At 60.4% G+C, this 57,671-nt stretch carries 51 protein-coding genes and 1 tRNA gene (1 of these 52 only partly in view); 33 read left to right on the forward strand and 19 right to left on the reverse strand.

Translation table 11 applies throughout. From position 1 onward, the window contains the following. From RGAI101_RS01360 to RGAI101_RS01370, 3 genes are all read left to right on the forward strand, one after another. The coding region (locus RGAI101_RS01360; protein ID WP_302621176.1) for a cytochrome c-type biogenesis CcmF C-terminal domain-containing protein at positions 1-939 on the forward strand (939 nt) is incomplete at its 5' end. After that, positions 936-1,388: a cytochrome c-type biogenesis protein gene (locus tag RGAI101_RS01365; protein ID WP_008227126.1), complete on the forward strand. Its 453-nt coding sequence runs from the start codon at positions 936-938 to the stop codon at positions 1,386-1,388. The genes RGAI101_RS01360 and RGAI101_RS01365, both read left to right, overlap by 4 nt. A 69-nt stretch (positions 1,389-1,457) precedes the next feature. After that, a complete protein-coding gene (locus RGAI101_RS01370; RefSeq protein ID WP_008228400.1) occupies positions 1,458-2,234 on the forward strand; it encodes an enoyl-CoA hydratase-related protein in 777 nt (258 codons plus the stop codon). Positions 2,235-2,255: 21 nt separating this feature from the next. On the opposite strand, the gene RGAI101_RS01375 is transcribed toward RGAI101_RS01370, so the two are convergent. From RGAI101_RS01375 to gltX, 3 genes are all read right to left on the reverse strand, one after another. Further along, a complete protein-coding gene (locus RGAI101_RS01375; RefSeq protein WP_008226351.1) occupies positions 2,256-2,555 on the reverse strand; it encodes a hypothetical protein in 300 nt (99 codons plus the stop codon). Between the two features lie 396 nt (positions 2,556-2,951). Then, entirely contained in the window at positions 2,952-4,247 is a 1,296-nt protein-coding gene (locus RGAI101_RS01380) for a citrate synthase (RefSeq protein WP_008225877.1), read from the reverse strand. 112 nt (positions 4,248-4,359) lie between these two features. Beyond that, positions 4,360-5,760, reverse strand: a complete 1,401-nt coding sequence (gltX, locus tag RGAI101_RS01385) for a glutamate--tRNA ligase (RefSeq protein ID WP_008225912.1) — start codon at positions 5,758-5,760, stop codon at positions 4,360-4,362. Between the two features lie 124 nt (positions 5,761-5,884). Here gltX and RGAI101_RS01390 point away from each other — a divergent pair, with 124 nt between their 5' ends. After that, complete coding sequence (locus tag RGAI101_RS01390; RefSeq protein WP_008227169.1) at positions 5,885-7,927, forward strand: ComEC/Rec2 family competence protein; 2,043 nt, start codon at positions 5,885-5,887, stop codon at positions 7,925-7,927. Here the strand turns inward: RGAI101_RS01390 and lexA are convergent. The 7 genes from lexA to RGAI101_RS01425 form a co-directional block, all read right to left on the reverse strand. Beyond that, entirely contained in the window at positions 7,921-8,619 is a 699-nt protein-coding gene (gene lexA / locus RGAI101_RS01395; protein ID WP_037228866.1) for a transcriptional repressor LexA, read from the reverse strand. The two genes, RGAI101_RS01390 and lexA, sit on opposite strands and share 7 nt — an antisense overlap. 65 nt (positions 8,620-8,684) lie before the next feature. Next, the gene (locus RGAI101_RS01400; protein WP_008226953.1) at positions 8,685-9,857 is read right to left on the reverse strand and encodes a molybdopterin molybdotransferase MoeA; all 1,173 of its coding nucleotides are present in this window, start codon (positions 9,855-9,857) and stop codon (positions 8,685-8,687) included. 110 nt (positions 9,858-9,967) lie between these two features. Continuing rightward, positions 9,968-10,441 (reverse strand): cyclic pyranopterin monophosphate synthase MoaC, encoded by a 474-nt coding sequence (moaC, locus tag RGAI101_RS01405; RefSeq protein WP_037227088.1) that lies wholly within the window; start codon positions 10,439-10,441, stop codon positions 9,968-9,970. Then, entirely contained in the window at positions 10,442-11,254 is an 813-nt protein-coding gene (gene trpC / locus RGAI101_RS01410; protein ID WP_008228966.1) for an indole-3-glycerol phosphate synthase TrpC, read from the reverse strand. Then, complete coding sequence (locus tag RGAI101_RS01415; protein WP_008228292.1) at positions 11,251-11,919, reverse strand: uracil-DNA glycosylase; 669 nt, start codon at positions 11,917-11,919, stop codon at positions 11,251-11,253. The genes trpC and RGAI101_RS01415 overlap by 4 nt, the downstream gene beginning before the upstream one ends. Then, complete coding sequence (trpD, locus tag RGAI101_RS01420) at positions 11,916-12,935, reverse strand: anthranilate phosphoribosyltransferase (protein WP_008228307.1); 1,020 nt, start codon at positions 12,933-12,935, stop codon at positions 11,916-11,918. Before trpD ends, RGAI101_RS01415 begins: the two co-directional genes overlap by 4 nt. Next, a complete protein-coding gene (locus RGAI101_RS01425) occupies positions 12,932-13,513 on the reverse strand; it encodes an anthranilate synthase component II (RefSeq protein ID WP_008227102.1) in 582 nt (193 codons plus the stop codon). The genes trpD and RGAI101_RS01425 overlap by 4 nt, the downstream gene beginning before the upstream one ends. 162 nt (positions 13,514-13,675) lie before the next feature. Between RGAI101_RS01425 and RGAI101_RS01430 the strand changes: the two genes are divergently transcribed. Beyond that, entirely contained in the window at positions 13,676-15,187 is a 1,512-nt protein-coding gene (locus RGAI101_RS01430; RefSeq protein WP_037227090.1) for a divergent polysaccharide deacetylase family protein, read from the forward strand. A gap of 17 nt (positions 15,188-15,204) precedes the next feature. On the opposite strand, the gene RGAI101_RS01435 is transcribed toward RGAI101_RS01430, so the two are convergent. The 6 genes from RGAI101_RS01435 to fabI all read right to left on the reverse strand — a co-directional run bounded on the left by RGAI101_RS01435 (position 15,205) and on the right by fabI (position 22,308). Further along, positions 15,205-16,245 (reverse strand): succinylglutamate desuccinylase/aspartoacylase family protein, encoded by a 1,041-nt coding sequence (locus tag RGAI101_RS01435; RefSeq protein WP_008228363.1) that lies wholly within the window; start codon positions 16,243-16,245, stop codon positions 15,205-15,207. A 2-nt stretch (positions 16,246-16,247) separates the two neighbouring features. Beyond that, complete coding sequence (trpE, locus tag RGAI101_RS01440) at positions 16,248-17,759, reverse strand: anthranilate synthase component I (RefSeq protein WP_008227231.1); 1,512 nt, start codon at positions 17,757-17,759, stop codon at positions 16,248-16,250. A gap of 11 nt (positions 17,760-17,770) precedes the next feature. After that, positions 17,771-19,615, reverse strand: coding sequence for a peptidyl-prolyl cis-trans isomerase (locus RGAI101_RS01445; protein WP_008226380.1), 1,845 nt, complete (start codon positions 19,613-19,615; stop codon positions 17,771-17,773). A 66-nt stretch (positions 19,616-19,681) separates the two neighbouring features. Beyond that, positions 19,682-20,809 (reverse strand): aminotransferase, encoded by a 1,128-nt coding sequence (locus tag RGAI101_RS01450; RefSeq protein WP_008229002.1) that lies wholly within the window; start codon positions 20,807-20,809, stop codon positions 19,682-19,684. Positions 20,810-20,985: 176 nt separating this feature from the next. Then, positions 20,986-21,498, reverse strand: coding sequence for a xanthine phosphoribosyltransferase (gpt, locus tag RGAI101_RS01455; RefSeq protein ID WP_008227237.1), 513 nt, complete (start codon positions 21,496-21,498; stop codon positions 20,986-20,988). A gap of 3 nt (positions 21,499-21,501) precedes the next feature. Continuing rightward, a complete protein-coding gene (fabI, locus tag RGAI101_RS01460; RefSeq protein ID WP_008225387.1) occupies positions 21,502-22,308 on the reverse strand; it encodes an enoyl-ACP reductase FabI in 807 nt (268 codons plus the stop codon). A gap of 212 nt (positions 22,309-22,520) precedes the next feature. Here fabI and pdxH point away from each other — a divergent pair, with 212 nt between their 5' ends. The 5 genes from pdxH to RGAI101_RS01485 all read left to right on the forward strand — a co-directional run bounded on the left by pdxH (position 22,521) and on the right by RGAI101_RS01485 (position 28,642). Next, the gene (gene pdxH / locus RGAI101_RS01465) at positions 22,521-23,126 is read left to right on the forward strand and encodes a pyridoxamine 5'-phosphate oxidase (RefSeq protein ID WP_008225340.1); all 606 of its coding nucleotides are present in this window, start codon (positions 22,521-22,523) and stop codon (positions 23,124-23,126) included. A 70-nt stretch (positions 23,127-23,196) separates the two neighbouring features. Next, a complete protein-coding gene (locus tag RGAI101_RS01470; protein WP_008228454.1) occupies positions 23,197-23,745 on the forward strand; it encodes a cold-shock protein in 549 nt (182 codons plus the stop codon). After that, positions 23,700-24,209 (forward strand): DUF192 domain-containing protein, encoded by a 510-nt coding sequence (locus RGAI101_RS01475; protein ID WP_037227094.1) that lies wholly within the window; start codon positions 23,700-23,702, stop codon positions 24,207-24,209. Before RGAI101_RS01470 ends, RGAI101_RS01475 begins: the two co-directional genes overlap by 46 nt. 64 nt (positions 24,210-24,273) lie before the next feature. Beyond that, positions 24,274-24,350: transfer RNA gene (locus RGAI101_RS01480), tRNA-Pro, on the forward strand. Between the two features lie 638 nt (positions 24,351-24,988). Further along, positions 24,989-28,642, forward strand: a complete 3,654-nt coding sequence (locus RGAI101_RS01485; RefSeq protein WP_008226142.1) for a vitamin B12-dependent ribonucleotide reductase — start codon at positions 24,989-24,991, stop codon at positions 28,640-28,642. Between the two features lie 591 nt (positions 28,643-29,233). On the opposite strand, the gene RGAI101_RS01490 is transcribed toward RGAI101_RS01485, so the two are convergent. Then, a complete protein-coding gene (locus tag RGAI101_RS01490; protein ID WP_008227223.1) occupies positions 29,234-30,043 on the reverse strand; it encodes an IclR family transcriptional regulator in 810 nt (269 codons plus the stop codon). A gap of 145 nt (positions 30,044-30,188) precedes the next feature. Here RGAI101_RS01490 and RGAI101_RS01495 point away from each other — a divergent pair, with 145 nt between their 5' ends. The 12 genes from RGAI101_RS01495 to RGAI101_RS01550 all read left to right on the forward strand — a co-directional run bounded on the left by RGAI101_RS01495 (position 30,189) and on the right by RGAI101_RS01550 (position 44,370). Further along, positions 30,189-31,769, forward strand: a complete 1,581-nt coding sequence (locus RGAI101_RS01495) for a M81 family metallopeptidase (RefSeq protein WP_008228205.1) — start codon at positions 30,189-30,191, stop codon at positions 31,767-31,769. Then, positions 31,763-33,373 (forward strand): ABC transporter substrate-binding protein, encoded by a 1,611-nt coding sequence (locus RGAI101_RS01500; protein ID WP_037227096.1) that lies wholly within the window; start codon positions 31,763-31,765, stop codon positions 33,371-33,373. Before RGAI101_RS01495 ends, RGAI101_RS01500 begins: the two co-directional genes overlap by 7 nt. A 73-nt stretch (positions 33,374-33,446) precedes the next feature. Further along, the gene (locus RGAI101_RS01505) at positions 33,447-34,388 is read left to right on the forward strand and encodes an ABC transporter permease (protein WP_008225304.1); all 942 of its coding nucleotides are present in this window, start codon (positions 33,447-33,449) and stop codon (positions 34,386-34,388) included. 1 nt (position 34,389) lies between these two features. Further along, the gene (locus RGAI101_RS01510; RefSeq protein WP_008227979.1) at positions 34,390-35,277 is read left to right on the forward strand and encodes an ABC transporter permease; all 888 of its coding nucleotides are present in this window, start codon (positions 34,390-34,392) and stop codon (positions 35,275-35,277) included. A 4-nt stretch (positions 35,278-35,281) separates the two neighbouring features. Beyond that, positions 35,282-36,970, forward strand: a complete 1,689-nt coding sequence (locus RGAI101_RS01515; RefSeq protein WP_008227886.1) for an ABC transporter ATP-binding protein — start codon at positions 35,282-35,284, stop codon at positions 36,968-36,970. Further along, positions 36,967-38,133 carry a M20 aminoacylase family protein gene (locus RGAI101_RS01520; protein ID WP_008224932.1) on the forward strand — a complete coding sequence of 389 codons (1,167 nt, stop codon included), beginning with the start codon at positions 36,967-36,969 and terminating at the stop codon, positions 38,131-38,133. The genes RGAI101_RS01515 and RGAI101_RS01520 overlap by 4 nt, the downstream gene beginning before the upstream one ends. Positions 38,134-38,211: 78 nt before the next feature. Next, positions 38,212-39,351 (forward strand): M20/M25/M40 family metallo-hydrolase, encoded by a 1,140-nt coding sequence (locus tag RGAI101_RS01525; protein ID WP_037227099.1) that lies wholly within the window; start codon positions 38,212-38,214, stop codon positions 39,349-39,351. 365 nt (positions 39,352-39,716) lie between these two features. After that, positions 39,717-40,535 carry a phosphonate ABC transporter ATP-binding protein gene (gene phnC / locus RGAI101_RS01530; protein WP_008227785.1) on the forward strand — a complete coding sequence of 273 codons (819 nt, stop codon included), beginning with the start codon at positions 39,717-39,719 and terminating at the stop codon, positions 40,533-40,535. A gap of 60 nt (positions 40,536-40,595) precedes the next feature. Then, on the forward strand, positions 40,596-41,504 hold the full coding sequence (gene phnD / locus RGAI101_RS01535) for a phosphonate ABC transporter substrate-binding protein (RefSeq protein WP_008228502.1): 909 nt from the start codon (positions 40,596-40,598) through the stop codon (positions 41,502-41,504). Positions 41,505-41,576: 72 nt separating this feature from the next. Continuing rightward, positions 41,577-42,461, forward strand: a complete 885-nt coding sequence (gene phnE / locus RGAI101_RS01540; protein ID WP_008225522.1) for a phosphonate ABC transporter, permease protein PhnE — start codon at positions 41,577-41,579, stop codon at positions 42,459-42,461. Next, positions 42,458-43,756, forward strand: a complete 1,299-nt coding sequence (gene phnE / locus RGAI101_RS01545; RefSeq protein ID WP_008229442.1) for a phosphonate ABC transporter, permease protein PhnE — start codon at positions 42,458-42,460, stop codon at positions 43,754-43,756. The genes phnE (RGAI101_RS01540) and phnE (RGAI101_RS01545) overlap by 4 nt, the downstream gene beginning before the upstream one ends. After that, positions 43,756-44,370 carry a chloramphenicol acetyltransferase gene (locus tag RGAI101_RS01550; RefSeq protein WP_008226019.1) on the forward strand — a complete coding sequence of 205 codons (615 nt, stop codon included), beginning with the start codon at positions 43,756-43,758 and terminating at the stop codon, positions 44,368-44,370. The genes phnE (RGAI101_RS01545) and RGAI101_RS01550 overlap by 1 nt, the downstream gene beginning before the upstream one ends. Before the next feature lie 49 nt (positions 44,371-44,419). On the opposite strand, the gene phnF is transcribed toward RGAI101_RS01550, so the two are convergent. Beyond that, positions 44,420-45,133, reverse strand: a complete 714-nt coding sequence (gene phnF, locus RGAI101_RS01555) for a phosphonate metabolism transcriptional regulator PhnF (protein ID WP_008228325.1) — start codon at positions 45,131-45,133, stop codon at positions 44,420-44,422. Positions 45,134-45,226: 93 nt separating this feature from the next. Between phnF and phnG the strand changes: the two genes are divergently transcribed. The 11 genes from phnG (at position 45,227) to RGAI101_RS01610 (ending at position 56,144) form a co-directional block, all read left to right on the forward strand. Next, complete coding sequence (phnG, locus tag RGAI101_RS01560; protein WP_037227101.1) at positions 45,227-45,682, forward strand: phosphonate C-P lyase system protein PhnG; 456 nt, start codon at positions 45,227-45,229, stop codon at positions 45,680-45,682. Next, positions 45,682-46,242, forward strand: a complete 561-nt coding sequence (gene phnH, locus RGAI101_RS01565; RefSeq protein ID WP_008227042.1) for a phosphonate C-P lyase system protein PhnH — start codon at positions 45,682-45,684, stop codon at positions 46,240-46,242. Before phnG ends, phnH begins: the two co-directional genes overlap by 1 nt. Next, entirely contained in the window at positions 46,242-47,330 is a 1,089-nt protein-coding gene (locus RGAI101_RS01570) for a carbon-phosphorus lyase complex subunit PhnI (RefSeq protein WP_008227915.1), read from the forward strand. Before phnH ends, RGAI101_RS01570 begins: the two co-directional genes overlap by 1 nt. Then, positions 47,327-48,196, forward strand: a complete 870-nt coding sequence (locus RGAI101_RS01575; protein ID WP_008229342.1) for an alpha-D-ribose 1-methylphosphonate 5-phosphate C-P-lyase PhnJ — start codon at positions 47,327-47,329, stop codon at positions 48,194-48,196. The genes RGAI101_RS01570 and RGAI101_RS01575 overlap by 4 nt, the downstream gene beginning before the upstream one ends. After that, positions 48,193-48,963, forward strand: a complete 771-nt coding sequence (phnK, locus tag RGAI101_RS01580) for a phosphonate C-P lyase system protein PhnK (protein WP_008225683.1) — start codon at positions 48,193-48,195, stop codon at positions 48,961-48,963. Before RGAI101_RS01575 ends, phnK begins: the two co-directional genes overlap by 4 nt. Positions 48,964-48,967: 4 nt before the next feature. Further along, positions 48,968-49,651, forward strand: coding sequence for a phosphonate C-P lyase system protein PhnL (phnL, locus tag RGAI101_RS01585; RefSeq protein ID WP_008228940.1), 684 nt, complete (start codon positions 48,968-48,970; stop codon positions 49,649-49,651). After that, positions 49,648-50,190: a phosphonate metabolism protein/1,5-bisphosphokinase (PRPP-forming) PhnN gene (gene phnN / locus RGAI101_RS01590; RefSeq protein WP_008227137.1), complete on the forward strand. Its 543-nt coding sequence runs from the start codon at positions 49,648-49,650 to the stop codon at positions 50,188-50,190. Before phnL ends, phnN begins: the two co-directional genes overlap by 4 nt. Before the next feature lie 175 nt (positions 50,191-50,365). After that, positions 50,366-51,511, forward strand: a complete 1,146-nt coding sequence (locus RGAI101_RS01595; RefSeq protein WP_008229032.1) for an alpha-D-ribose 1-methylphosphonate 5-triphosphate diphosphatase — start codon at positions 50,366-50,368, stop codon at positions 51,509-51,511. Between the two features lie 212 nt (positions 51,512-51,723). Beyond that, positions 51,724-54,501 (forward strand): hypothetical protein, encoded by a 2,778-nt coding sequence (locus tag RGAI101_RS01600; RefSeq protein WP_008228772.1) that lies wholly within the window; start codon positions 51,724-51,726, stop codon positions 54,499-54,501. Continuing rightward, positions 54,498-54,881: a hypothetical protein gene (locus tag RGAI101_RS01605; protein WP_050763169.1), complete on the forward strand. Its 384-nt coding sequence runs from the start codon at positions 54,498-54,500 to the stop codon at positions 54,879-54,881. Before RGAI101_RS01600 ends, RGAI101_RS01605 begins: the two co-directional genes overlap by 4 nt. 9 nt (positions 54,882-54,890) lie before the next feature. Then, a complete protein-coding gene (locus tag RGAI101_RS01610; protein ID WP_008229066.1) occupies positions 54,891-56,144 on the forward strand; it encodes a hypothetical protein in 1,254 nt (417 codons plus the stop codon). 101 nt (positions 56,145-56,245) lie between these two features. Here the strand turns inward: RGAI101_RS01610 and RGAI101_RS01615 are convergent, their stop codons facing one another. Beyond that, positions 56,246-57,671, reverse strand: partial view of a gamma-glutamyltransferase family protein gene (locus RGAI101_RS01615; protein WP_008226885.1) — the 3' portion only. It continues 164 nt past the right edge of the window; only the last 1,426 of its 1,590 coding nucleotides appear in the window; its start codon lies off the right edge, out of view — the gene reads right to left on this strand; it ends in the stop codon at positions 56,246-56,248.

Raw genomic sequence — 57,671 nt, forward strand, 5'->3', positions numbered from 1 at the left:
AGCATGGTGAGCCGCGAATCGGCATTGCTGGTAAACAACGTCCTGCTGGCGGTGTCCTGTTTCGTGGTCTTCACCGGTACCATGTGGCCTCTGTTGGCCGAGATGTTCTTTGACCGCAAGCTGAGTGTCGGACCGCCGTTTTTCGACGCGGCCTTCACCCCTTTCATGGTGCTGCTGGGGCTCGTTTTGCCGATCGGGTCCGCGATGCCCTGGAAGCGCGCGCATCTGGGCCGCGCTCTGAAACCGCTGCGCTATGTGTTCGTGCTGGCAATCGCGGTCGGTGGGCTGGCCTTTGCCATGCAGACCGGGCGCAGTTTGCTTGGGCCGGTTGGCCTGTTTCTGGGGGCCTGGATCATCATGGGCACCATTGTCGATCTGTGGGGCCGTACGGGCCGCAGCAGCGGGCGTCTGGCCCGTCTGACACGGCTTCCAAGGGCCGATTGGGGCAAGATGGTTGCCCATGCCGGGCTTGGGGTGACCATGGCGGGCATCGCTGGTCTGACAGCCTGGAGCATCGACGACATCCGCGCCGTGCAATTGGGCGACTCTTATGACGTTGGAAACTATACCGTCCAGCTGGACAAGGTCGAACAACTGCAGGGCCCCAACTATGTGTCGACCATGGGCAGCGTGACCTTGCTGCGCGACGGTAAGGAGATTTCACAATTGCGGCCGGAAAAACGCTTTTATCCCGTGGCGCAGATGCCTACGACCGAAGCGGCCATCGACTATAATCTGGCGCGCGACGTCTATGTCGTTATCGGGGACGAACAGGACAATGGCGGCTGGGTGATCCGGACCTATATCAAGCCGATGACGAACTGGATCTGGATCGGCTGTGCGTTGATGGCTCTTGGTGGTCTGCTTAGCCTGACGGACAGGCGGTTCCGCGTGGCGGCTGGCGCGGCCAAGACGACCCGTGCGGTGCCAGCGGAATGAGGGGGCTTGTTCTTGCGCTGATGCTGCTGGTCACGCCCGCCCTAGCCGTGCAGCCTGATGAGATCCTGTCTGACCCGGTCTTGGAACAGCGCGCCCGCGAGCTGTCCAAGGGCCTGCGCTGTCTGGTCTGCCGGAACGAAAGCATTGATGAAAGCAACGCGAGCCTGGCGCGGGATCTTCGGATCTTGCTGCGCGAACGGCTGGTCGCCGGTGACAGCGACGCCGAAGCGGTGGATTTCATTGTCGCGCGCTATGGCGAATATGTTTTGCTAAACCCGCCCGTGTCAGGCTCGACCTGGTTGTTGTGGGGGGCGGGGCCTTTGATGCTGCTTCTGGCGGGGGGATTGGGCTATGGCTATCTGCGCGGCCGCTCATCGGCACCCGCAGCGGACCAAACGCCGCTGAGCGCGGAGGAAAAAGCGCGGCTAGATGATATTCTGAACGGGTAACGCGGGGTTTCGCTGGCTCTGGCGGAACAGTCGGATAGACTGCGGAAAATCGCAGATAGGACCCGACCCATGGACTACCAAACACTGACATTTGACGTGACTGATGGCTTGGCCGTGATCACGCTGAACCGCCCCGACAAGATGAACGCGCTGACCACGCAGATGCGGGCCGAAATCGAACATGCATTTACCGAAGGCGGCAAGCAGGCGCGCTGCGTGGTGATCACCGGGGCGGGACGGGCGTTTTGTTCCGGTCAGGATCTGGGCGATGGCGGCACGGCGGCAGCGATGGACCTTGAACGGACCTTGCGCGACGAATACGCGCCGATGTTGCGCGCCATCACCAATTGTCCGGTCCCGACGATCGCTGCGGTCAACGGTGCTGCAGCGGGTGCCGGTGCCAATCTGGCTCTGGCGACGGATGTGGTTTTCGCGACTGAATCCTCTTATTTTCTTCAGGCCTTTACCCGCATCGGTCTGATCCCGGATGCTGGCGGTACGTACACGCTGCCGCGTCAGATGGGCATGGCCAAGGCGATGGGGGCTGCGCTGTTTGCCGACAAGATCAGTGCCCGTCAGGCCGATGATTGGGGCATGATCTGGGAAGCCGTGCCAGACGCAAGCTTTGACGCGCATTGGCGGGCAAAGGCTGCGCAACTGGCCAATGGACCGACCGCGGCCTATGCGGCTGCGAAAACGGCGATCCGCGAAAGCTGGGACAATTCGTTCGAGGACCAGCTGTCGCTCGAGGCGCGTGAACAGGGTAAATGTGGCCAATCGCGCGACTTCAAGGAAGGCGTGATCGCCTTCATGCAAAAGCGCCCTGCAGCGTTCGAGGGGCGTTAAACCCCATTTGAGCGGGCGGTTCTAAACCGTCCGTTCGACCAGCAGAACGTCATCCGGATTCAAGACGGGGCGCGACGCACTGGCAACGACGGCGACAGCGATGCCATCCGCCAAAACCGTATGAACCGATCCCGAGACACGGTTGATCGTGATGTGTGGGGGTCTTTGCCCCTTGTCATACACTACGGCGATCTGGTCGCAATTTTGCCGGGTATCATGAACCAAGGACCCCAAGGGGGCCGTCTGCCGCAAGGCATCTTTCGACGCAAAGCTGGTTGCATTGTCCCATAGCAGTCCGGCCTGTGTCTGTGAAACTGCCATCGCTGCTTCCCTTCTGTCGTTATGTGCATGATGCCGTCCATGGATGCCGTGGCCCTATTAAAGACCCGCATCAGGAAAACCTCAGCTGTTAACCCTATACTTGGGCCGTTAAACGGCACGGGTCAATAACGTTGACCGATTGTATAGTTGGGCGAAACAAAGACACGAAAAAGCCGTATTTCAGCGCGGTTGGTTTCGATAATGCCAAAAGTCTTTCGAAACAATTTTCAAGTTTTGCGGGCTTTGAACACGCGGCGGCAAGTGTATGTGATTCTGCTGCGTTTGGCCGTTTTGCCAGCCCTGTGGGGTTTTAAGGGCAGACCCCGTGAGCAGGGGAGGTACTAAGAAAAAAGCCCCGCTGATTAGCAGGGCTTTCTGTCGTTTGACTATCAGTCTTCAGCGCTTTTCGATATCAACGTAGTCGCGCATTGTCTCGCCCAGATACAACTGGCGCGGGCGACCGATTTTTAGCTGTGGATCACTGATCTGCTCTTTCCACTGCGAAATCCAGCCGACGGTACGCGCCAGCGCGAAGATTGGCGTGAACATCGAAGTCGGGAAACCCATCGCTTCAAGGATGATGCCGGAATAGAAATCGACATTCGGAAACAGTTTCTTCTCGGCGAAATACGGATCCTCAAGCGCCTGTTTCTCAAGCTCTTTTGCGACCTGCAGGATGGGGTTGTTTTCAACGCCCAGCAGTTCCAGCACTTCGTCTGCGCTTTCTTTCATGACAGTCGCGCGGGGATCGAAGTTCTTGTAGACGCGGTGTCCGAAGCCCATCAGGCGGAACGGGTCGTTCTTGTCCTTGGCGCGGGCAATGAATTCGGAAATGCGGTCTGGTGTACCGATTTCCTTGAGCATCTCGAGACAGGCCTGGTTCGCACCACCATGGGCAGGGCCCCAAAGACAGGCAATGCCCGCCGCGATACAGGCGAACGGGTTCGCACCGGAGGACGACGCCAGACGCACGGTAGAGGTCGAGGCGTTCTGTTCGTGATCCGCATGCAGGGTAAAGATGCGGTCCATGGCGCGGGCCAGAATAGGATCGACCACATATTCTTCTGCGGGCACGGCGAAACACATGCGCAGGAAGTTACCGGCATAGTCCACGTCGTTACGCGGATAAACGAAAGGCTGACCGATCGTGTATTTATACGCCATTGCCGCAATTGTCGGCATCTTGGCGATCAGGCGGATGGTTGCAACCTCGCGCTGGTGCGCGTCGTTGATGTCGGTGCTGTCATGATAGAACGCAGACATCGCGCCCACGACGCCGACCATGATCGCCATCGGGTGTGCATCCCGGCGGAAGCCGCGGAAGAAGTTGATCATCTGTTCGTGAATCATGGTGTGGTTGGTCACCAGATTTTCAAACTCTTCCAATTCCTTCGGGGAAGGCAGATTGCCGTAAAGCAGCAGGTAACACACCTCGAGGTAATGGGATTTGCCGGCCAGCTGGTCGATCGGATACCCACGGTGCAGCAGGATGCCTTTGTCCCCGTCGATGAAGGTGATCGTGCTGTCGCACGCCGCCGTCGAGGTAAAGCCGGGATCGTAGGTAAATATGTTCGCCTGCGCGTAGAGTTTGCGGATATCCATCACATCCGGACCTTCGGTCGGCGAATAAATGGGCAATTCAAAGCTGTTGCCGTCAATGGTCAACGTTGCGGATTTTGTACTCTCGGCCATGAAGTCCCTCTCTGTCATGTGCGGCGCACGTTCTGGCACCTTCCGACCTGGATCTGAATTGATCCACGTCTTCTGTTATCTCTCGCTTTCTTGAGATTTGCTTAAACAAACTTCAAATAGCGGCATCTTTCAGTCGGGCAAGGCTTTCCTCGCGCCCCAACACCAGCATCATATCGAATACCGATGGCGTGGCAGCCCGTCCGGCAAGGGCTGCGCGCAGCGGCCCCGCCAATTTACCGAATTTGGTGTCATGCTCGGCTGCAAAGCCGTTCAGCGTCTCTTCCAGCGTTTCTTTGGTCCAACTAACATTTTGCAACTGCGGCGTCAATTCTGTCAGTATACCACGGGATACATCGTCGAGATGCTTTATCGCTTTCTCATCGGGCTGAATGGGGCGCGCATTCAGTACAAATGCTGCCTTCTCAAGGAGTTCCGGGAACTTCTTCGCGCGATCTTTAAGGCAATACATTGCGCGCTCGAGGCCCTGTGCCTGGGCTTCCGTCAAGGCAGGCAGGCCGGCTGCCTTCAAATATCCCTCGATCTCACGCCGCAGTGCGGCATCATCGCTTGCCGCAATATGCAGACCGCAGATATTTTCCAGTTTTTTCAGGTCGAACTGGGCGGGGCTTTTGCGGATTCCATCCAGATCGAACCATTCCTGGGCCTGCGCATCGGTAAAGAATTCGTCATCACCGTGGCTCCAGCCCAAGCGGGCCAGATAGTTGCGCATGCCAGCAGCGGGATAGCCCATCGCCTGATATTCCTGCGCGCCCAAGGCACCGTGGCGTTTCGACAGTTTCTTGCCGTCGGGCCCGTGGATCAGCGGTATATGCGCCCACACGGGCACGTCCCAGCCCATCGCGGTATAGATCATCATCTGTCGCGCGGCATTGTTGAGGTGGTCGTCGCCTCGGATCACATGGGTCACGCCCATATCATGGTCATCAACGACAACAGCCAGCATATAAACGGGCGTACCATCGGAACGTAACAGAACCATGTCGTCCAGCTGGTCATTACCGATTCTCACGTCGCCTTGAACGCGGTCCTGAATAACCGTCTCGCCGCTTTGCGGGGCCTTGATGCGCACCACATAGGGCGCGTCGGGGTGGGTGGCCGGGTCCGCATCGCGCCACGGCGAATGATACAGTGTGCTGCGGCCTTCGGCCTTGGCGGTATCGCGGAACTCGGCGATTTCTTCCTGGCTGGCAAAGCACTTGTAGGCCTTGCCAGCGGCAAGCAGTTCAAGAGCGACTTCGGCATGGCGGGGGGCATTGTCGAACTGGCTGACGATATCGCCATCATGGTCCAGACCCAGCCAGGCCATCCCTTGCAGGATTGCATCGGTGGCTTCGGGGGTGTGGCGGACACGGTCGGTGTCTTCGATGCGCAGCAGGAACTTGCCACCGCGGCCGCGCGCATAAAGCCAGTTGAACAGCGCCGTGCGCGCCCCGCCAATGTGCAAATATCCGGTCGGAGACGGGGCGAAACGGGTGACCACAGGCGTTGGCATGAAACAGGCGTCCTTTCAGAAAATCGTATTGGCACGCCCTGATGCGGGGGCCGTTTATCATTTGCTAACCATCTTGCGGATAGCGTTAGCGCCTATCTACCCAGTGCGGGGATCGGGGGCAAGTATGGGCCTGTTGCAAGGTCTTGCGCAGATGATGCAGCGGCAGCGGGGGCATCTGTTCGGTTGGGTGCCGGTTATGCTGGCTTGCGGCATCGGCATGTATTTTTCCCTCAGGGTCGAACCATCCTTGATCTGGCTGGGGGCCGTCGCTGCTGGTGCCGCAGCGCTGGTCCTGGTGGCGCGGTATGTCCCCGAAGCGGTGTCGCCTGTGGTGATGGCTGGGGCGCTGCTGCTGATCGGTTTTGACCTTGCCGCGTGGCGCGCCCACAGCGTGGCAAGCCCGGTTCTGGGCTGGCGCTATTACGGCAGCATCGAAGGGCGGATCGTCGCGATGGACCGCAGCCAGTCCGATGCCCTGCGCCTGACGTTGGACCGTGTCGTCCTTGACCGTGTGCCGCCGCACCGCACGCCCGACCGCGTACGCATCTCGCTGCATGGCGATCAGACCAACAGCATTCTGCCAGAGCCGGGCTTGCGCGTCATGACGACCGGGCATCTGTCGCCGCCCAGCGGGGCTGTTGAACCAGGAGGCTTTGATTTTCAACGCCACGCGTGGTTCGCGCGGTTGGGGGCCGTGGGCTATACCCGCACACCGCTGTTGGGGGTGGCCGAGGCATCGGACGGGCACGCGGGGCTTGCAGTTTTCCGTCTGCGCATGGCGGCATCGGCGCACATCCAGGGCACACTGCCGGGGGATATCGGCGGCTTTGCCAGCGCAATCACCACAGGGGATCGCAGTGCCATCAGCCAAATGGCGCTGTACAATCTACGGGCCAGCAACCTTGCGCATTTACTGGCAATTTCGGGTCTGCACATGGGGCTTTTATGTGCAGTGGTCTTCGGCGCGTTGCGGGTACTGCTTTGCCTCGTGCCGTGGGTCGCCCTGCGCTGGCCCACGCGCAGCATTGCTGCGGCCGGTGCCCTGATCGTGGCGTCGGGCTATCTGGCGCTGTCGGGGGGCAATGTCGCGACGGAGCGGGCGTTCATCATGGTGTCGGTGGCGTTGGGCGCGCTGATGCTGGGGCGAAAGGCGCTCAGCATACGCGCCGTGGCGATTGCCGCGACGATCGTGTTGGTCCTGCGGCCCGAAGCGTTGATGGGGCCGGGGTTCCAGATGTCCTTTGCCGCGACCACAGCGCTGGTGGCCGTGTTTGGCTGGCTGCGGAATGTGAATTTGACTTTCGGGCAAAAATGGCTGGCTCCGGTGGTGAGCACGTTCATTTCCTCGGCAATTGCGGGGCTGTTCACGGCACCGGTAGGGGCGGCACATTTCAACACGATCGCGCATTACGGGTTGGTGGCGAATCTGGCATCGGTACCGCTGATGGGTGTCATGGTCATGCCCGCAGCGGTTGCCGCGCTGGTGTTGTCGCCCTTCGGGTTTGATCCGGCGGCGCTTTGGGTCATGGGGCTTGGCCTGCGCTGGATCCTTGGCGTCGCTGCCTTCGTCGCCGATATCAAAGGTGCGCAAGGCTTTGTCAAAGGACCGGGGCCATGGGTGTTGCCCCTGCTGGCTTCCGGGTTCCTATGGCTGTTGTTGTGGCAGGGGTGGTTGCGCCTCGCGGGGCTTGGGGCTGTGTTGGCAGGCTTTGTCCTGTGGCACGGGGCTACGCGCCCGGCAGTGCTGATCGCCGATACGGGTGGCATCGTTGGCGTGATCACACCGCAGGGCCGCGCGCTAAGCAAACCGAAAGGGGCGGGATTCATCGCCCTCAACTGGTTGGAAAATGACGGGGACGGGGCCGATCAACCCGCCGCTGCGGCCCGCTGGGGGGACAGGATGGCGTTGGCCGGTCAAGAGATCATCCACCTGTCAGGAAAACGCGCTGTGGCGGCCTTTGGCGGCTGCCACAGCGGTCAGATCGTCGTCGCATCGGTCGAGGTTGAAGGGGATATCGGGGAATGCACGCTGTTCGACCCGATCAGCCTGCGCACAACAGGGGCCGTTTCGCTGTCCGAGGTTGACGGCAGGATAAAAACGCGAACCGCGCGCCAGATGGCAGGCGCACGGTTGTGGACCAATTGGCCTGATCGCAAGAATCAATAGGTCCGGATCAACCCGACCAGACGGCCCTGAACCTTGACCTTGTCGGCGGGTAACACCCGCGTCTCGTAGGCGGGGTTCGCGGCCTCCAGGGCGATGGAACTGCCGTGGCGTTTGAAGGTCTTCAGCGTTGCTTCGTGGTCTTCGACCAGCGCCACCACGATATCGCCATTGTCGGCCACGGATGTCTCGCGGATCACCACGACATCGCCATCGTTGATCCCGGCGTCGATCATGGAATCGCCTTTGACTTCAAGCGCATAGTGTTCACCTCTGCCGCTGACCATACTACCGGGCACAGCAACGGAGTGGGTCATTGTCGATATCGCCTCAATCGGGACACCGGCGGCGATACGGCCCATCATCGGAATGTCGAAGGACGCGTTCGATACGGGCTGTGCCGCGGCAGGCGGCGGCATGTCAGGCCGGTCCCCGTCAATCACCCGAGGCGTAAAGCCCGAACCGGGCAGGCCGCCCATGCTGTCGGGCAATTTCACAACCTCGATCGCGCGGGCGCGGTGGGCCAGACGGCGGATAAATCCGCGTTCCTCAAGTGCCGTGATCAGACGGTGGATGCCGGATTTCGACCGCAGATCCAACGCCTCTTTCATCTCGTCAAAGCTGGGCGGTACACCATCACGCTGCACCCGCTTGTGAATAAAAGCCAGCAAGTCGAGTTGTTTCTTCGTCAGCATCCGTGCATCCCCTGAGATCATTGGTTTGGGTTTGTTCTAGGGATGTTCTTGTTTTGTGTCAACTCTTACAGGAGGATACAGTCGACCATGTCACCGATTTCACGCGGCGCATCATGGGGCGGGCGCACCATCAAAACATCGGCTTGAGCCAGAACGCTCAGCAGAGAACTGTCCTGATTTCCTTCGGGCAGGACCGCGCCATCGCGCAGAGTGGCGCGCATGTAGTGGGCACGTGGTCCCCCTTGCGGCAGATCGCAGGCCAGCGGCATCGACGTGCGTGGCGCGGCCTGCGCGGGCAGGCCCAGCATTTTGCGGATCACGGGGGCCACGAAGATCACGCCACAGACCATGGCCGACACCGGATTGCCGGGCAGGCCGATCATCGGCACATCACGCAGACGTCCCGCCATCAGGGGTTTGCCGGGGCGCATCGCGACTTTGTAGAACGACTGTTCCATCCCCAATTCCGCAGCCACCGGGGCGACAAGATCGTGATCGCCGACAGATGCGCCGCCAATAGTGATGATCAAATCCGCAGTGCGCGCAATCTTGAAAGCCTGCGTCAGGGAGCCCGCCGTGTCCCGCGCGATGGGGATCATCCGGCAGCGTGCGCCGATCTGTTCCAGCAAGGCGGCCAGACCAAAACTGTTTGACGCGATGATCTGGTCAGGGCCGGGGTCTTCGCCCGGCTGTACCAATTCATCCCCCGTTGCAATGATCGCGACCTGCGGCATGATGTGGACGGACACGTCAGCGACGTTCATCGCGGCCAGCAAGGCGATATCGGCAGGGCGCAGGATGCGCGGAGCCTTGATCACATCGCCGGCTTTGAAGTCACCTCCGGCGGGGCGGATATTGTCTTTGCCGTCAATGTCATGCCCCAGCATCAGCAGATCACCGCGGCGTGTCGTGTCTTCTTGGATGACGACAAAATCAGCGCCGTCGGGGATCGGTGCTCCTGTAAAGATCCGCACGGCCTGACCGGGCTTCACGGTCCCCTCGAACCGGTGGCCCGCGGCGGCCTCGCCGATGACCTTGAACATCGCGTCGGGTTCCACCTCGGCGCGGCGCAGGGCATAGCCATCCATCGACGACGCGGCAAAGGGCGGTTGTGTGCGGGTCGCAGTAACATCCTGCGCCAAGACACGCCCCGCCGCCCGGCGCAGCGGGACCTGTTCGCTTCCGATAGGCGAGACGAGATCGAACAGGTGGAACAGGGCGTCTTCGACTGAAATCATGGGGTTACCTCTGCTGCGATTTGGGCTTTTTCCCAGTCTTCAAATGCTTGGCCAGTGGTCGCGTGTTTCCAACCGGTCCGTCCGTTGATCAAGCGACCGAGCGTCCATGATCAGCTTGCCTCGTATCGGCCCGATTTGCCGCCGTCTTTCAGCATGACCCGCAGGCCGCCAATCTCCATGGCTTTGTCGACGGCCTTGGCCATGTCATAAACCGTCAGGGCTGCGACAGATGCGGCGGTCAGCGCCTCCATCTCGACGCCGGTCTGGCCGGTGGTCTTGACGGTCGCCTCTATGCGGATGCCGGGCAGATCGGGATCGGGTGTCAATTCGACGGCCACTTTGGTGATGGGCAAGGGATGACAAAGCGGGATCAGGTCGGCGGTGCGTTTTGCCGCCATGATACCAGCAAGGCGCGCCACGCCCAGAACATCGCCCTTCTTGGCCCGACCTTCGGTAATGATATCAAAGGTTTCACGCTTCATCTTGATGTAGTTTTCAGCCGTGGCAATCCGCGAAGTCACAGCCTTGTCGGACACGTCGACCATGTGCGCGTCGCCCTTGCCGTCGAAATGCGTCAGCGTCATTTACAGCCCTCCGGGGCGCAGCGGGTTTGCCAAGAGGGAGCGGGTGGCCGCTTCGACATCGTCCTGTCGCATCAGGCTTTCCCCGATCAAAAAGACCCGCGCGCCATAGCGGGCCATATCCGCCAGATCCTCAGGCGTGTTGAGGCCGGATTCAGACACGATCATCTTTTTCTCGTCAACGTGTTTGGATAGCGTCCGCGTGGTGTCCAAAGACGTCTCAAAGGTCTTGAGGTTGCGGTTGTTGATGCCGATCAAGCGGCTTTTGAGCGCGCCGGCGCGGTCCAGTTCAGCCTTGTCATGCACCTCGATCAGCGCATCCATGCCCCAATCGGCGGCGGCTTCTTCCAGTTCAAGCGCCTGCGCGTCGCTGACCGACGCCATGATGATCAGGATGCAATCAGCCCCAAGGGCGCGGGCTTCGGCGACCTGATAGGTGTCGTACATGAAATCCTTGCGCAGCACGGGCAGGGTGCAGGCCTCGCGCGCGGCGACCAGATAGTCCTTGGACCCTTGAAAGCTGGGGGTGTCCGTCAGGACCGAAAGACAGGTGGCACCGCCCGCGGCATAGGCTTCGGCCAAGGCAGCAGGGTCGAAATCGGCGCGGATCAACCCTTTGGACGGGCTGGCTTTCTTGATCTCGGCGATCAGGCCATAGCCTTCGCGGGCGGCATCGAACAGCGCGTCGGCAAAGGGGCGCACGGGCGATGCGGCGCGGGCCTCGGCCTCGACCGTCTCAAGCGGCTTGGCAGCTTTGTCGGCGGCGATTTCGTCCAGCTTGTAGGCTTTGATCTTGTCTAGAATGGTATCGGTCATACTGCCTCCGGGGTTGCCCAGTTTATGGCGCTTTGGCCATGGGCGCGCAACCAGTCATTGCTGCGTGAAAACGGGCGCGACCCGAAAAAGCCACGCCGCGCGGACAGGGGCGACGGGTGCGCGGTCTCAAGTTTGAGGTTGATTTCGGGGTCCACATCCCTTGCCGCTTTCTGGGCGTGCGCCCCCCACAGCAGGTAGACGCGCGGCCGGTCGCTGATGCGCTGCAAGATTTGCGCGGTCAACTCTTGCCAACCCAGCGTCGAATGGCCGCCAGCGTTGCCAGCAGGCACGGTAAGCGTGGTGTTCAGCAGCAAAACGCCCTGATCTGCCCAGAAGCGCAGGTCGGCGGTGTCCGGTGCCGCGCCGATATCCTCGCGCATCTCCTTGAAGATATTGGACAGGGACCGTGGCAACGGCGTGGTCGTGGCCTCGGCGGAAAAGGCCAGCCCATGGGCGTGGCCGGGCGTGGGATAGGGGTCTTGCCCCAGGATCACGACGCGGACGTCATCGGGCCGGGTCTGCTCGAGCGCCGCAAAGATCTGCGACGCGGCGGGTAGGGTTGCCCGGGGATCTGCCTCCAGGGCGTCGCAGATCCCCGGCAGGGTGTCGGTGAAAAACGGCAGGTCGCGCCATGCGCCAAGGCGCGTCAGGTCCAGCGCGCTCATGCTGAGTGCGTGATACGGGCCACTTGGGTGATCTTGTCGCGTGCGGCCCCGCTGTCGATGCTGGTGCGAGCCATTTCGACGCCCGCCTTCAGGTCGGGTGCCGCGTCCGCCACGACCAACGCCGCCGCAGAATTCAGCAGCACTGCATCGCGGTAGGCTGACGGGGTGCCGTCCAGCAATGCGTTGAAATCACGTGCATTTTCTTCGGGGGTGCCGCCGACGATATCCTCGAAGGGATGCACGGGCAGGCCTGCATCTTCGGGGGTAACCTCGAATTCCGTCACGGTGCCGTCGGGGTTCAGCGCGGCAACCCAGCTGACGCCGGTGATGGTCAGTTCATCCGTCCCGTCGGACCCATGCACCAGCCAGGCCTTCTCCGACCCCAGAGCACCAAGTGTTTCCGCCATCGGGCGGATCAGATCTCGGCGGTATGCGCCGGTCAATTGCCGTGTCACGCCGGCGGGGTTGGTCAGGGGGCCAAGAATGTTGAAGATCGTGCGGGTCCCCAGTTCGGACCGCGTGGGCATCACATGGGCCGTGGCAGGGTGGTGCATCGGGGCCATCATAAAGCCGATCCCGGCCTCTTTCAGTGACGCTTCAACCACTTTGGGGCCGACCATGACCTTGAGGCCCATCTGCGTCAGCGCATCTGCGGCCCCCGATTTGGACGACAGATTTCGGTTGCCATGCTTGGCCACGACCACGCCCGCACCGGCCACGACGAAGGCCGTCGCGGTCGAGATGTTCAGCGTTCCCTTGCCGTCGCCGCCAGTGCCGACGATGTCCATCGCCCCGGCAGGGGCCTTCACCGGATTGCATCTGGCGCGCATCACATAGGCGGCAGCGGCATATTCATCCACCGTCTCGCCGCGGGTGCGCAGCGCCATCAAGAAGCCGCCGATCTGGCTGGGCGTTGCCTCGCCGTTGAACAGGATGCCGAACGCCTCTTCGGCCTGGGCGCGGGTCAGCGGGCCATTGGCCGCGGCATCGATGAGTGGTTTGAGAAGTTCGCTCATGCGGGCACCTTAAGTTCGTCCAGAAAGTTTTGCAGCATCTGATGGCCGTGCTCCGACCGGATCGATTCCGGATGGAATTGCACGCCATGCAAAGGCAGGTCGCGGTGTTGCAGGCCCATGATGGTGCCGTCTTCCAGCTCTGCCGTGATCTCAAGACGATCGGGCAGGGTGGCCCGTTCGACCACCAGCGAATGATAGCGCGTTGCCGCAAAGGGAGAGGGCAGGCCGGCGAACATGCCTTTGCCTTTGTGATGCATCTGGCCCATCTTGCCGTGCACGATATCGTCGGCGCGTACCACTTTGCCGCCGAACGCCTGTCCCAGGGTCTGATGGCCCAGACACACGCCCAGAAGGGGGGTGCGCGACGTGGCCGCCGCCGCCGTCAGCGCCAGACAGATGCCCGCCTGATCCGGATCGCAAGGGCCCGGAGACAGGATAATTCCTGCCGGATTCATCGCCATGGCATCCTGAACGGTGATGGCATCATTTCGCCAGATTTCGACCTTTGCGCCCAGATCCCCCAGATAGTGCACCAGGTTGTAAGTGAAACTGTCGTAATTATCTATCAGCAGCAGCATGGGCGAATTCTTTGTATTGGGGCCGGGTTTAGGGCTAGAGAAACCGCGGAAAACCACGGTATAAAGATTGTCATTACATGTTCAGGCTTGAGACCCATCGTCAAGGGCAGCCGGCCGTCAGACCCGCGCTTGACTGAACTAATGAACAGGAGTGATTTTTCAATGGCACGCGGTTTTATCGGGGGCATCTTGATCGGTGCTGTGTTCAGCGTGGTAGTGGCCGGAATCGTGTCTTTTGTGGTGCCCATCGGGCCGCCACCGCAAATGGATGACACCGCACCGCAGGACATGACCGCCGCAGTGCCGGTCGACGCGATCCCGCCCCAGCCCGTCGTCGTGGACAGCACCCCCGAAATAACACGCGCGCCGCTTGCGGAAATGCCGATTGGCGACAGCAGCGCCGATGCGCCCAAGGAGATGGTGACCGCCCCATTGGCCGCGCCTGAGATCGGCCAGGACGTAGAAATCGCGATGTCCGCCGAAGAGACCGAGACGACACCCCCGGCAATGACGCCGGATGCGCCGATCTTTCCAAACCCGATGGCCTTGGCCCCGATGGAGCCTGACGCCCGCGATGACGTCGCCATCGCGACCGACCCTGCCGCATTCGCTCGGCCAACCGCTCCGGTTGTGGCGCAACCAACCGTCGCTGATCCTGTCGTACCGGAACCGACCCTAGAGGAAGAAACGGTCGCGGAGGAAGCACCGACCGTCGATGTCCCGGTCGAGACCGCAGATGAGGCCCCGCAAGCCACCCCGACCGAGGCGCAGCCCAAGATGCCCGTCACCGTCATCGTCGAAGCCGCACCAAAAAAATCTGAAGTTACCGCGATGCCCGCGCCGAAAATGGCAAAAATCCCATCGGCCAACCGCACGGCTGATGCCGACACCGACCCCAGGGGGGCACCTGTGACAGTGAACCGCTTGCCGACGGCCCTGTCCGGTGAACGGACCGAGGAGGACCCGCAGCAGGCCGCGTCCGAAGGGGCGATCAGCCGCTATGCCCGGCCCTTTGAGAACCCCGATGATAAGCCCCTGATGGGGATCTTGCTGATCGATCAGGGCACCGATCTTGAGGACGGAGAGGTCGGCATCGCCGCCCTGCGCAACTTCCCGTATCCGATCAGCTTTGCGATTGATGTGTCGCTGCCCGACGCCGCCAATCGCATGGCGATTTACCGCAACGAAGGGTTCGAGGTTTTGGCCATGGTCGATCTGCCCGAGGGGGCGCAGGCGTCGGATGCGGAAACCACCCTGGCTGTCGCCCTGACCCGGATGCCGGACGTAATCGGCGTTCTGGAAGGACTGGGCAACGGCTTGCAGCCCGACAGGGGGCTTGCCGATCAGGTCACCGCTATTCTGGCGCAGGGCGGTCACGGTCTGGTCACGCAAGACAAAGGCCTGAACACCATGCCCAAGCTGGCGATCAAGGAAGGCGTGCCTGCCTCCGCGATTTTCCGCGACTTTGACAGCAAGGGCCAGACTGCCACGGTGATCCGCCGGTTCCTGGATCAGGCGGCATTCAAGGCGGGAATTGAAGGGTCGGTTATCATGATGGGCCGACTGCGCCCCGAGACAATATCGGCGCTGCTGGTCTGGGGTTTGCAGGACCGCGCCAGCCAGGTGGCATTGGCCCCGATTTCGGCGGTATTGCTGGCCGAACAAGCCGAATAGCGCTCAACGCCAACAGGTTAGATAATCTCGTCCTCATCGAACAGCGGATCACTTTCAAGCTGGGTGATCATGTTTTCGACCGTGTCTGCAACCGCGCGCGGCATCAGCTTGGCCAGATGGAACACCGCGTCGCCTTCATTGACCACGGGCAGGATCGCGCGACCGATCAGAATGCCGTCAAAGGGTGCCTTGATGTCTTCTTCGGTCTTGCCAAAGGGGTCCGACACCGTGGCCAGCGAATCCCCTTCCTTGACGGTTTCACCTTCGGCGCGAAAGGTCCGCAGCAGCCCGCCCACAGGGGCGCGCAGCCAGGTTGAACTGGAACAGACGTGGGACTGGCGGCGGGATTCGGCAATGCCCTTGGCGGGCAGCATGTCTTCGGCACGCATCACGCGCAGGATGCCTGCAACACCGGCACGCACTGCCATCTCGTCAAAGCGCAGACCTTCGCCGGCTTCATAAAGCAGCACAGGCGTTCCCTTGGACGCGGCCACGGCCCGCAACGACCCGTCGCGCAGTGGCGAGGTCAGCACAACAGGGGCGGCAAAGTTGATCGCCATACGTCGGGTAATCGGGTCAGAGGGCGAAATCCGCACCTGCGGCAGGTTCGTGCGGTGGATCGCGGCGGAGTGCAGATCAATGCCGAAATCGCAGCGCAACACGACTTCGGTCAGAAAAATATGCGCAAGACGCGACCCCAGCGACCCCGATGGGTGCCCCGGAAAACAGCGGTTCAGATCGCGGCGGTCGGGCAGGTACCGCGAACGGTTCAGAAACCCGAAGGAGTTCACGACGGGAATCACCAGCAGCGTGCCGCGCAGGGATTTCAACTGGGGCGCGCGCAGCAAACGGCGCACAATCTCGACCCCGATCAGCTCATCCCCATGCACCGCGGCACTGACGAACATGGTAGGGCCAGAGCGCTTGCCGTGGATCACTTCAAGCGACAGGCCGACAGGGGTGTGGTCCGGCAGGATCGAAATGGGCAGGTCAATCTGCGTGCGGGTGCCCGGGGCCACCTTTTGACCTGCAATTTCAAAAGGCGGCTGGTTCGCCATCGTCAGGTGTTCCCGTTTCCGGCAAAGCGCGCCGCATCGGCGGCCGCGCGGCGGATCGCGTCGGATTTATGCACGGTTTCCATATATTCCGCCTCGGCATCGCTGTCATAGACGACACCCCCACCGGCCTGAATATAAAGGGTTTTATCCTTGATCACGGCCGTACGCAGCGCGATGCACATGTCCATGTCGCCGCCCGCGCTGAAATACCCCACGCCACCGCCATAAAGCCCGCGCTTCTCCGGTTCCAGCTCGTCGATGATCTCCATCGCGCGGACCTTAGGGGCACCTGATACCGTCCCCGCAGGCATCCCCGCAAAGAACGCATCCAGCGCATCGCGGTCATCGCGCAGTTCGCCGACCACGTTGGATACAATATGCATGACGTGGCTGTATTTCTCGACGATGAATTCTTCGGTCGGGCGCACGGTCCCGATCTTGGCAACGCGGCCCACATCGTTACGGCCCAGATCAAGCAGCATCAGATGCTCTGCCAGCTCCTTTTCGTCGGCCAGCAGGTCTGCTTCCAAGGCGCGGTCTTCTTCTTCGGTCGCACCGCGTCGGCGCGTCCCTGCGACGGGGCGAATGGTGATTTCCTTGCCGAACACCCGCACGAGGATTTCAGGCGATGCCCCGACCACGTGGAAGTCGCCGAAGTTGAAATAGAACATGAAAGGCGACGGGTTTGTCCGCCGCAAGCTGCGATACAGCGCAAAGGGCGGCTGCGAAAACCCCTGCGCCCAGCGTTGCGACGGCACCACCTGAAAGATGTCACCGGCGACGATATAGTCGCGGGCCTTTTCAACGGCAGACTTATAGCCTTCACGGGTAAAGTTGCTGACGGGTGCGGCTTCTTCGTGGGCCTCGCCCAGATCACGGCTGGCACCGGGCATGGACCGTTCCAGATCACGCACCGCATCCATCACGCGTTCGGCGGCCTGGGCAAAGGCGGCCTTGGCGGTCTGACCGTCAGACACCCACGCGGGCGATACGATCGTGACCTCGCCCTTGACGCCGTCAAGCACGGCAATCACGGACGGGCGTACCATCATGGCATCAGGCAGGCCCAGCGGATCTGGGTTTACGTTTGGCAAATGTTCGACCAGCCGGATCATGTCGTAGCCCAGATAGCCGAACAGGCCTGCGGCAGCCTGGGGCAGGTCGGCGGGCAGGTCGATCCTGGATTCAGCGATCAGTGCCCGCAAGGCATCCAGCGGGTCGCCCGGAATATCCTCGAACGCGTCGGCGTCATAGCGGGCGGACCGGTTCAGCGCCGATGTTGTACCCTTGCAGCGCCAGATCACGTCAGGTTTCATCCCGATGATCGAATAACGCCCTCGGATCTCACCGCCGGTCACGGATTCAAGCACAAAGGCGTTTTGCGCCGCACCCGTTAGTTTCAGCATCAAGGATACGGGCGTATCCAGATCGGCGGCCAGACGGGTGTAGACAATCTGGTTCTTGCCAGCCGCATAGCCCGCGGCAAAGCTGTCGAAATCAGGGGTCAGGGACATATCGCGCCTTTTTAGGGGAAGTTCACATGAACGGCGTTGATCGCCTGCTGGTCAATCATCGGCGCGGTACGGCGCACGACGTCGCTGGAGTACAGCGCAAAGACATCCTGGCTAAGCTGCTGATTGAGCTGCGTTGTCAGTTGGTCCAGCAATTGACGGGTCTGTTCGGATTCTTCGGCAGCAGTGATGCTATCAACCCGCAGGATCGCGACGCTGTCCGTGCCTGCGATGGTGCGAATATCGCCGGGGGCCGCGTCGAACACTTCGGTCATCAGACCGTCGGGGGCCCCCGAAATCACCGCCTCGCGCGTCAGGTTCTGCTGGTCGGTCGGTGTCAGCCCAAGATCGGCAAAGTCACTGCCGCCTTCCAGCGCGCTTTGCGCCGTTTCGGCCTGCGCGGTCAGCGCTTGCAGCAGTTGATCGGCGGTCCAGGCCGCGGCGACCGATGCGCGTGCATCCTCGAAGGGATTCGGGCGCTCGGGCTTGGTGCCGTCCAGACGCAGGGCAAAGACGCTGCCATCTTCAAGCTGGTCAATCTTGGGGAAATCACCGTCGGTCAGGGCCGCGGCCGCAGCGCGGAACGATTCATAGGCGGCGATGCCCTGGTCGCTGTCGGCAGTCCACTCAGTGGTGCCAAGAGTCATCTTGGTTTCCTCGGCCAGCTGTTCCAGCGTGGCCCCACCGGCAAGCTGATCGTCTAGCTCTTGGGCGCGTACTTCGACAAGGCGCGCGGCACGGTCGCCTGCAAGGTCCTGCTGCAAGGCGGGGCTTGCCTCTTCAAAGGTGGTGTTCAGCGATGGCAAGATGCCGTTTACGCGAAACAATGCGGGTCCAAGGTTGCTGGGCAGGGGGCCCACGACATCGCCGGCCTCGGCGGCAAATACCGCTTCGCCTGCGGCTCCCAGCTCAAGGCGGCTCACGTCACCCATATCGATGTCCTCCAGTGTCAAACCACGGTCCTGCACCAGCGCGTCAAAGGTGGTGCCGCTGACCTCAAGGGCGGCAGCGGCCATGTTCGCGGCCTCTTCATTGGGGAACACCAACCGTTCGACCAGGCGACGTTCGGGCTGGATAAAGTCCGCTGCGCGGTCGTCATAGGCCTTGCGCAGTTCGTCTTGTGTGATCTCGACCTCGTCCAGCACGTCTTGGGGCGTCAGGATGATATAGGTGATGGATTTGCTGGCAGGCAGCATAAAGTTCTCCGGATTTGCATCATAGAATGCTTGAAGATCAGCATCGGTAGGGGCTGCCAATGGTGTTTGCAGGTCATCTTCGGTCAAGGCCGCCCATGTGAAGCTGCGCTTTTCGCCAACGAAATTCACCAGGGTCTGGGCGTAAACGTCGGGCATGGTTACGCCGCCGCTGATCGCACCTTGGAGCAGACTGCGCGCGGCTTCCTCGCGCAGCGATGTCTCGAACTCCGCTTCGCTCAGGCCTGCCTGTTGCAGCGCAAAGCGATAGCCTTCGCGGTCGAAATTGCCGTCAATGCCCTGAAACGAAGGGATATCGATGATGCGCTCGCGCAGGTTTTCATCGCCGATGGAAATGCCCATTTCGGCGGTTTCATTGTCCAATGCCCGCAGGCGCACAAGGCGCTGCAAGACGGCGCGGTCCAGACCAATCGCCTGCGCTTGCTGAAAGCTCAGCGTTTCGCCGGTCTGGCCTTCGATGGCACGGATTTGCTGCTGCAACTCGCGGGCATATTGATCGACCGAGATGTCTTTGTCGCCGACGGTGCCGATGCTGCTGACATTACCGTTGAAGTTCACCGCCCCAAAGCCGCCAAGGCCAAGGATCAGCATCCCCATCAATATCCAGACGGCGGTTTTCGCGACGCTATTGCCCTTGGCTTTCATAGTCTTACCCTTTTGCGCATATTTTCACCTATCTATGCGGTGCGCGCCAAGGGGGCAAGAGGGCGTCTAAAGCACGGCCAACCGGTCAAAAAGCACACTGATACCGGGCGCGTCCAGATTTGCGAAAGCGATACGTAACTGACGCGCGCCGGTCGGGTCTGTGTCGGGGCAAAACATCGTGCCGGGAAGACACAAGATACCCGCATCGCGCACCATGCGTGGCCCAAGATCAGCCGAGCTTTCCTCGAACGGATGGTGCAGATAGGCAAAATACCCGCCCAGGCCCAGCAGTTTCCACCCCTTCGGGGTAATCTTATGCATGTTGTCGGTGATCGCCTGACGGCGGGCCAGGATTTCATCCCGTTCACCGGCAAGCCATTGCGACAGGTTCTGCATGCCCCAAAGGGCGGCATGCTGGCCGATCTGCCCGGGGCAGATCGCAACTGTGTCAAGGAACTTTTCAACCTCGGCCAAGCGCGCCTCGGAAGCGATGATCGCACCGACGCGGTGTCCCGTAAGACGATACGCTTTTGAAAAAGAGTAAAGATGGATCAGCGTCGCCTGCCAGTCCGGGTTCTGAAACAGATCATGGGGCGGGCCGGTGCGGCTGTCAAAGTCGCGGTAAGTCTCGTCGAGGATCAAGGCGATGCCATGGGACTGGGCCAGGTCGAAAAAGGCGCGCACAAGTTCTGCGGGATATTCAACGCCGCCCGGATTGTTCGGGGTCACCAAAGCAATGGCGCGGGTGCGGTCGGTGATCAAGGCGGCAGCCGCCTCGGGGTCGGGCAAAAGGTCCGGCCCGGTCCTGAGGGCGACAGAGCGGACGCCGGACATATCCAGCCACATCTTGTGGTTGAAATACCACGGCGTCGGCAGAATGACCTCGTCCCCTTCGCCGCACAATGTGGCAATTGCCGCGGCAAAGGCCTGATTGCACCCCGAGGTGATGGCCGTCTGTGCCGCCGTGATCTCACCCGCGTAATGGCGTGCGGTTTGCGCTGCCAGTTCCGCGCGCAATTCGTCCAAACCCAGAACCGGCCCATAAAGATGTGCATCATCGCGCGTCAGCGCCACATCCGCCATCACCTGCCGCAAGGGTTGGGGAGGCGGTTCAACCGGGGCGGCCTGGCTGACGTTGATCAGCGGGCGATCTGCGGAAAAGGTGACCCCAAAAAGCCAACGGCGCGCGGCCATGACGGGAGGAGCGAAAGTGGAAGCGGTGCGGGTCAGCATCTGGGGATGGCTCCTGGTGGAATGGGAGGATGCCTTCGGCGAGGATATTTAAGAGCCAGAGAAGACGGGACGCGGGGCGCTTCGTTTTCCAAATGGCTTAAAATCCTCGCCGAAGGCATAAAATCTTTTAAGTGCGCCTAGTCTTTGCCGCGGTAAGGTTCGACATATTGCAACGCCATGTCCCAGGGAAAGAAAATCCATGTATCCTGGCTGACTTCGGTGATGAATGTATCGACCTGCGGCCGCCCCTTTGGCTTGGCATAGACAGTTGCAAGATGCGCTTGGGGGTACAGTTTGCGCACGACTTCGAGCGTCTTTCCCGAATCCACGAGGTCATCGATGATCAGGATGCCTGTCCCGTCGCCCATCAGATCGGCATCGGGGGCCTTCAGGACGATCGCTTCGGATTGGTCCTGGTGGTCGTATGACTTGATCGAGATGGTGTCGACGGTGCGAATGTCCAGTTCGCGCGCGGCGATCATCGCCGGGGCCATACCGCCACGGGTGATCGCGACCACGGCACGCCATGCGCCATCGTCGGGGCCCATGCCGTCGAGGCGCCATGCAAGCGCACGGCTGTCGCGATGGATCTGGTCCCAGCTGATGTGAAAACCTTTTTCATGGGGCAGGCGGGAGGAATCTTTGCTCATCACCTATTCCTTTGACATGTCGGGGGCGTCTACGGCCTTCATGCCGACAACGTGGTATCCCGCGTCTACATGCAGGTTCTCGCCTGTCGTGCCGCTGCCCAGGTCGCTGAGCAGGAACAGAGCGGATTTGCCGACATCCTCGATGGTGACATTGCGCCGCAGGGGCGAGTTGTATTCGTTCCACTTCATGATGTAGCGGAAATCGCCGATGCCGGAGGCTGCCAGCGTCTTGATCGGCCCGGCGCTGATCGCATTGACGCGGATGCCGTCCTTGCCAAGATCTTCGGCCAGGTATTTCACCGACGCCTCGAGCGCCGCTTTGGCAACGCCCATCACGTTGTAATGTGGCATGACCTTTTCCGCACCGTAATAGGTGAGCGTCACGGCACTGCTGCCGGGCTTCATCATCTTTTCCGCACGCTGCATCACAGCGGTGAAGGAATACACCGAAATATCCATCGACATGGTGAAATTGGCGCGGCTGGTATCGACGTAGCGACCGCGCAATTCATTCTTGTCGGAAAACCCGATCGCGTGGACGATGAAGTCAAGGCTGTCCCAGCTTTCCTTCAGAGTGTCGAACAAGCCGTCGATCGATTCTTCTGACCCAACGTCACAAGGAATGACAAGATCGCTGCCCAATTGTGCCGCAAGGGGGCCAACCCGCTTTTTCAGCGCCTCGCCCTGATAGGAAAATGCGAGTTCCGCACCGGCGTCTGCCAAGGTGCGTGCGATCCCCCAGGCGATTGACTTGTCGTTGGCCAGGCCCATGATCAGCCCGCGCTTACCTGCCATCAGGTCGTTTGCCATTGTTCATCCTTAGACTATGTCAGTGAATTATAATGCGTTTTATTGCATAGGGCCTTGGGCATCAAGGCTACAGTCCATAATCAACGGACTGCACAACTTTAGGGCGTAATTTTTGATTAAAGCGCGCCTTTTCGGTGTTGCGCTATGTTAATTCATTTCGGGCCTTGTTAACGTAAGGGTAATTTAGGGAAACTTGGAAGCCAGTAAGAATCATGGAAACGCGTAAGGGCATATTTGCGGGCGAAGATCCGTTCGGGATTGCCAAAAGGTGGCTTGAGGAAGCCGCGGATTCCGAAATCAATGACCCGAATGCGATTGCACTGTCGACGGTGGACGCTGATGGCATGCCCAATTCGCGGGTCGTCTTGCTGAAGGAAATCGAGCCGGATGCTTTCGTTTTCTACACCAATTACACCAGTGCCAAGGCTGCGGAACTGGATCAGGCGGGCAGGGCTGCTTTCGTGATGCATTGGAAGTCGCTGCGCCGGCAGGTACGCGTGCGGGGGCTGATTTCCAAGGAAGACGGCCCGAAGGCAGACGCATATTACAAGTCCCGATCGCTCAAGAGCCGGTTGGGGGCTTGGGCCTCCGATCAGTCCAAGCCGCTTTCAAGTCGGGCAGCACTTATGACGGAAGTGGCGAAAGTGACGGCAAAGAAGGGTGCAAATCCGGAACGGCCGCCGTTTTGGGGAGGCTACCGGCTGGCCCCGTTGGAAATTGAATTTTGGGCAGATGGCGAATTTCGACTTCACGACCGCTTTGTTTGGCGACGTGATGATCTATCTGCACGTTGGACCGTAACCAGATTGAACCCGTAGGGCTGTACAAACGTATATATTCCTTTACGAAAAAATGCATGCTCTGTTTGGATAATACCGAAGGACATTTGTGTCAGAAGAAGAAAACAATAACGCCGTGACAACCGGCTTGGTCAAATGGTTCGATCCGGCCAAGGGCTTCGGCTTTGTCGTGTCTGACGAGGGCGGGCCTGACATCTTGCTGCACGTAAACGTCTTGCGCAATTACGGCCAAAGTTCGGTCGCGGACGGCGCACGGATTGAGCTGACGGCGCACGAGACCCAGCGGGGCGTGCAGGCGACGCAGGTCCATGCAATCTATCCGCCGCAGATGCCGCAGACAGCGCTGTTGTCCGATATCGTCGGCGTTGATCCCGACATCGTTGCGGCAGCGCCTATTGAACCTGCGCGGGTGAAGTGGTTTGATAAATCCAAAGGCTTCGGTTTTGCCAATGTCTTCGGCAGATCCGACGACATCTTTCTGCACATCGAAGTCTTGCGCCAGTCGGGCCTGTCCGATCTTCAGCCGGGTGAAGCGCTGGCGTTGCGCGTAATCATGGGGGAGCGCGGCCATATGGCCGCCGAGGTACATGCATGGGAAACCGTTACAATCGACGAGACAGGGCAGGCGCAAAGCTGAGCTTTGCTACGATAGTTTTATTTTGCGGACTGCTGGCTGGTCCTGTTACGGGCGCGGCCGATTGCAGTGAGAACGCCGTCACCCTGCGTGGCGATTGGGGCCAGGCGCGATTCTCGGTCGAGATTGCGGATGACGGGGCCGAGCGCGCGCGCGGGTTGATGTTTCGCGAAACCATGCCCGCCAGCGCCGGAATGCTTTTTGTCTATGACCAGTCGCATCGGGCCAGCTTCTGGATGCGCAACACGCTGATTCCCCTCGATATGCTGTTCATTGATTCCCGTGGTGTTGTCCAACACATCCACCACAATGCGATTCCCCATGATGAAACACCGATTGATGGCGGCGATAACGTGCTGTCGGTGCTCGAAATCAACGGCGGTTTGGCCAAACGGATGGGCATTACAGTGGGTTCCGAGCTGCGCCATCGGGTCTTTGCCGAACTTAATCCGGCGTGGCCCTGTTAAACTGTCATTTTCAGTGAAGTTAGGGCTTTTCAATCAGATCACTTGAAGCTAAGTAGGCCGCAGTCGGGGCGTGGCGCAGCCTGGTAGCGCACCTGTTTTGGGTACAGGGGGTCGGAAGTTCGAATCTTCTCGCCCCGACCACTTTAAGAACCATCTACATATAGTGTTTCTGATCTGCTTTACGCAGATCGGACACTCTATTTGTGTTTGGCGAGCCTCGCTATATGTTGCCGATCTGCACGGATCTTTACGCTACATCTTGGGGCTGCAATTTTTTTCAGCACAGATGTCGTACCCGGAATTATCCCCAGATCGCTGTGAAGCGTTTTGTGGATATCTCACCCATCGGATGAGCGGCTCATGCTAAACCTGCGTCATTATTGACTTATCCCCAAGCGGCCATGCAGCGCGGCCAAGGCTCCCCCCTGTGCATATTAATGTATTGAATCACCCGCGCATGGGGTGCCTCAAAAAACGCACATCCGGTCAAGCCTGAACTTCTGACATTTGGAGAATAAAGGCGTTGACCCGCTAGGCCCAAATACGTCAAGTTGTGTAGATCGACGGTCACGCCACTATATCTAGTGGTAAACGCTAGGCGGCGGACCAAAGAGGCAGGTAAGGCAAACGCAATCGTTTTTGCACGTTGAAGAGGTTCCAGTGGGTCCCGAGAGGGGCGCGCTGGTGCGGAAGTCTTGTCCTTCGCCGATATCGCCGGGCGGTCTGCAATGTCAGATTGAGCCTTTGAATGTAGAGCTGAAGTAAATGGGGCAGCACCTATGAAAATCGAAAGAAAATTCACCACATCCGGGAAAGATGCTTACGCTGATCTGGATTTCGTGAGCACAGTTTCCGAAATTCGTAACCCGGACGGGTCGGTGGTTTTCCACCTCGATAACGTCGAAGTCCCCTCCAGCTGGAGTCAGGTGGCGTCTGACGTCATCGCACAGAAATATTTCCGCAAGGCCGGCGTGCCGTCGGCGACCAAGAAGATCAAGGAAAAGGGCGTCCCTGAATTCCTGTGGCGCTCTGTCCCCACAGAAGACGCCACCATGAGCGGCGAGACGTCCTCAAAGCAGGTATTCGACCGTCTGGCCGGTGCATGGGCTTATTGGGGTTGGAAGGGTGGTTATTTCACCACCGAAGAAGACGCCCAAGCCTATTATGACGAAATGCGCCACATCCTGGCCTCGCAGCGCGGCGCGCCGAACAGCCCGCAGTGGTTCAACACCGGCCTGCACTGGGCCTACGGGATCGATGGCCCGGCGCAGGGTCACTATTATGTCGATTACAAGACGGGCAAGCTGACACGGTCGACCTCCTCCTACGAACACCCGCAGCCACACGCGTGCTTTATCCAGTCTGTTGCTGATGATCTGGTCGGCGATGGCGGCATCATGGATCTTTGGGTTCGTGAAGCGCGCCTGTTCAAATACGGTTCCGGCACCGGCACCAACTTTTCGTCCTTGCGTGGCGCTGGTGAGAAACTGTCGGGCGGCGGCAAATCGTCCGGCCTGATGGGTTTCCTGAAAATCGGTGACCGCGCTGCAGGTGCGATCAAATCCGGCGGCACCACGCGACGTGCCGCGAAAATGGTGATCGTTGATGCGGACCACCCCGATATCGAGGATTTCATCAACTGGAAGGTCATCGAAGAGCAGAAGGTGGCGTCCATCGTCGCAGGCTCAAAAATGCACGAACGCGAGCTGAACAAGCTTTTCGCCGCGATCAAGGCATGGGACGGCATTCAGGCCGATGCCTATGACCCCGCCAAGAACGACCAGCTGAAGGCCGCGATCAAGGACGCAAAGAAATGCGCGATCCCCGAGACTTACGTCAAGCGCGTGCTGGATTATGCCAAGCAGGGCCACACGTCGATCGAATTCCCGACCTATGACACCGATTGGGATTCCGAAGCGTATTCCAGCGTCTCCGGCCAGAATTCCAACAACTCGATCCGCGTGACAAACGCGTTCCTGCACGCTGTCGAAAAAGACGCGGATTGGGAATTGATGGACCGCACAACAGGTCGCGTGTCGAAAACCATCCGTGCCCGTGATCTTTGGGAACAGGTTGGCCATGCCGCATGGGCCTGTGCCGATCCGGGCATCCAGTACCACGATACGGTCAACGACTGGCACACTTGCCCCGAAGATGGCGCGATCCGCGGATCAAACCCTTGTTCCGAATACATGTTCCTGGATGACACCGCCTGTAACCTAGCGTCGATGAACCTGCTGACCTTCCTGGAAGACGGCGAATTCATGGTCGAAGACTACATGCACGCGTCGCGTCTGTGGACCGTCACGCTGGAAATCTCGGTGATGATGGCGCAGTTCCCGTCCAAGGAAATCGCGCAGCGGTCCTATGACTTCCGCACGTTGGGTCTGGGCTATGCCAACATCGGCGGTTTGCTGATGAACATGGGTTTCAGCTATGACAGCGACGAAGGCCGTGCCCTGTGTGGTGCCCTGACCGCGATCATGACCGGTGTATCCTATGCCACATCTGCCGAAATTGCTGGCGAACTGGGGTCCTTCCCGGGCTACAAGAAAAACGCCGACCACATGCTGCGCGTCATCCGCAACCACCGCAATGCGGCCTACGGCAAGGCGGACGGCTACGAAAACCTGTCGGTCAAGCCCGTGCCGCTGGACCATGCGAACTGCCCCCAGCAGGCCCTGATCGAAGTCGCGACTTCGACCTGGGACGAAGCGCTCCGCCTTGGCGAACAGAACGGCTACCGCAATGCGCAAGTGTCGGTGATTGCGCCGACGGGCACCATCGGCCTGGTCATGGATTGCGACACTACAGGGATCGAACCTGACTTTGCGCTGGTAAAATTCAAGAAGCTCGCGGGCGGTGGTTACTTCAAGATCATCAACCAGTCGGTTCCGGCGGCCTTGGAAAAGCTTGGCTACGGGTCTGCCCAGATCGAAGAGATCGTGGCCTATGCCGTTGGCCACGGCAGCATCGGCAACGCACCGGGCATCAACCACACCACGCTGGTCGGTCACGGTTTTGGGGCGAACGAACTGGCCAAGGTGGATGCGGCACTGGCGCAGGCATTCGACATCCGCTTTGTGTTCAACCAGTGGACCTTGGGTGAAGAATTCTGCACCCAAGTGCTTGGCATCCCGGCTGACAAGCTGAACGATCCGACGTTTGACCTGTTGAAATCCCTGGGTTTCTCCAAAAAGGACGTAGATGCGGCCAACGACCACGTTTGCGGGACCATGACGCTGGAAGGCGCGCCGCATCTCAAGCCAGAGCACTATAATATCTTCGATTGCGCCAACCCCTGCGGCAAGAAGGGCAAGCGTTACCTGTCGGTCAACAGTCACATTTACATGATGGCAGCGGCACAGTCGTTCATCTCGGGGGCGATCTCCAAGACGATCAACATGCCCAACGATGCAACCATTGAAGACTGCCAGAAGGCCTATGAGCTGTCCTGGTCGCTGGGTGTCAAAGCCAACGCCCTGTACCGTGACGGTTCGAAACTGTCGCAGCCTTTGGCATCCGCGCTGGTCGAGGATGACGACGAAGCAGCAGAAACGCTGGAATCGGGCAACATCCACGACAAAGCCGTGGTGCTGGCCGAAAAGATCGTCGAAAAGGTCATCGTCAAAGAGATCATCAAATCGCACCGCGAAAAGATGCCTCAGCGCCGCAAGGGCTATACCCAAAAGGCCATCGTCGGCGGGCACAAGGTCTACCTGCGGACCGGCGAATATGGTGACGGCAAGCTGGGCGAGATCTTTATCGACATGCACAAAGAGGGTGCCGGCTTCCGCGCGATGATGAACAACTTTGCCATCGCCGTATCGGTCGGTCTGCAATACGGCGTCCCGCTCGAGGAATTCGTCGATGCCTTCACTTTCACCAAGTTCGAACCGGCGGGCATGGTTCAGGGCAACGACAGCATCAAGAACGCAACGTCGATCCTTGACTATATCTTCCGCGAACTGGCGGTCAGCTATCTGGACCGCACCGATCTGGCGCATGTGCAACCCGAAGGGGCCACATTCGACACCATCGGCCGCGGCGAAGAAGAAGGCGTGCGCAACGTGAGCGAAATCTCCGAAAGTGCTGCATCGCGGTCTCTCGAAGTGCTCAAGCAGATCAGCTCGACCGGCTATTTGCGCAACCGGATGCCGCAAGAACTGATCTTGCTTCAGGGCGGCAATGGTGATGGCACCGTTGCCACACTCGAGGCTCAGGTCACGCAGACTGCCAATCACACCGTGGCCAGCGCCATGACCTCGACCACCGCTGTATCCAGCGGCTCGGTCGGCATCGACGCCCGCACCAAGGCCAAGATGCAAGGCTACGAGGGCGAGGCCTGCGGCGAGTGCGGCAACTACACACTGGTGCGCAACGGCACCTGCATGAAATGCAACACCTGCGGCGGCACGTCCGGGTGTAGCTGATGCAATCCGGGCAAAGGCGGGCATTTTCCGATAAATGTTTGCCTTTGCCCCAACGCAAGCCCAAGGGTTTTGCGACCGACACGGGGCGGGTGCGCTCGCCCCTTGACGACGTTCAGGCCGCAGGCAACTAGAATATCGAGCGGTTAACATATTGAGCCTGAACGGCGAAACTCATGAGGAGGGCCAAGGCTCTCCTCATCTTTGTTCCCAAGTGGTCACGCCTCGCCAACCGACGATCTGCTTCTTCTCTGGCTCAAAAATATCCCGGGGGTCGGGGGGCTGGCCCCCCGTGCACTGCAGCGAGACACTGCAAGACGCCAGAACTTTATCGGATCGCGACTGAAGGTGTAACAAGCGGAAAAGCCACTTGTGACCTGGACAGTCCCACTCCTGATCACCATCCAAAATGATTATTTCGACCAGTGCTTAATGACACTCGAAGACAGTGACACCTCATTCTTTGCCTTGCCACCTCGCAGGATAAGAGACGAGCCACAGGGGGGGGCGAATTGTCCAGAGCCGGATACCCTTATCGAGCATGGACCGACTGGACAATAATTGGCGCGACATCCCCGGTCAGATACGCAACCGTTACAGGCTCCCGATGATGTTGCGCGCGGCAACGGTCGCAAGCGGTGCGGCTTGGGAGACGAAGCCCTCGGGCGTCCATTCCGACAATGATCCGGCCACGTGGATCGCACCCAAAGGCATGCCATCCCGCCGGGTCACTGCGACACCGATCGCGACCTCTCCCTGTACGAATTCGTCGACGACCACGGCATAGCCGTCCTTGCGCGCCTGGCCGACCAGTTCGATGATGGCGTCAGGGTCGGTTTGCGTCTTGGTCGTATAGGCCTTCAAGTTGGTCTGCATGATCACATCACGGGCCGCATCGTCCGACAAGGCGGACAGCACCGCACGGCCCCCGGCAGTGCAATAGGTCGGCACGCTATGGCCCACCAGCGTGGCGTAAAAAGTTTCACGTTTGCTTTGCATGCGCAGGGCGTAGATCAGCCGTGTCTGGTCAAACAGGCTGAAATCCACCCGTTCATGGATCGTCTTGCGCAATTCCAGAAGAACAGGGGTCGCCTTCTGGATCACCGGATCAAGCCGCAGCAAATCCAGCGTGTGATCCAGCAGCCGCAGTCCGGGCAGGTATCCACGATCATCCCAGCTGCGCCGGATATAGCCCAGCGTGAGCAGCGTGTGGATCAACCGCTGTGCCGCCGACCGGTCTATTCCCGCGCGCGCGGCCACCTCTGTCAGGCTGAGGGGGCCGTCAGCAAGATGAAAGGCGCTTAGCACCTGCATTGCGCGCCCCACCGACTGAACAAAAAGCCTGTCACCCTCTGCCTGAAAATTAGCCTTTAACGGAATATCGGCACGCAAAATACTTGTCATACTACTCTCTGGGTTGACGAATCTCGGGATCGGTCTCTACGCTTGCATAGCACTATAGAAGTATTGCTGTGCGATACACAAGGCTCGATCTTTTGCACCTTGCCCAAGATCGCAACCCAAGAAGGAACGTCACATGAGAGTGGCAATGGCTGGTTTTCTTCATGAAACCAACACGTTCGCACCGGCACCGGCGGATTTGGCGGCGTTTCGCGCTGGCGGTGGATACGTTCCGTGGACGCGCGGTGACGCGATCTTGCCTGCCTTCGCCTCGGTCAATCTGGGCATGTCCGGGGCGCTGCGCGAGGCGCGGGGATTTGGCTGGAATGTTGTGCCTATCGTTTGGGCAGGTGCCATTCCGTCGGCCCATGTCACACGCGAAGCATTTGAACAGATCGCGACCGAAATCGTGGAAGGCATCGCCGCCGCCAGGCCGCTTGACGGTGTCTTTCTGGATCTTCACGGCGCGATGGTCGCCGAACATCTGGACGATGGCGAGGGCGAGCTTGCGCGGCGCGTGCGTGCCGTGGTGGGGCCGGATGTGCCGATCGCCGCGGCGCTGGACCTGCACGGCAACATCTCAGAGGAATTCGTGCAAACGGTTGATGTCCTTGCAGGGTTCCGGACCTATCCGCATGTGGACATGGCGGCCACCGGCGCGCGTGCCGCGCAACTTTTGAACGACATGATGCAAACGGAATCGCGTCCGGCCAAGGCCTTTCGGCGCATGTCCTATCTCGTGCCAATTCCCTTCCAGTCCACTGATATCGCCCCGGCCAAGGATCTTTACGGCAGTCTCGCGCAGTTCGAAACGGACGGGGCGCTGTCGGCATCGTTGTTCATGGGGTTCCCTGCGACGGACATCCCTGATTGCGGCCCGACGGCCATCGCCTTTGGCACGACGCAGGCCGCGGCCGACCGCGCCGCCGATGCCATTGCCGCCGCTTACGAGGCGGCGCGCACGAAATTCGAAACCGTGACGTTCGACGCTGACAGCGCGTTGGTCGAGGCCAGGCGTCTTCTTGATCTTGGCGGGGAAGGTCCGGTAATCATCGCCGACACCCAGGACAATCCGGGTGCGGGCGGCGTTTCGGCGACCACGGGTATGTTGCGCGCACTGATCGCTGCTCATGCATCCAACGCCGCCATCGGCCTGATCGTGGACCCCGCAGCGGCGGCCCGGGCGCATGAGCTGGGGCAGGGGGCAACCGCCCGTTTCCGTATCGGCGGCCATCCCGGCCTGCCAGATGATGGTCCGGTCGAAGCCGATGCTTTGGTCGAGGCGCTGTCGGACGGGCATGTCCAGGCGACCGGTCCCTATTATGGCGGCACGCATCTGGACCTCGGTCCCTCTGCCTGCCTCAGGATCGGCGGTGTCCGGGTCGTGGTAACCAGCACCATCGCACAGATGGCAGACCGCGAGATGTTCCGGTTCGTCGGTGTCACCCCCGAGGAACAAGAGATCCTCGTCGTCAAGAGTTCTACCCATTTCCGGGCCGATTTCGCGCCGATTGCGCGCAACATCCTTGTGGCATGTGCGCCGGGCCCGATGCCGTTCTCGCCTTCCGACCTGCCGTTCACGCGGCTGCGTCCGGAGCTCCGGCTTTCTCCGAATGGCCCCCTTTTCGGGGACCTGCGTGCCGAAGATCGGCACCCCGACACCGGCGGTTTCTCTGCCGGGGTCCAACATAACCAAACCGACAACCAACATGGGAAACCAACATGCTGACTTTAAGATCTGCACTCAAACACTCCCGCGGTGTGGCGGCGGCTTTGCTGACATGCACGGCGCTGCTGTCACCTGCAGCCCTATCCGCACAGGAAGACGAAACCACCATCACAGCGGTGATGCATTCGGGCCTGCGCGTGCTCGACCCTGTCATCACCACGGCACATATAACCCGTAACCACGGCTACATGATCTATGACGTGCTGACCGCCGTTGACGAAAACTTTGCCCCGCAGCCGCAGATGGCCAGCTGGGAAATTTCGGATGACGGTCTGGTTTACACGTTTACCTTGCGCGACGGGCTGACGTTTCACGATGGCGCGCCTGTCACCGGCGCGGATGTCGTCGCCTCGCTAAACCGTTGGGGCAAAAAGGATTCCGGCGGCCAGTTGATCTTTGACGTGACCGCAAGCCTTGAAGCGCCGGATGATAAAACCGTCGTCTGGACGCTCAGCAAGCCCTTCGCGCCCTTGCTTGATGTGATTTCCAAGCAATCCGCCGTGCCGCCATTCATCATGCCCGCGCGGGTCGCCGAAACCTCTTCGGACGAGACGATCACCGAATACATCGGATCGGGCCCGTTCGTGTTCAACGAAGCCGAATATGAACCCGGCGTGAACGTCACCTACGAGAAGTTCGACGATTACGTACCGCGCGACGAACCCGCATCCTGGATGGCCGGCGGCAAGGTCGTGAACGTCGACAAGGTGGTCTGGACCACCATGCCGGATGCCCTGACGGCGCTCAACGCGCTTTCCGCGGGGGAAATCGACTATCTGGAACAGGTCCAGATCGACCTGATGCCGATCATTTCAGGCAACCCCGATGTCACGGTCGAAAAGCGTGATGAACTGGGCTATGTCACGATCGGGCGTCCGAACCACCTGCTGCCCCCCTTCGACAACAAGTTGATTCGTCAGGCGGCCATGGCGGCACTTGATCAGGAATCGATGTTGGCGACGATGCAGGGTGACCCGGCATACTACAACGTCTGCGGTGCGATCTTCGGCTGCTCGACCCCTCTTGGAGACGAGAGCGGATCGGAAGACCTGACCACCGGCGCGAACATCGAGAAAGCCAAGGCCTTGCTGGAAGAGGCGGGATACGATGGCACGCCGATCGTGCTGATGGCACCGACGGACGTCATCAGTCTGATCAACCAGCCTGTCGTGGCGGCGCAAGCCCTGCGCGAAGCAGGTTTCGAGGTCGATATGCAGTCCATGGACTGGCAGTCGGTCGTTCAGCGCCGCGCCCAGCAAAGCCCGGTCGCCGAGGGTGGCTGGAACATGTTCTTCACCAACTGGATGGTGCCTGAAGTCTCTGATCCCTTGATCAACGTGATGGTCAACGGACGTGGCGACGATGCCTGGTTTGGCTGGCCGACCGATCCCGAGATCGAACAGCTGCGTGCCGATTTCGTTGCGGCACCTGACGCGGCGGCCCAGAAAGAAGTCGCCGTCAAGATCCAGGAACATGTGATGGACAACGTGAACTACATCATGATGGGCGAATACATCATTCCACAGGCCCGTCGGAACACGATCCAGAACATGATTCCGTCGCCGGTTCCGGTCTTCTGGAACATGACGAAAGAAGCCGAATAAAACGCACTCCGAGAGGGCGCATGACCTGCGCCCTCTTTTCCTCTGCCTCAACCCCTCTAGGAGTGTCCGGTACATGTTCCTCTACATTCTGAAACGCGTGCTTGCGACGATACCGGTCATGGTGATCGTTGCGATCTTCGTTTTCCTGCTGCTGCGCCTTACCCCCGGCGATCCCGCCGCCATCCTTGCAGGCGATGCGGCCACACCTGCACAGCTTGAGCGTATCCGCGACCGCCTGGGGCTGAACGATCCGCTGTTTACGCAATTCATGACCTGGATGGGCCAGCTTGTGCGCGGCGATCTGGGCACCTCGCTTTTGTCAAACACCTCCGTTGCCGGTATGCTGGCCGACCGTCTGGGGCCAACGATCAACATCGCGCTCATGACCATCACGATCTCGGTCCTGCTGGCGGTACCCATGGGCGTCATCGCCGCGTGGCGTCATCGCACCTGGGCCGATGTTCTGGTGATGTCGTTTTCGGTTCTGGGGTTTTCCGTACCGGTTTTCGTCATCGGCTACATCTTTATGCAGATTTTTGCGATCGAACTGCGGTGGGTGCCGGTGCAGGGCTACAAGGATCCGTCAGCCGGTTTCGGTGCCTTCTTCAGCCGTGCCATTCTGCCATCCCTTACCCTGGCGACGATCTATATCGCGCTGATTGCCCGCATGACCCGCGCCTCGATGCTTGAGGTACTGGGCGAAGACTACATCCGCACGGCCCGCGCCAAAGGCGTCCGCGAAAACGTCGTGCTGTTCCGCCATGCGCTGCGCAACGCCGCGGTGCCGATCCTGACCATCATCGGCACGGGGTTCGCGCTTTTGATTTCGGGTGTGGTGGTGACCGAAAGCGTGTTCAACATCCCCGGGATCGGCCGCCTGACCGTCGATGCGATCCTGGCCCGCGACTACCCGGTGATCCAGGCGATGATCTTGCTCACGGCAGGCATCTACGTCTTCGTAAACCTGCTGGTCGACATCTCCTATTCCTTCTTCGATCCAAGGATCCGTTACTGATATGGCTGAAATTCCAACACCGCGGCTTAGCGCCTTTCACATGCTCACCCGCTTGTTTTCGTTGCCAAAGGGCGCGCGCATCGGCATCGGACCGACAATTGCGGCGGTGATCCTGGTGGTCATCGTTCTGGCCGCAGTCCTCGCGCCGCTTTATGTGCCCTACAACCCGCTTTCGATGGACGCGATGGCGCGCCTGAAACCGCCATCCGAAGAACATTGGCTGGGCACCGACCCTTACGGGCGGGACACGTTCAGCCGGGTCATGACCGGCGGGCGCGTATCGCTTTTGATCGGTGTGGGGGCCGCGGTGGTCAGCGTCGCAGTGGGTCTGATGATCGGCCTTGTCGCAGGCTTCTTCCGCGCAGCTGACGGCGTGATCATGCGGATCATGGACAGCCTGATGGCGATCCCCGCGATCCTTCTGGCCATCGCACTGGTCGCCCTGAACGGGCCCAGCCTGATGTCGGTGATCATCGCGATCACCGTCCCCGAAGTACCGCGCGTCGTGCGCCTTGTCCGTTCGGTCGTGCTTTCGGCGCGGGAAGAACCCTATGTCGAAGCAGCCATTGCACTGGGGTCGTCGATGCCTAAAATTCTGGTCCAGCACCTGATGCCGAACACGTTTGCGCCGCTGATCGTGCAGGGCACGTATATCTGCGCTTCCGCCATCCTGATCGAGGCGATCCTGTCTTTCCTCGGGGCGGGCGTTTCGACGGAAATTCCGACTTGGGGCAACATCATGGCCGAGGGGCGGACCTATTTCCAGATCAAGCCGGGGCTGATCTTCTGGCCGGGTCTGATGCTGTCACTTTGCATTCTGGCAATCAATCTGCTGGGCGATACCGCGCGCGACATTCTTGATCCGCGCATGAAAAAGCGGGAGGGCTGAGGACATGCAATTCAAGTCAAAGGACTTTACCGACGCACGTCGCGTGCTGAAAATCCGCAAACTCAAGGTCGGCCTTACTGGCCGCCCTAACGCCAAACCGGTGCTGGATGGCATTGATCTTGATATCCGCGCGGGGGAAACGCATTGCCTCGTGGGGGAATCCGGATCGGGCAAGTCCGTCACCTCGCTTGCGGCGATGGGTCTTTTGCCCAAGGATGCGCTGGAAATTCAGGGTGGCCTGATCGCGCTGGAGGATTTCGAGATCACCAATGCCACGCCGTCGCAGATGCGCGAGTTGCGGGCGCGGCGCATTGCGATGATCTTTCAGGAACCGATGACGGCGCTGAACCCCGTGCTGCGGGTCGGAGAGCAGATCGAAGAGGTGCTGAACATGCACACCGACCTGTCCAAGTCCCAGGCGCGCGCACGCACCATCGACATGATGGAACAGGTCCATCTGCCCGATGTCGAACGCATATATTCGGCCTTTCCGCACCAGCTGTCGGGGGGGCAGCGCCAGCGCATCATGATCGCGATGGCATTGATCCTTGATCCCGACCTGCTGATCGCGGATGAGCCGACAACCGCGCTGGACGTGACCACGCAGTTGCAAATCCTCAAGCTGATCTCGGAAATGCAGGAACGTCAGGGCACCGCCGTGTTGTTCATTACCCATGACATGGGGGTTGTGGCAGAAATTGCCGATACCGTAAGCGTCATGCAAAAAGGCCGCATCGTGGAACGCGCCCCGATTCAGGACCTGCTGACGAATCCCCAAGAGGATTATACCAAGAAGCTGCTGCGGGCCGTGCCCAATCTGGTGCCACGCAATGCCCGGGCCGAACCTGCCAAGACCAAACCGGTCCTCAGGGTCGAAGGGCTGGACATGACCTATGGCGGTGCCGGGCGGTTCTTCAAATCCCGTGGCGTGAAGGCCGCCCAGGAAGTGACCTTTGACATCGAACCGGGGCGCACGATGGGGATCGTCGGCGAATCCGGGTCCGGTAAATCCACCGTCGCGCGCTGCATCATGCGGCTGATCACACCCACGGGCGGGACGGTCACGGTGGCGGGCACGGAAATAGCCCAGCTTGGCCGTCGCCAGTTGCAACCGCACCGCAAGCATTTCCAGATCGTGTTTCAGGATCCGTACCGCTCGCTCAATCCGCGCTGGACCGTGGCGCGCAGCCTGTGCGAGGGGCCGATCAACTTTGGTACGTCGCGTGAGGAGGCGATGGCGAAGGCCGCTGAACTGATGGAATTGGTGGACCTCCCGCGTGATGCGCTGGACCGCTATCCGCATCAATTTTCGGGGGGGCAACGCCAGCGCATCGCCATCGCGCGGGCCGTGGCGATGAAACCCGACCTGCTGGTGGCGGATGAAGCCGTATCGGCGCTGGACGTCAGTGTACAGGCGCAGGTTCTGGACCTGCTTGACGACATTCAGGAAAAATTCGGCGTCGCCATGTTGTTCATCACCCACGACCTGCGCGTCGCGGCGCAGATCTGCGATGATGTTCTGGTGATGCAGAAGGGTCATGTCGTCGAAAACGGTCCCGCCGGAGAGGTGCTGTCCAATCCAACCCATGAATACACCCGTAACCTGATTGACGCGGCTCCCGGCCGCCAATGGGATTTTGCCAATTTTCGCGCACTTGAAGCCGCGCCAACACTCAAAGGATCCACCCTATGACCGTCATCCCCCGGATCGAGAAATTCGCTGCCGACCTGACCGAAATCCGTCAGGATTTTCACGCCCATCCCGAACTGGGCTTTGAAGAAACCCGTACGTCAAAGATCGTGGCCGAAAAACTGCGCGCCTACGGGGTCGACGAAGTCCACGAGGGGCTTGGCGGCACCGGCGTTGTCGGTCTGATCAAGGGCACAGGGGGTGGCAATCGCCGCGTGGGGTTGCGTGCGGACATGGACGCCTTGCCGATCGAAGAGGCGTCGGGCGTGCCGTTCACCTCGAAAAACCCCGGGCGGATGCATGCCTGCGGGCATGATGGCCATACGACCATGCTGCTGGGCGCGGCGCGGTATCTGGCGGAAACCCGTGATTTCGACGGCACCGTGGTGCTGATTTTCCAACCGGCCGAAGAGGGACTGGGCGGCGCGCGCCGCATGATCGAAGAAGGGCTGTTCGACAAATTCCCTTGCGATGAAATCTACGGCATGCACAACGATCCGAATTCCGAACCCGGCGTCGTGTCGGTCACGCCCGGTCCGGCCATGGCCGGCGCGTCATTCTTTGACATCACGGTCAAGGGGACCGGCAGCCATGCGGCCATGCCCCACCAATCGCGTGATCCTATCGTCATCGGCACGGCGCTGGTGCAACAGTTGCAAAGCGTGGTCAGCCGCAACATCCCGCCCACCAAACCGGTCGTCCTGTCGGTGACGAAATTCAATTCAGGTTCCGCGTATAACGTGGTGCCGGACACCGCCACGGTTTCGGGTACGATCCGGTATTTCCACGACGAAGTATCGCAGTTGGCCGACCAGCGCATTCGCGCGCTCTGCGCGGGGATGGCCCAAGCCTATGACATCGAAATTTCGGTCGATCTGCGCAATGTCTTTGACGTGCTGATGAACGATCCCGATCTGACCGCTGCCTATGTCGCCGCGGCATCGGACATCGTAGGCACCGACATGGCGGCCCAATCGACCGAGCAGGCCACCGGGTCGGAGGATTTTGCCGACATGCTCAAGGTCGTGCCGGGGGCCTATTGCCGGGTCGGCCATGCCGGAAGCATACCGCTGCACAACCCGGCCTTCGTGCTGGACGACGCGATCTTGCCCGTCGGGGCGTCGATCTATGCCCGTATCGTCGAGACGCGTCTGCCGAAAGCATAAGCCGATCCTGCGTTCGCCTTTCATCCTTAGCCAATGACCCAAACCGGCCCGATGTACGCGTCGGGTAAGGAGCCTGACATGACAAACCCGCTCGCCCTGCCTTTTGACACTGACGAAATGATCGAAGGGCTGAGACCCTGGATCGAAACCGAAAGCCCGACGTTCGATGCGGCTGCCGTGAACCGCATGATGGATGTGGTCCAGCACGACCTTGCCGCCTTGGGCGCGCGGGTTGAACGTATCCCGGGCCGCATGGGCCTTGGCGACAGTGTCCGTGCCGTGATGCCGCACCCAAAGGCGGGCGAAGGCGGCATCTTGCTGCTGGGGCATATGGACACCGTCCACCCCTTGGGAACGCTGGCAAAGCTGCCGTTCAAACGGGAAGGCGGCATCTGCTATGGTCCCGGCCTGCAAGACATGAAGGGCGGTAACTATGTCTTTCTGGATGCGTTGCGCAAACTGCTTGCCGCTGGCATCGAAACGCCATTGCCCGTCACCGTTCTGTTCACGCCGGACGAAGAAATCGGCACCCCCTCAACCCGCGCGCTGATCGAGGCAGAGGCCAAGCGCCACAAGTATATCCTTGTGCCCGAACCCGCGCGTGCCGATGGCGGTGCTGTCATCGGGCGCTATGCGATCGCGCGCTTCAACCTGCAGACCCGCGGCAAGCCAAGCCACGCGGGCTGGGCCCTGAAGGACGGGCGGTCCGCGATTGCCGAGATGGCGAAATCGGTGGCGCAGATCGAAGGCATGACGAACGACGACTGCACGTTCTCGGTCGGGGTGTTCAATGCCGGCCAATGGGTCAACTGCGTTTCGTCGGTATGTGACGCCGAGGTATTGTCGATGGCAAAGACCCAGGAACTGCTGGACGAGGGCGTGGCGAAGATGCTCGCTCTGAACTCCGACGCAGGGGACGTCGTGATGGAGGTGCGTCGCGGCGTGACCCGCCCCGTCTGGGAACCCGATCAGCCCGGCACGATGGCGATGCTGTCGCTCGCGCAGGAGATCAGCAAGGAAATCGGCTTTGAGATGACAGGCGCATCTGCGGGGGGCGGATCGGATGGCAACTTTACTGGGTTCCTGGGACTGCCGACGCTGGATTCCATCGGGGTACGCGGTGCCGGTCTGCACACGCTTTCGGAACATATCGAAGTCGACAGCCTTGTTGAGCGCGCAAAACTGGCTGCAGCACTTTACTGCCGCTTGGGGGCCTGACGACCGCCTTTCAGGCGGCGGTTCCGGTATATCGCCGCCTGAAGTACAAAGCCTGCCGTAAGCCGTCGTCATGTGCCGCCATCGTCGGGGCAGGGGATGACGCCTTGTGTGCAATGTAACCGCCAAAAGCGGTGCAAACTCCAAGGCCGGACACTGAAGGGGATAGGGGGATAAAGGCTGCTTTCTCGGGTCATCAGGTCGCGGATGTGGTGAAAACTGAACCCCTGATGCTAAGCCCATAGCGTCAAATCTGGATGCCCGCAGAGAATTCACCCCAGTCTGCACCTATTCACAAAACTTATATAATTCCGACACAAATGTGAAACGCCGCATGCCTAAACGGGCCTCAGAACCGGGGGTGCGACATGCTGCAACTAGACAAGATCACAAAGACATTCGGCGCGAACACGGCCGTTCACGCGGCAAGCTTTACCGTCGACAAGCCGATGATGATCGGCGTTATCGGCCGGTCCGGCGCGGGCAAATCAACACTTTTGCGGATGCTGAACCGGCTGACCGATGCATCGTCTGGGGCGATCACCTTTGACGGGCTGGATATCACCGCGCTGCGCGGGCGCGCCAAGCGCAATTGGCAATCGCAATGCGCGATGATCTTCCAACAGTTCAATCTGGTGCCGCGCATGGATGTCGTGTCCAACGTGCTGCACGGCACGCTGAACCGCCGGTCCACGCTGTCGACGATGTTTAACCTGTATCCTGACGGCGACATCCACCGCGCGATCGACATTCTGGAACGCCTGGGGATCGCCGAACACGCGCCAAAACGCGCCGAGGCACTGTCGGGCGGCCAGCAACAGCGCGTCGCCATCGCCCGCGCCTTGATGCAGGACCCGCGGATCATTCTGGCGGATGAACCGATCGCGTCGCTTGATCCGATGAATGCACAGGTCGTGATGCAATCCCTGCGTGACATCCACGAACAGGACGGCCGCATGGTGATCGCCAACCTGCATACGCTAGATACCGCGCGCCGCTATTGCGACCGGGTGATCGGGATGCGCGATGGCCGGATCGTGTTCGACGGTACCCCAGAGCAACTGACCACCGGCACCGCCCGCGACATCTATGGCGCGGATGCCAGTTTTTCCGAAGCCACGACCTCGACCCAGATCGAAACGAACGAAGCGGCCAGAAAGATACTGGCCGATATCGCCGCGCTGTAGCGCCTGCCTTTACCCCAAAGCCCCCGAACGGGGCAGTTTCCAATCAAAGAGAGATCACAGATGAAAAAGATCATCGCACTTGCACTCATGACCACTTCTATGTCCGGCGCAGCCTTTGCCGACGCCCATGCGATCAGTGAATTCCGCATCGGCATCCTGGGCGGCGAAAACGCCCAGGACCGCATGAACAGCAACGAATGCCTGCGCAGCGCCGTTGAAGACGCGCTTGGGGTGCCGACCAAACTTTTCGCACCGGCGGATTACAACGGCGTTATCCAGGGCTTGCTGGGGGGCACGATCGACCTGTCGCTGATGGGGCCTTCGTCCTACGCCGCCGTCCATATCGCTGACAAGGACGCCGTATCGCCGATCCTCGTCAAGGTAAACTCTGACGGGTCCACCGGATACTATTCCATCGGCTTCGCCCGCGCCGATAGCGGGATCACCTCGCTCGAAAGCTTGCAGGGAAAGGTCTTCGGGTTTGGCGATCCGAACTCCACATCCGGGTATCTGATCCCTTCCATCGAAATCCCGCAGCAAACGGGCGCATCCATGGAAAACGGTGATTACTTCGGCGAGGTGAAATTTACCGGCGGACACGAGCAGACCATCGTCGCGGTCAACAACGGTGACGTTGATGCAGGGGTCACATGGTCCGATGGCATGGGCAATTGGGAAGACGGCTACAACTTTGGCGCATTGCGCAAGGCGGTTGATGCGGGTCTGGTCGACATGAACGATCTGGTCGAAATCTGGCGGTCAAAACTGATCCCGGGGGAACCTGTCGTTCTGCGCAACGCGCTGCCCGACGACGTCCGCGCCACTGTGACGGGCATTATCGACACCATGGGTGAAACCGATCCGGCATGTGCGGCCGCCATCGCAGGGGGTGAAGTGTCGGGCTTTGATCCGATCGACCACGAGGCCTACACCTCTATCGTGGCTGCCCGTCTGGCAAAATCCAACTAAGCAAAACGATCTGACGATCATCTGCTGGTCCCGGAGCTTCCGGGGCCAGTCCTTTAGGTTTTGGGGCAAAACATGGTAGAAAAAGCAGGGACGCGCGCAGATGCGGCCCATCCGGGCGCGGCATATCTTGCACAGGTCAAAGCCAAACGTCTGATGAACTTCATCATGCTGGTGGTGTTTCTGGCGCTACTCGGTGCGGGTTTCCACACTGCCGACAGCCGCAATGCAGGCGGGTTCTGGGACGGGATCGGCAATGTCTGGGACTTTCCGTCGGCCATGTTCGGCGAGGCAATCGCGCGGGCCGCAATGATGCCCGGCTATCTGGTGAAATATCTGCCGTCCCTGATTGAAACCATCAACATCGCTGCCGCCTCTACGCTGCTGGGGGCCGTTCTGGGGCTGGTCCTGTCGCTGCTTGTGACGCGGGGCCTTGCGCCGGTGCCGCTGCTGGTGGGGCCCTTGCGCCGGGTGCTTGATATCCTGCGCGCCGTGCCCGAGATTGTCATCGCCCTTGTGCTGATCTTCATGCTGGGCGGCGGTCCGGTCCCTGCGATGATCGCGATCGCGCTGCACACGGTCGGGGCCCTGGGCAAGCTTTTCTCGGAGGTCAACGAAAACGCCTCGCTCAAACCGGTCGAGGGGCTTGCCTCGGTCGGGGCGACATGGACGCAACGGATGTGGCTGGGGGTGATCCCGCAGGTGGCACCGAACTATCTCAGCTATGCGCTGTTGCGGTTCGAAATCAACATTCGCGCTTCTGCGATCCTCGGCTTTGTCGGGGCGGGGGGCATCGGCTACGACCTGCGCAACACGATGAGCTGGGGCGTCGGCAAATACGACGAGGCCGCGGCGATCTTCATCCTGCTGTTTCTCACCATCGTGCTGGTCGACCAATTGTCGAGCATCCTGCGCAACCACCTGACCAACGGCATGTCCAGTGCAGAGGTAAAGCTATGAACACCGCAACCCTTCAGGCCCGGACCATCACGCAGTTCAGCCGCAAGAAGATCACCACGATGGCGGTGCCCGTGATCCTGCTTGCCTATTTCACCTATATCTTCGTGTCCTTTGACATGGCGGGGCTGGGGGACAGGATCAACCTGGACAATGCCCGCACGCTGTTGTCGGACACCTATAGCTACAAGACACATGTCGCGCAGGACAACCGCGATGGCACCATCGCCCTGTCCATCGAGGGCGAGCGCAAGGCCCAGTACCCCGACGGAATGACGCCGGACTGGGTGACCCTGGGGGCTGTCCCCACGGTTGATCTGGGGCAGGGCCACGTGATTACATTGGGGCCGCAGGTAACCTATGAAATTCCCGGCTACGGGCGCGTGACGGCCCGGCCGGATGGCACGGGGGTCAATGCGGTCTTTCCTGACGGTGACCTGCCTGATTTCATCAATGCGTCCAAGAACCGCGTCATGATCGCCACCGATGCCGGTCGTCTGACCATCACGCGGTCCCGCGCGGAAGTGTTCAAATACGACTACGGTTGGGAGCTGTTCTTTTTCACGCTCGACAGTCCCTATTACGGGCTGGGCGCGGGCCAGCTTTTGTCCCGTGCCGTGACCGGAGAGGTCGGCGCAATCGTCAGCGGTTTCTGGAACAATACGATGTGGCGGCACGGAGATGTGCTTTGGGCGCTGTTCGAAACCTTGCTGATGGCGTTCCTGGGGACCTTTGGTGCCGCGATCATCGCCCTGCCGCTGGCCTTTCTGGCCGCACGCAACTTTACCCCGCTGGGCATCCTGCGCTTTGCGGCGCGGCGCGTCTTTGACTTCTTGCGCGGGGTGGACGGTTTGATCTGGACCATCGTGCTCAGCCGCGCCTTTGGACCCGGCCCGTTGACCGGCGCATTGGCAATCCTGCTGACCGATACGGGGTCATTCGGCAAGATGTTCTCGGAGGCGTTGGAAAACGTCGATGCACGGCAGATCGAAGGCGTTGCGTCGACCGGGGCGACGCCATTGCAGCGCTACCGCTTTGGCGTCATTCCGCAGCTGACACCCGTGCTGCTAAGCCAGATCCTGTATTATTTCGAATCCAACACGCGATCCGCGACGATCATCGGTGCAATCACCGGCGGGGGCATCGGGTTGCTGCTGACCCAGGCCATCGCAACCCAGAAAGACTGGGAAGAGGTCACTTATTACATCGTTCTCATCATCTTGCTGGTCATGTCCATGGATACGTTGTCCGGCTGGGTGCGGCGCAAGCTGATCAAAGGCGACGAGGGCGGTCACTGATGGCTCGCCTTAAGGCCGACGCGCCGTTCATTCACCCCGATTGCGAGGTTACAGATGTCAGTTTTGGCCGATACGTCGAACTGGGGCGCGGAAGCCGTCTGGCCCATAGCCACATGGGCGACTATTCCTATTGCGACCGCTTCGCCGACATTGCCAACGCCACCGTGGGCAAGTTCTCAAACATCGCGGCCTATGTCCGGATCGGTGCCACGGATCACCCGATGGAAAAGGCCAGCCTGCATCACTTTCACTATCGGTCGGCCGACTACTTTGACGATGCGGCTGACGATGACGCTTGGTTTGATCACAGACGGACGCGGCGCACGGTGATCGGCCATGATACATGGCTGGGACATGGCGCGCAGGTGCGCCCGGACGTGACCATCGGTCATGGTGCTGTCGTCGCGGGCGGTGCCATTGTGACCAAGGATGTGGCCCCCTACACGATCGTTGCCGGAATCCCTGCCGTCCCGCTGCGCGCGCGGTACGCCCCTGGTATCGCGGACAGGATCAGCGCCATCGCTTGGTGGGACTGGCCGCATGACCGGCTGCGTGCCGCGTTGGATGATTTTCGCACCCTCAGCGCCGAAGTGTTCCTTGAGAAATACGAATGACGGCTCAGCGTTAGGGGCCCGCAGGTCAGGCAGCGATGGCGATCACGCTTTAGGCGTCCGCAAGCGTCAACGTGACTTTGTCCCCCGCAAACCAGGTGCGCCCGACCTCGACCGGATGGCCATCAGGGTCGACATTGACGCTGATCGTCCGCAAGACAGGCGCGTGTTCCGAGATCTGAAGGTGCAGGGCCTGGATCGCGGTCGCCAGCTTGGCGTTCACCCGCGTGGAGGCGCGTGTGTAGTCCGCGACACCGAAATGACGCAGCGCCGCCGTGACCGACGGGTCACTGCCAAGCCGGGTCAGCAGGGTCGGGAACCGCGTGGCGGGAAAGACGCTGCGAAACAGGGCGATCGGCCGGCCTTCCGACAGGGACAGCCCCTCGTAGACATGAACCTGCGCGCCCTGTTCGAGGTTCAGTGCTTCCGCCTCTGAGGCATGTGCCAGCCGGGTTTCCAGCAGCAGGACTTTCTTGGCAGGGGTCCGGCCTGCGGCACGCAGGTTCTGGTGAAAGCGCACGCGTCGGCCAATCGGATAATCGGTCGGTGTCATGGTGACGAAAACGCCTGCACCGCGTCTGGCATGCACCAGCCCATCCTGCGCCAGATGGGCCAGCGCATTGCGGACCGTGTGCCTGTTCACGCCAAACCGTGCCGCCAGAACCGCTTCGGTCGGCAACTTGTCACCGGGCCCGTAAAGGCCCTCAGCGATGTCGCTTTGCAGGGATGTGGCAATGGCTTTCCAGATCGGGGTGCGGGGGGTCATGTCATGAAAACTTCACACTTGGGGGGATTGGCAGAGGGCATGCTACCTTCTATGATTTGTCTAGTTGTATATACATCTTTGAAAGGTGTCTAGATGAATGTAATGAGCGATCCGAATGCCGCCCGCAAAGGCTGGCTGGGTCTGTTGGCAAAGTCCCCCGCGACCGACGTCGCGCGGTTGTGGACGGGGTTGGACATCGCGCCCGCGCATACGGTTCTGCGCGCGCCCGAAATCGGTGGCGTCATGGTGCGCGGCAAGGCCGGTGCCGTCGGTGCCGCCTTCAATCTGGGTGAGATGACCGTGACCCGCGCGTCGGTAAAGCTGTCGGACGGGACGGTCGGGCACGGGTATGTGCAGGGCAGGGGCAAGGACCACGCGCTGCAGGCGGCCCTTGTGGATGCGCTTATGCAGACCGATGCCGCAGGGGCCGTCGAGACGCGGCTTTTGACCCCGCTGCGCACGGCGATGATGCAGGCCAAGGCCGATCGCGCCGCCAAAGCCGCAGCCACCAAGGTTGATTTCTTTACGATGGTCCGGGGAGAAGACTGATGCAGACCCATATTCTGGAAGGCGGTTTTGCCGATCACCCGCAGGAGGCCAGCCGGTCGTTTCGCGCGGTCATGACGGCGATGGCGCGGCCCGGTACGATCCATGCGGTCGCAGGTGCACAGCCGCCCGCGCCCCTGTCGCCTGCGGCGGGGACGGTCCTGCTGACCTTGTGTGATCCGGAAACGCCGGTCTTTCTGGCTGCGGGCCTTGACCAGCCGCAGGTGCGCGACTGGATTACCTTTCACACCGGCGCACCATTTGGGGCGGCACAGGATGCGATGTTCGCCGTCGGCGCATGGGACCAGTTGCCGTTGGCCGAATTCCCGCAGGGGACCGCGGAATATCCCGATCGTTCCGCCACGCTGATCGTCGAGCTGCCAACCCTGTCCAACAGCGGTGCGACGCTGCAAGGGCCGGGGATCAAGGACCGGACACAGGTGTCGCTGCCCGAAACCCGGGCGTTTCAGGACAATGCGCGGCTCTTTCCGTTGGGGCTGGATTTCATTTTCACCAGTGGGGACTGCCTTGCGGCAGTGCCACGCACGACAAGGGTCAGCTGATGTATGTTGCAGTAAAGGGCGGCGAACGGGCGATTGACAACGCGCATGCCTGGCTGGCCGAGGAACGCCGGGGCGACCGTTCGGTGGCCGAACTTGGCGTGGCGCAAATCCGCGAACAATTGGCGCTGGCGGTCAACCGCGTGATGGCGGAGGGGTCGCTTTATGATCCCGACCTTGCGGCGCTCGCCATCAAGCAGGCACGCGGCGATCTGATCGAGGCGATCTTTCTGATCCGTGCCTATCGGACGACCTTGCCACGGTTCGGCGGGTCCATCCCGATTGAAACCGAAGACATGACCTGTGACCGGCGTGTCTCTGCGACATTCAAGGATGCGCCGGGCGGGCAGGTTCTGGGGCCGACGTTCGACTACACGCACCGCTTGCTGGATTTCAAGCTGGCGGCGGAGGGGGACGTGGGACCGGCCCCCGTTGGGGATACGGCCACGGTGCCGACGCCGCACATCATGTCCTTTCTGGACCGCGAGGGGTTGATCCAGTCAGAACCCGCAAGCGATGAGACACCCGCCGATCTGACACGCGCGCCGTTGGAGTTGCCCGCGGGCCGCGCCTTGCGGTTGCAATCCCTGACCCGTGCGGATGAAGGATTTATCCTCGGGATGGCCTATTCCACCCAGCGTGGCTATGCGCGCAACCACGCCTTCGTGGCCGAGCTGCGGATCGGGGCGGTGGCGGTTGAGATGGACATTCCCGAACTGGGCTTTGCCATCGAGATCGGGGAAATCACCGTCACCGAATGCGAAACCGTCAACCAGTTCACGGGCTCGCGAACCGAACCTGCGCAGTTCACGCGCGGCTATGGTCTGGTGTTCGGCATGACAGAGCGCAAGGCGATCTCGATGGCTTTGGTGGACCGTGCCTTGCGCTGGAAAGAGCTGGGCGAGGATGATCTGGGCGCACCTGCCCAGGACGAAGAGTTCGTTTTATATCATAGTGATAACATCCAGGCGACCGGGTTTCTGGAGCATATCAAGTTGCCCCATTATGTCGATTTTCAATCGGAGCTGGAATTGATCCGCAAGCTGCGTCGCGAGGCGCATGCCAACATCGCGCAGGAGGCCGCAGAATGAGCGACTATAACTTTGCCTATCTGGACGAGCAGACCAAGCGGATGATCCGCCGTGCCATTCTCAAGGGGCTTGCGATCCCCGGCTATCAGGTGCCGTTTGCGTCCCGTGAAATGCCGATGCCCTACGGGTGGGGCACAGGCGGGGTGCAGGTGTCAGCGGCTGTGCTGACCCCTGAAGACACCTTCAAGGTGATCGACCAGGGGGCTGATGATACGACCAATGCGGTGTCGATCCGACGGTTCTTTCAAAAGACCGCAGGCGTTGCCGTGACCGAAGCCACGGCAGAGGCCAGCGTTATCCAGACCCGCCACCGCATCCCCGAACAGGAACTGCGCAGCGACCAGATTCTGGTGTATCAGGTGCCGATCCCCGAACCGTTACGCTTTCTGGAACCCTCGGAGGTCGAGACCCGCAAGATGCACAGCCTCGAGGACTATGGCCTGATGCATGTAAAGCTGTACGAAGACATCAGCCAGCATGGCGATATCGCCACAGCCTATGCCTATCCGGTAAAGGTCGAGGGCCGGTATGTCATGGACCCGTCACCGATCCCGAAATTCGACAACCCAAAGCTCGAGATGGCTGGCATCCAGCTGTTCGGGGCAGGGCGCGAACAGCGCATCTATGCGATCCCGCCTTATACGCAAGTGGTAAGTCTCGACTTTGACGATTACCCGTTCCAGCCGACAAAGGCCGATCATGCGTGCGATCTGTGCGGTGCGACCGACAGTTATCTGGACGAACTGATCATGGATGACGCAGGTGGGCGGATGTTCATGTGCTCTGACACGGATTATTGCGGCACCCGCCGCACCCAGGGCCACACCGGCGCGCAAGGCGTGCCCTATTCGGAGGACGCGGCATGACCCCGCTGTTGCAAGTCGAGGCGCTTGGGAAATTCTACGGATCACGGATTGGCTGCACCGATGTGTCGTTCGACCTTTATCCCGGTGAGGTCATGGGGATCGTGGGCGAAAGCGGATCGGGCAAGTCGACCTTGCTGAACTGCCTCGCAGGCCATCTGGTGCCGGATCGGGGGGCGGTCCGGTTTGACACCCGCGTTGACGGGTTGCGCGACACGATCACCATGTCGGAAGCCGAACGCCGGATGCTGGGACGTACGGACTGGGCCTTTGTGCACCAGCACGCCCGCGACGGTCTGCGGATGAACGTCAGTGCAGGTGGGAATGTCGGAGAGCGTCTTATGGCCGTGAATGCGCGTCACTACGGGGACATCCGCGCGGCTGCGATCGACTGGCTTGGCCGGGTCGAGATAACGCAAGACCGGATTGATGACCGCCCCACCGCCTTTTCGGGCGGAATGCAGCAGCGTTTGCAGATCGCACGCAATCTGGTGACGGGTCCGCGGCTGGTGTTCATGGATGAACCGACGGGGGGGCTTGATGTGTCGGTGCAGGCGCGGCTGCTGGATCTTTTGCGCGGACTTGTGCGCGAAATGAACCTGAGCGCCATTATCGTGACCCATGATCTGGCAGTTGTGCGCCTGCTGGCCGACAGGCTGATGGTGATGAAGGACGGGCATGTGATCGAAACGGGGCTTACCGATCAGGTGCTGGACGATCCGCAGCATGGCTATACCCAACTTCTCGTTTCCTCAGTCTTGCAGGTGTGACGCCATGATAACCATTGAAAATGTCTCGAAGTCCTTTGTGCTGCACAATCAGGGTGCAGCCGAAATTCCGGTCATGCAGGGTGCATCCCTGACCGTGGCTGCGGGTGAATGCGCAGCACTGGTCGGTGCATCCGGTGCGGGTAAATCCACGCTTATGCGCATGATCTACGGCAACTACCTTACTGCTTCCGGTCGTATTCTGGTCGGCGACGTGGATGTCGCAACCGCTGCGCCACGCGAGATCATTCAACTGCGCCGCTACACGCTGGGCTATGTCAGCCAGTTCCTACGGGTTGTCCCGCGTGTGTCCACGCTTGATGTTGTGGCGGAACCGCTGCGCGCAACCGGGACATCGCGCGCGGATGCCATTGCGACGGCACAGGAATTACTGGCGCGGCTGAACATTCCCGAACGTCTCTGGTCGCTGAGCCCGACGACATTTTCGGGCGGTGAACAGCAACGGGTCAATATCGCGCGCGGGTTTGCCTATCCCTATCCCGCGTTGCTGCTGGATGAACCAACAGCAAGCCTTGATCCGACCAATCGCGCGACGGTCCTTGAGATGATCCGCGAGGCCAAGTTGCGCGGCGCGGCGATCATCGGGATTTTCCACGACCATGCTGCGCGCGACGCAATCTGCGATCATCAGTTCGACGTGACCCGATATACGCCCGGACTGGCGGCATGAGGGGACGGTTCATCGCCATGGTCGGACCGTCGGGCGTGGGCAAGGACAGCGTCATGGAGGCGATGGTCGCCCGCGATCCGCGCATCTTTCTGGCCCGTCGCGTGATCACCCGGCCCGCCGATGCGGGAGGAGAGATCTTCGAAGGCGTGACGCCGGAAGAATTCGAGGCACGGCAGGCCGCCGGGCAATTCGCGCTAAGCTGGTCTGCGCACGGGTTGCACTATGCGATACCGGTGTCGGTCAAGGCGGCGTTGGCAAACGGGCAGGACGTCTTGGCCAACCTGTCACGCACCGCCCTGATCCGCGCCCAAGGCCATTTCGGACCGTTCGAGGTAATCAACCTGACCGCTGATCATGACATTCTTGCTGATCGTCTGGCCAGACGTGGCCGTGAAACCGCAGAGCAAATCCATGACCGGCTTGATCGTATCGCCGCCCCGTTGCCGCAAGGCATGACGATCCATGAGATCGACAACAGTGGTGCACTGGCGCAAACCGTTCAAATTGCCCTCGACCGTCTTTATCCGGTCAGGGCATAGGGGGATTTGATGAATAAACCGCTGCTGCCCTTTCCCGTAAAAAGGCGCGCATTGCCCGCGATCGGGCCAAGCACGCCAAACCGACCATCGAGATGGCCATGAACACCAGCCCGTCCTTTGGATATTTGACCTTACCCGCAGATGGTCCCATCTGCCAAACCCGCGTGACACCGACATGACAAAGCAAACCATTTTCGCCAACGCCACCCTTATCCTGAATGACGAGGTCGTCAGAGGCTCGGTTCGGGTGAGCGACGGCATGATCACGGATATCGACACCGGCACATCGGTGTCGACAGGCGCCACTGATCTTGAGGGCGATTACCTTGCTCCCGGTCTGGTTGAGTTGCACACAGACAACCTTGAACGGCACCTTTCGCCCCGTCCCAAAGTCGACTGGCCTTACCGCGCGGCCATTCTGGCCCATGACCGCGAACTGGCGGGGACCGGCATCACGACGGTCTTCGACGCGATCCGCGTTGGCTCCATCGTGTCGGGGGCCAGCAAGCGTTACGGCAAATACGCGCGCCAGATGACGGACGAGATCCTTGCCATGCGGCAGGCGGGCCTGCTCAGGATCAGTCACCACATCCATCTGCGCGCCGAGATATGTTCGGAAACACTGGCCGAGGAATTCGCCGAATTTTCCCCACAGGACAGGATCGGTATTGTGTCGATGATGGATCACACCCCGGGTCAGCGGCAATTCGCGGATCTGTCGAAATTTGAAACCTATGTGCGCGGCAAATACAGTTTCGAGGATCAGGAATATCGCGACTACGTTGATTTTCTATACGGGCTTCAAGCGCAGTTCGGAGCCGGTCACGAGGCCGCGACGGTAGAGGCCGCCAAGCGGTTGGGCGCGACATTGGCAAGTCACGATGACACCACGCCGGATCAGGTGGCGACCAGCCAGGCTTATGGTGTGACCCTGGCCGAGTTTCCAACCACGGTCGCGGCGGCGGATGCCTGCCATGCCCACGACATCGCGACGATCATGGGGGCCCCCAACCTTATTCGCGGGGGGTCGCATTCGGGGAACGTGGCGGCGGCTGAACTGGCCCGGCTTGACCGCCTGGACATCCTGTCATCGGATTATGTGCCGTCCGGGTTGTTGATGGCTGCCGTTCAACTTGGCGATCTTTGGGGCGACTTGCCCCGTGGCATGGCGACAGTCACCGCGCGGCCCGCCCAAGCCGTCGGTCTGACCGATCGGGGCGTCTTGTGTGTGGGCCAGAAAGCGGATGTGATCCGCTTTGCCGTTCTGGATGGAACGCCCGTTCTAAAGGAAACGTGGAGCGCGGGGGCACGCGTATTCTAAGGACCTTGCGTCGCAGAATTGAACGGAAGTGTTGTATTGCCGCCGCGCTGGGCGTGACGCGCAGAGTGCCAAATCAAAAAATGGCCCAGATTTTTTGGGCTTTTACTGCCGGCAAAAGAGTCTTGCCAAATTTTTTCGCCACCCTCTATAGTTGATCACATCAGCGTGTGTTGCCGGGTCTTCCGATACCCGGTTTTTCCCTTGGGGGGCAAATGGCTACAACACCAGATCCATTGGCAAATAACCCGGCAATCAGGGACTGGGCTGAACGCTTTTTCCGGATCAAGTCGTGGACCATGCCCGACGGCATGGATCAGCAGGGCGACGACGTCGTTGCGCGCCGGACAGCCGCGTTGGCCGCTTTGTCAAAGATCACCATCGCGCCCGTGCTTAGCTCCGGTGCCCGGCAGGCTTTCGCAGGGGGGTACAAGGCCCTGAAACAAGAGGCGATGGCCGCCGTGGACGTTGATGCGTTTGACGCGATCGACGCCGGTATCCAGTCTCTTGGCGACGACATCGCGACACAGATGGTCATCGCAACCGCGCGTGTCAAAGCGCAAGCGGCGTTGAAATCGGCGGAAGACAAGTTCGAAGCGGTCTCCTCGCTTTTGGACCAAGGATCTTTCACATATTTGGAAAAGCTTCTGGGGGCCGCGCGCGGTTTGATGGCCAAGGCAGTCGCGGCGTCAGAGTTCAAAAGCGTGGACGACGCGTCCGCCGATTTCCTGAAGGTCGCCGGAGAGGCGGAAACCTACGGGGCCTATTTCGACACCTGGACGCGCGCGACGTTGCTGTTGATCAATTCCATAGACACGGACGATCAGAAAGCTGCAACTGACGCCCGGGCCGCGCAGATGAAGGTCGCCACAGCTGAGTCCGTAAACGGGGATTTCGCCAAGGCAAAGACGGCGTTGGAGGATTGGAAAAGCAACCTCGATACAGCTGACAACCTGGCCGATGCTGTCGCGTTCGGCGATAAGCTTGAGAAATACGAAAAGGACTATGCGAAGCGCGCGAAGATTATCTTGTCCAGCCAAGTCTTTGACGCCGGGGATTATAGTTCGCTGTTGAAAGATGCCAAAGACGCGGCCTATGCCAAGAAGGACTTTGTCGCCGCCAACAAGCATCTGGACGATCTGATCGCGTATTTGTCCACGAACAGACAGAACCTTGCGATATATCTGAGGGGTTTTGACATGAGGATGATGGGCAACGCCGAATTCAAGACGGCGGTGCTTGCCGCCAAGAAAACGCAGGAAGCCAAGGGCAGCAACAAACCGGGTCAGGCCCGCAAGGACCTTATCACGTGGGCCGAGGCCAACGCGGACATCATGTCCGAGAGCAAGTCCAAGCAGATAGTCGCGTCCCTTGGCACCAAATATGAGGCGTTGAAAAAGACCCTCAGGGACCCTGAGCTGGCCGACCTGAATGCCACTTGGGAGGCGCATAGATTGCTGGTCGTCGCGAAGAATTTCGACGCTACGGACGGCGCGCCGAAATATCACCCCAAGCTTGAGACATTGTTCAAGCTTGCCAGGGTCACGGATCAACGGGGCGAAATGGATCGGATCGTTGCGAAATTCCCGGCAGCCGGGACTTATGAAATCCGAAAACCGCTAGAGGATGCATTGACCGCCGGAAACTACGATCTGGCCATTGCGTCCGTTCCGAAAGCTCTGGAATTGATGCGCGCGATGCCGGAGTATCTGACCCTCAAGGCTGATGTCGAAGACGTGCTGGCTGCCTTGCCGCCAACCGAAGCGACGCTGGTGGACCCGTTGAAGAAAGCCGTCAGCGATGCAGAGATCCTTGCGATAGCAGGCAAACCTGTCGAAGGGTCCAGTGTCCTGAAGCTGGTTCTTGAGAATGCCGACTATCTTGAAATTGCCACCGCGCTCGCTGATTACCGCGCCAAGCTGGCCCAGATCGAGAAAACACATAGTCAGGTCAAGAAATTCCTCAAACTGCCCAGTGCGGAAGCGGCTTTGGATCTTTCGCTGAGAAACTGCAAGGACAAGGCGGAAACCGAACAGAAATACGGCGATGCCTTTTTGATGCTTGAACGGCATAAAAAACTGCTTGCGCAGGCCAAACCGATGGCAACGGCCCGTTTTCAGGTTGGCGGCATCATCAACGCACTGAAACGCGCGGCGGTGCCGAGCAGCGAGCTTGACCCCATCGAAAGCAAGATACCCGCTGCAGAGGACGAGGCGAGGAAACCCGATTTTGCAAAAGCCTTGAGCGCGTTCGACGCGATCCTGGCCTCGTTAGAGGCGCTGAGCAAGGAAGCCGCCGAAGCATACGAGATGGTGGACGGCATCGGCAGCAATGCAGGCCATTCGCTGGACCGGCACGGACCGGATGTGACAGATCCTGAACTGATCAGGCGGCTCAAGACCGGTGAGGCACCTAACGCCAAGGCCGGCGATGCGCCGTCCTATACCGGGGCGTCGTCCAGGTTTGAAAGCCCGCAAGACTGGATCGCCGGGCGTGAACTGGCCGCGCAGGCCGCTTTGGCCAAAGGCGTGGACATTTCGCAAAAGGAGATGGCGTATACGGGCGATCTTTTGACCTCGCCCGAAGAATCCGCGGATTTTACTGTCGAACATGGCCGTGCGATCGACAAGGCTTTCATCGGAAAGAAAAAGGAAGTCCGGCTGACCGAGGGCGCGGGTGATATCGTTTTTGACAAGACATACGAGACCTACGAAGAGATAGAGGGCCTGACCCGCGCCTATGTGAATTTCATCTGGGAACCGGAAGCGTTCGTGAAGGAAACCACGGCCTTGCCGGTCGATCCGACAGAGCACGCGGCCCACAAACCGCAGGACAATGCGGATTACGCCAAGGAATACAAAAAACGGCACGGCACGGACCCGACCAAGATTCCGGGCCGCTGGGTCATGATGCAGCAATACCCTGTCGCTGATGGTTGGGACAATGAATTGAAGGCCTACACAAACAATGACCCCGGAAACATGATCCCATGAAAATACGCAAAGAACTGATCCGCGGGTACCTGAACCTCTTGACGATGGGGCGCGGGGTAGGCAACCCGGAGCCCATGTCGGACCTCGCCAATTTTGACGCGGATATTCGCGGCATGCACAAGCGCGCCTATCAGGAAGGCAATCTGGACTGGCTGCGGCTTGCGCTCGACAGTCTGATCGTGAACCCTGACGGGCGTATTGGCGATTTCGCCGGCCAGCAGTTTCCTTTCGATGACGCCGAACTGGTCGCGATCTTCAAACGCGCCTTCGAGACGATCTGGCCGGATGAAACCCTGTCAGAGCCTGGTGACGAGCCGGATATGGAATTCGAAGACATGAGTGTGGAAGATTGGACGGCTCTGGTCGGTCCGCAGACGTAGGAGACTCCGATGCCAGGCCCCGCTTTCGAGACCGACGAAGTCGAAAAACTGCTGAAGAAGGCAAAGTCCTCGGGCAAGGAGATGCCCTTTGCCTTCGGTCTGGCGAGCAAGCCTGAGGAGTGCGGGTTGGTCCTGCACATGCGCAAACCCGGCAAGACCCTGCGGGAGCAGGTAAAAAAGGACCCGGCGATCAAGAAAACCTGTTTCGGCGTCTTGCGGATCGATGGGGCCGAGGTGTTCTTTCAACCGCAACGGCCCCTGAAGGGCATGGTCGCTCAACTCAAAAAGAAATTTCGGGCAGAGGGTTTGGGGAAGTACAAGCCGGTCCTCTTGGGCGCTGACGGCGCGGTCATCGACGAAGATGCCCTGCCCGAAGCGGAAGAGGACGAGGATGACATTGATCTGACCGCTGCTGAAACGCCGGTCGAGGATACGGCAGATGTTGCCACTGATGGGCCTTCGCCAGATGATCTGAAGAAACGGCTTGTGGTGGCGTCGGGCCAGGTCAAATCGCTGACGTCGCCTGAACATATCGCAGCACTCGGCGGGGCGCTCAAGAAATGCGTGAAACTGTTGGGGGCGCGGGACTTCGAGGGCTGTGCGCTTGGTCTGGCAAAGCTCGAGGCAGCCTTGACCCAGGTAACAAGGTCCGCGCCACCGGCGACCGACGCGCCAAATCAGGCAAATCTTGCCGAACAGCTGAAAAAAATACTGATCGCGCAGGTCGGCAAGATCAAATTACTGCCCCCTCAACAGGCAGCCCCCCTTGCTGTGCAGGTCAAGAAAATCAGCGAGCAGATCAAAAGCGGCGAGCTGGACGACGCAAAGGGCAACCTGAAAGCGCTCGCGCTGGCGATTGCGACCCCCCAGGAGCCGGGCCCCGCTTCAGGAGGGGACCCCATGAAGATCTGGCAGGATGCCAAGGAAAGCGTGGATGCCGGTGTTTCCAAACTTCAAGTGGCGCTTAAGGGGATGGGGCATCCGGTCTTGGCGCAAATCGCGGATTCCGGCCTTGCCGGGGTGACGGATGGCAATCAGACGGCGATGATGAAAGCCCTTTTCGAAATGAAGGGCGCGGTTGGGGAAGGGCGCACGAAGGCCGGCAAATCGCTGCTGGCGCAAGTGGGGGCATATGCCGCTTTTCTCAAGGAAGATCAGATCATTGACCTGATCGAGAACAATCCTTTTGGTGTGAAGGCCCCTGTGAAAGCGCCGTTGATGGCTGCCCTGCGGGAAATTGCAGTCATCGCAAAGGCGGCCTAGGCGATGCGTTCGCGGTGACCAGAGACCCTGTCCAGTCTTTATGGTGACAGCATCTGACAGGCCCGTGCGCCAACCGCACACAGGCCTGTGACCCTGCTAGGTCAGAAACCAAGTGCCATGCCGTCCTTGCGGGAATCGCTGGCACCGGTCAAAAGCCCCGTTCCGGGACAAATGTGGATCGCCTGGCTTCCGCCGATGGGGCTGGTCTGCAGCGCGAGCGTATGGCCACGGGCGGCGAGCGTTGCACGGGCTTCATCCGAGACGCCGGGCTCGATCTGCAACACGCCCTCATGGGCAAAGCTGCGCGGCGCATCCATTGCCGCCTGAAGATCCATGCCAAGGTCCAGCACCGAAGACAGGAACGCCGCGTGACCGGCCGCCTGATACTGCCCCCCCATCACGCCAAAGGGCATGACCGCGACGCCGTCCTTGCAAAGCATTCCGGGGATGATCGTGTGCATCGGCCGCTTGCGCGGGGCGATCGCGTTGGGATGCCCTTCGATCAGCCGGAACGACGCCCCGCGCGAATGGAACAGGACGCCGGTCGCAGGGTCAAGCCGGGTTGAGCCGAAACCATGAAAGATCGAGTTGATGAAAGAGAGCGCATTACCATCTGCGTCGACGACGCACAGATAGATCGTGTCTTTATGCTCGGGTTCGTCCCATAGCGTCGGGGGCAGGGCGCGGCCCATGTCGATCCGCGCAGCCAGCGCATCGACGACACTGTCCGACAGCAGGGTTTCCACCACATCGGGGCAGGCCGCCGGATCGCCAATCAACGCGTCGCGGTGGTGATAGCCCAGTTTGGTCGCCTCGGCGTGCAGGTGGATGCGGTCGGCTTCGGAAAGCCCTTGGCCCATGTCAAAGCGCGACAGGATCCGCAAGATCAGCAGCGCAGCCAGACCTTGCCCGTTTGGGGGGCATTCATAGACGTCGTGATCGCCGTAGCGTGTCGAAATCGGATCGACCCAATGGGCCTCGTCGCGGGCTTCGTAGAAGTCCTCTTCGGTGTGCAAACCGCCGAGCGACCGCAAATGGGCGGTCATCTTCGCGGCAACCTCGCCTTCGTAGAACCCTGCCGCACCTTTGGCTGCGATCTCGCGCAGGCGGGCACCGACCAACGGCTGGGCATGCATCTGGCCTACGGTCGGGGCCTTGCCGCCGGGCAGGAACAGTTTGGCTGCATGGACGTCGCCGCCGACGCTGGCGGCGTTGGCGGCCCAGTCCATCGCGACACGCGGCGTGACTGGATAGCCGTTTTCGGCATAGTCTATCGCCCGCGCGAACAGGCGGTCCAGTGGCAGGCTCCCGTGATCTGCGTGCAGGCGGCACCACCCCGAGATTGCGCCGGGAATGGTGACGGCGTGGGGGCTGGTCTGCGGAATTTCATCGCCCAGACCTGCGGCCTTCAGGGCTTCGACCGTTGCGGCAGCAGGGGCGCGCCCCGATCCGTTAAGCGCTTTGACTTTGCCGCCCCGGGGCGCATAAAGCGCGAAACAGTCGCCGCCGATACCGGTCATCAGCGGG

The organism is Roseobacter sp. GAI101, from assembly GCF_000156335.1.
In the GTDB taxonomy this organism is placed as follows: domain Bacteria; phylum Pseudomonadota; class Alphaproteobacteria; order Rhodobacterales; family Rhodobacteraceae; genus Sulfitobacter.

Bases quoted from the DNA above. Each gene is read 5' to 3' on its own strand.
- RGAI101_RS01365 (WP_008227126.1), top strand. From the start codon at position 936: ATGAGGGGGCTTGTTCTTGCGCTGATGCTGCTGGTCACGCCCGCCCTA.
- RGAI101_RS01370 (WP_008228400.1), top strand. From the start codon at position 1,458: ATGGACTACCAAACACTGACATTTGACGTGACTGATGGCTTGGCCGTG.
- RGAI101_RS01375 (WP_008226351.1), bottom strand. From the start codon at position 2,555: ATGGCAGTTTCACAGACACAGGCCGGACTGCTATGGGACAATGCAACC.
- RGAI101_RS01380 (WP_008225877.1), bottom strand. From the start codon at position 4,247: ATGGCCGAGAGTACAAAATCCGCAACGTTGACCATTGACGGCAACAGC.
- gltX (WP_008225912.1), bottom strand. From the start codon at position 5,760: ATGCCAACGCCTGTGGTCACCCGTTTCGCCCCGTCTCCGACCGGATAT.
- RGAI101_RS01390 (WP_008227169.1), top strand. From the start codon at position 5,885: ATGGGCCTGTTGCAAGGTCTTGCGCAGATGATGCAGCGGCAGCGGGGG.
- lexA (WP_037228866.1), bottom strand. From the start codon at position 8,619: ATGCTGACGAAGAAACAACTCGACTTGCTGGCTTTTATTCACAAGCGG.
- RGAI101_RS01400 (WP_008226953.1), bottom strand. From the start codon at position 9,857: ATGATTTCAGTCGAAGACGCCCTGTTCCACCTGTTCGATCTCGTCTCG.
- moaC (WP_037227088.1), bottom strand. From the start codon at position 10,441: ATGACGCTGACGCATTTCGACGGCAAGGGCGACGCGCACATGGTCGAC.
- trpC (WP_008228966.1), bottom strand. From the start codon at position 11,254: ATGACCGATACCATTCTAGACAAGATCAAAGCCTACAAGCTGGACGAA.
- RGAI101_RS01415 (WP_008228292.1), bottom strand. From the start codon at position 11,919: ATGAGCGCGCTGGACCTGACGCGCCTTGGCGCATGGCGCGACCTGCCG.
- trpD (WP_008228307.1), bottom strand. From the start codon at position 12,935: ATGAGCGAACTTCTCAAACCACTCATCGATGCCGCGGCCAATGGCCCG.
- RGAI101_RS01425 (WP_008227102.1), bottom strand. From the start codon at position 13,513: ATGCTGCTGCTGATAGATAATTACGACAGTTTCACTTACAACCTGGTG.
- RGAI101_RS01430 (WP_037227090.1), top strand. From the start codon at position 13,676: ATGGCACGCGGTTTTATCGGGGGCATCTTGATCGGTGCTGTGTTCAGC.
- RGAI101_RS01435 (WP_008228363.1), bottom strand. From the start codon at position 16,245: ATGGCGAACCAGCCGCCTTTTGAAATTGCAGGTCAAAAGGTGGCCCCG.
- trpE (WP_008227231.1), bottom strand. From the start codon at position 17,759: ATGTCCCTGACCCCTGATTTCGACAGCTTTGCCGCGGGCTATGCGGCT.
- RGAI101_RS01445 (WP_008226380.1), bottom strand. From the start codon at position 19,615: ATGAAAGCCAAGGGCAATAGCGTCGCGAAAACCGCCGTCTGGATATTG.
- RGAI101_RS01450 (WP_008229002.1), bottom strand. From the start codon at position 20,809: ATGGCCGCGCGCCGTTGGCTTTTTGGGGTCACCTTTTCCGCAGATCGC.
- gpt (WP_008227237.1), bottom strand. From the start codon at position 21,498: ATGAGCAAAGATTCCTCCCGCCTGCCCCATGAAAAAGGTTTTCACATC.
- fabI (WP_008225387.1), bottom strand. From the start codon at position 22,308: ATGGCAAACGACCTGATGGCAGGTAAGCGCGGGCTGATCATGGGCCTG.
- pdxH (WP_008225340.1), top strand. From the start codon at position 22,521: ATGGAAACGCGTAAGGGCATATTTGCGGGCGAAGATCCGTTCGGGATT.
- RGAI101_RS01475 (WP_037227094.1), top strand. From the start codon at position 23,700: ATGGGAAACCGTTACAATCGACGAGACAGGGCAGGCGCAAAGCTGAGC.
- RGAI101_RS01485 (WP_008226142.1), top strand. From the start codon at position 24,989: ATGAAAATCGAAAGAAAATTCACCACATCCGGGAAAGATGCTTACGCT.
- RGAI101_RS01490 (WP_008227223.1), bottom strand. From the start codon at position 30,043: ATGACAAGTATTTTGCGTGCCGATATTCCGTTAAAGGCTAATTTTCAG.
- RGAI101_RS01495 (WP_008228205.1), top strand. From the start codon at position 30,189: ATGGCTGGTTTTCTTCATGAAACCAACACGTTCGCACCGGCACCGGCG.
- RGAI101_RS01500 (WP_037227096.1), top strand. From the start codon at position 31,763: ATGCTGACTTTAAGATCTGCACTCAAACACTCCCGCGGTGTGGCGGCG.
- RGAI101_RS01505 (WP_008225304.1), top strand. From the start codon at position 33,447: ATGTTCCTCTACATTCTGAAACGCGTGCTTGCGACGATACCGGTCATG.
- RGAI101_RS01510 (WP_008227979.1), top strand. From the start codon at position 34,390: ATGGCTGAAATTCCAACACCGCGGCTTAGCGCCTTTCACATGCTCACC.
- RGAI101_RS01515 (WP_008227886.1), top strand. From the start codon at position 35,282: ATGCAATTCAAGTCAAAGGACTTTACCGACGCACGTCGCGTGCTGAAA.
- RGAI101_RS01520 (WP_008224932.1), top strand. From the start codon at position 36,967: ATGACCGTCATCCCCCGGATCGAGAAATTCGCTGCCGACCTGACCGAA.
- RGAI101_RS01525 (WP_037227099.1), top strand. From the start codon at position 38,212: ATGACAAACCCGCTCGCCCTGCCTTTTGACACTGACGAAATGATCGAA.
- phnC (WP_008227785.1), top strand. From the start codon at position 39,717: ATGCTGCAACTAGACAAGATCACAAAGACATTCGGCGCGAACACGGCC.
- phnD (WP_008228502.1), top strand. From the start codon at position 40,596: ATGAAAAAGATCATCGCACTTGCACTCATGACCACTTCTATGTCCGGC.
- phnE (WP_008225522.1), top strand. From the start codon at position 41,577: ATGGTAGAAAAAGCAGGGACGCGCGCAGATGCGGCCCATCCGGGCGCG.
- phnE (WP_008229442.1), top strand. From the start codon at position 42,458: ATGAACACCGCAACCCTTCAGGCCCGGACCATCACGCAGTTCAGCCGC.
- RGAI101_RS01550 (WP_008226019.1), top strand. From the start codon at position 43,756: ATGGCTCGCCTTAAGGCCGACGCGCCGTTCATTCACCCCGATTGCGAG.
- phnF (WP_008228325.1), bottom strand. From the start codon at position 45,133: ATGACCCCCCGCACCCCGATCTGGAAAGCCATTGCCACATCCCTGCAA.
- phnG (WP_037227101.1), top strand. From the start codon at position 45,227: ATGAATGTAATGAGCGATCCGAATGCCGCCCGCAAAGGCTGGCTGGGT.
- phnH (WP_008227042.1), top strand. From the start codon at position 45,682: ATGCAGACCCATATTCTGGAAGGCGGTTTTGCCGATCACCCGCAGGAG.
- RGAI101_RS01570 (WP_008227915.1), top strand. From the start codon at position 46,242: ATGTATGTTGCAGTAAAGGGCGGCGAACGGGCGATTGACAACGCGCAT.
- RGAI101_RS01575 (WP_008229342.1), top strand. From the start codon at position 47,327: ATGAGCGACTATAACTTTGCCTATCTGGACGAGCAGACCAAGCGGATG.
- phnK (WP_008225683.1), top strand. From the start codon at position 48,193: ATGACCCCGCTGTTGCAAGTCGAGGCGCTTGGGAAATTCTACGGATCA.
- phnL (WP_008228940.1), top strand. From the start codon at position 48,968: ATGATAACCATTGAAAATGTCTCGAAGTCCTTTGTGCTGCACAATCAG.
- phnN (WP_008227137.1), top strand. From the start codon at position 49,648: ATGAGGGGACGGTTCATCGCCATGGTCGGACCGTCGGGCGTGGGCAAG.
- RGAI101_RS01595 (WP_008229032.1), top strand. From the start codon at position 50,366: ATGACAAAGCAAACCATTTTCGCCAACGCCACCCTTATCCTGAATGAC.
- RGAI101_RS01600 (WP_008228772.1), top strand. From the start codon at position 51,724: ATGGCTACAACACCAGATCCATTGGCAAATAACCCGGCAATCAGGGAC.
- RGAI101_RS01605 (WP_050763169.1), top strand. From the start codon at position 54,498: ATGAAAATACGCAAAGAACTGATCCGCGGGTACCTGAACCTCTTGACG.
- RGAI101_RS01610 (WP_008229066.1), top strand. From the start codon at position 54,891: ATGCCAGGCCCCGCTTTCGAGACCGACGAAGTCGAAAAACTGCTGAAG.